A 56,866-nucleotide genomic window follows, 5' to 3' on the forward strand; every position below is an offset into this window, starting at 1 on the left:
ATGGGATTGATAAATGAGGAAATATTGACCATGGATATGAAGGAAAGAATGAACAGCGGCGAGCTTTATCTTGATTCAGGATATGGCTTACCGCAGCAGCGGCTGATGGGCAAGGCGCGAGCTTACGAATACAACCACTCGCACCCCTTTAATCAGGAATTAAGAAACGACATTATTCAGCGGATGTTCGCCGCCGTGGGCGAGCAGTGCTGGATAGAGCCTCCGATTCATGTGGCCTACGGCACCCACACCACCATTGGCGATAATTTTTACGCGAACTTCAACCTGACGCTGGTCGATGATGCCGACATTATCATCGGCAATAACGTGATGTTTGCGCCCAACGTGACCATTTCCACCGCCGGCCATCCGATTCATCCGGATCTGCGGCACACCCAGCAGCAGTTCTCTCAGCCGGTGGTGATTGAAGACGGCGTCTGGCTGGGCACCGGGGTGATTATCAACCCAGGCGTCACCATCGGAAAAAACTCGGTCATTGGCGCCGGCAGCGTGGTGAACCGTTCCATACCGGCGAACGTGGTCGCCGCTGGGGTCCCCTGCCGGGTATTAAGAGCGATCGCCGATAGCGATAAAGAGAAATTTCAGCTGTTTACAGCGTAAATTATCGCGGCGCCGGGCGGGCGCTTCATGCCCCCTCCCGGGTAGACGTCGCGCAATCTGCCTGCGGGGACGCATTTCCGCCGGGACATCATGATGCTTTTGCCTGACTATTCATTGCCCGGGTACTGCGCGCGTTACGCAGAATGCTTATTTCCCGTGAAAGTTAGCCCCTTCCACTATAATCAGACAAACGTTTGCCATCGTTATTTTTCGATTTTTTATTCATTTTCTGCGTCTTTTTTGGCGGAGGAGAGCACGCGTTAATATGGTTATTTACTGGCTTATTAATTATCATTTTAGTCATTATTTTTTATGATAATGTGATTTTTTATAGCATTTTTATGTGTTTTTTATGTGAATGAATTTATAGCTTATGGATGGCGAAAGTAATGGATTTCTCCCCGGTGAGCGTATTTTTTTCATGCAAAAAAAAGAGAAATGCTTTTGTCGATATATCACCAGGGGGAGCGGCAACTTAAAAATAGAAAGATGAGTTTAACCTATTGAACTTAAAGGGTGTTTTAATTTTTTTTATTTCCTTTAAATTTGGTGCTAGTATTTTAATTGAGTAATGTCGCAGGCCAAAAATGAGATAAAAATGTTTATTATTGATGAAGATTTTGACCGTGGTGCCTTACGCTCCTTTGCGTTTGGCCGTAATACCCGGCCTTTGTTGGCGATCCAGCGTATTATGCAGGCGCTGCTGCCGGTTAGCACGCCGTTTGAGCTGCAGCCTGACGAGCGATTTGAATTTTGCGATACTGAAAATAACGCGAATATATTACTCCTGCTTGAGGGGACCGGCGTGGTTTGCCATAGTGAAAATAATATGGCGATAACCACGCTATTTTCCCCCTCGGTACTGGGGCTGATTGATGGATATAGTACCTTTTACGACGTAGAGGCCAGGCCGAAGCACTTTTTCTCTGCGGAAACATCTTGCTCTGGTCAATTGGTTCCGCTTGCTAAGTTTGTGGAGATTATGGACGAGCAAAATCTCTGGCATGATATCGCCCGGATTCTGGCCCATCGGTTATTGGTAATGGCCATCCGCGAGAAGGAGTTTATTGGCGTGGAATCATTCATCATGATCCGGACGTTGATCCTGGAACTCGGCTCCTATCCTGAGGAATATCGCGAGCAGATTAACGTGCTCAATTTTATCCAGCGGCGCACCAATCTTTCCCGCAGCGGAATACTGTACGTCCTGTCTGAACTGCGCAAGGGGGAGTACATCAGCGTCCATCGAGGCGTGCTGAAGGGAATTAATAAACGAATTCCTATCGATTTTTAAATAACTTCATAACAGTATACTAACAACAACGCCTGTTTTTTAGACGCGCCAGCTCTTTGCATTATTAACATCATGATTTTTATACGTAATTATCATTATTGACTTGCATCATTTTCGAATGTCCAGTTTTGGACGAAAAAATTGATTTAGATTAATAAAATTCTCTGTAAGAATTATTCCCAGGACAACACGGAGTGTCTTCTTATATTTAAACCGTCTTTTTTATCGCCGCGGGGAACGTTCCCTGGTAATTGCTTCGGCCATAAAAAAGTAAACGGTAATTAATGAGGGAATACAAAATCAATTTAATGTGTATGGATTAAAAATGAAAAAAGCATTTATGGTAAAAAGCGTCGTTCTGGCAATGGTTATGGCTGGCGGTATTTCTTCTGCGATGGCTGCTTTACCGACCAGCGGGTCTTCTTCCACCGTTCAGGGCGGCACCGTTGAGTTTAAAGGCTCTGTTGTCGATGCAGCCTGTGCGGTAACCGCAGACACCAGCAACCAGATTGTGAACATGGGTCAGGTTCGTCTGGCTGCCCTCACCGGTAAAGACTCCGTTGCTAACCAGAAAACCCCGTTCAGCATCAAGCTGGCTGACTGCGATACCACCGTCGCTTCTCAGGCATCTGTGACCTTCGACGGCAACGCGGCGGCGGGCGAAGCTGGCGTGCTGGACAACACCTCTGGCGCGGGTAGCGCGGCAGGCGTCGGCATCCAGATTTATGACAAAGACGGCTCTGCGCTGGATCTGGGTACCGCGTCTCAGGCAGTTACGCTGATCGACGGCGACAACACCCTGAACTTCTCCGCTGACTACTACCAGACTGCGGATACCGCGACTGCCGGTAGCGTGGACACCACCGCTACGTTCAACGTGACTTACCAGTAAGGTTACGCCAGTCATTTTCATTTAGGGATCCTGTGCCAGGGACGGCGGCTGTGTCATTGAAAGGAGTAGATATGAATTTCACTACACAACGGCTGAAGGCGTTTTCCCTCGCGGGGGCGTTTTTGTTTCCCGCTCTGGCACAGGCGGGCAACCACCACGTGGTAACGGTAAAGGGCGGCGACGTTGAGTTTCAGGGCGCCGTGGTCAATGCCGCCTGCGCGGTGGATGCCGGTAGCGAGGATTTAACCGTTGAGATGGGGCAGGTGCGCTCCAATGAATTTCATGGGCTGGGAAGCTGGACAGATCCGCAGGCGTTTACCATTACGCTGAAGGATTGCGATACCACGGTGAGCCAGCAAGTTAGCGTGGCCTTTCGCGGCCTGACGGATGGCAAAGATCCGGGGGTACTGGCGGTGACCGACGGTGCGCAGAGCGCGCAGGGCGTCGGGTTAGGCATTTTTGATAATCAGGGAAATCAAATTATCCCGAACACGCAGCCGATGAATTTTACCGCTATTCAGGACAATACGACCGTACTCAATTTTGTCGCCAAATATCGCGCGACCTCGAGAACCGTCGTGGCAGGGGATGCAAACGCACAAACCTGGTTCACGTTAACCTATTTGTAATTTCCTGATGCCGTCCGCGGCAAATCTTTATTGTGAAAGGCACTTTATGTCCGTTATTTCTTTTTCCCGCCTGTCTCTGGTTGCGCTGGCGTTAGCCGGTGCCGGTCTGGCCGCGCCCGCGGCGCAGGCGCAAACCGAAACCCAGGCGCACGCAGCGGCGAACGGCGGGGTATCATTAGGTTCCACCCGCGTCATCTATCCGCAGGGCAATAATCAGGTCTCACTGGCGGTGAATAATACCGACCCGAAGGCCACCTTTTTAATTCAGTCATGGGTGGAAAACGCCAGCGAAAGTAAAAGCAGCGATTTTGTCATCACCCCGCCGCTGTTTGTGATGAAGCCGCAGAAAGAAAATACGCTGCGCATTATGTACGTCGGGCCGAATAATCTGCCGGCGGATCGCGAAAGCCTCTATTGGGTGAACGTTAAAGCGATTCCCTCGGCGGCAAAAGACACTAAAGGGAAAAATACCCTGCAGATCGCGGTGCTGAGCCGGATTAAACTTTTTGTCCGCCCGAAAAATCTGCCGATGGCCTCGATCGATGCGCCGGCGAAGCTGCGCTTCCACGAAAGCGGTAATACCCTGACGGTGAAAAATCCCACGCCCTATTATATGACGCTGGTACAGATTCACGCCGGTACCGCAACGTTACCGACGACAATGGTGGCGCCGATGTCGCAGGCGGATTTAAAACTGCCGGCGAACGCGCAGGGAAATATCACCTTCCAGACCATTAACGATTACGGGGCAAACTCGCCCGAACAGAAAGCCATAATAGAATAATAAACAGGTCGGCAAAATAATGACGTTAAAAATAAAATATATCACCCTCGCGGTGATGCAGGTTCTATTTGCCCGCCGTCGGGTATACCGTATTATTTTGCCGGCAACCTTATCGGCATTACCGTTATCCGCGCTGGCGGATAACTATTTTAACCCCGCATTCTTATCGGACGACCCTAACGCGGTGGCCGATCTTTCGCATTTTGAAAAGGGCGATAGCCAGGCTCCGGGTAAATATCACGTTGATATTTATCTGAATAAGCAGCTGGTCTCCACCGAAGACGTGAACTTTAAAGCGGCAAAAGGCGGCCAGGATGATACCGGGCTGGCGCCGTGCTTTACCACCGCGCGCCTGGAACAGATGGGGGTCAATACCAAAGCCTTCCCGGACCTGGCAAAGCTGGCGCCGGAGCAGTGCGTGCCCTTTGCCGCCATACCGGAATCCTCCACCGAGTTCGACTTTGAGCATCAGCAGCTGAACATCAGCGTGCCGCAGGCGGCGCTAAAGCAGAGCGCGCGCGGGTATATCCCCCCGGAAGAGTGGGACCAGGGGATCAACGCGCTGCTGCTGAACTATGACTTTACCGGCGGCAACAGCGGCGGTGATAGCAAAGAGGACAGCTACTATCTCAACCTGCAAAGCGGCCTGAACCTCGGCGCCTGGCGCCTGCGCGACTACTCCACCTGGAACTACACCAGCGGCGAGGGTGAAACGGAGAACAAGTGGGAGCATATCAGCACCTACGTCGAGCGTACGATTGCGCCGCTGAAGGCGGAGCTTACGCTCGGGGAAAGCTACACCCCGTCGGACGTTTTCGACAGCCTCGGCTTTCGCGGCGTCCAGATTGCCTCCGATGACAACATGCTGCCGGACAGCCTGAAGGGCTTTGCGCCGACGGTCCGCGGTATCGCGAAGAGCAACGCCAGGGTCACCATTAAGCAGAACGGCTACGTTATCTACCAGACCTACGTCTCGCCGGGCGCCTTCGCCATCAACGATCTCTACCCGACCTCGTCGAGCGGCGACCTGCAGGTGACGGTAAAAGAGAGCGACGGCAGCGAAAATACCTTTACCGTGCCGTACTCCGCGGTGCCGCTGCTGCAGCGCGAAGGACGACTGAAATACGCCCTGACCGCCGGTAAATACCGCAGCACCAACGATGATCAGGATGAGGTCAATTTTGCCCAGGGAACGGCAATCTACGGCTTGCCGCATGGCTTCACGCTGTACGGCGGTTCGCAGGTCAGCAACGACTACCACGCCTTCGCGCTGGGCGCCGGGCTGAATATGGGGGATTTCGGCGCGGTCTCCGCCGATATCACCCAGGCAAACAGCACCCTCGCCGACGGTAGCCAGCACGACGGCCAGTCGGTGCGCTTCCTGTACGCCAAGGCGCTGAACGATCTCGGCACCAACTTCCAGCTGCTGGGCTACCGCTACTCGACGGAGGGGTTCTACACCCTCGACGAGACGACATATAAAAGCATGAGCGGCTATACCGGCGACAATGAGTGGAAAGATGAGGATCACGACGGTAAGCAGGATAAGCCGGTGTGGACCGATTACTACGATCTCTACTACACCAAAAAAGGCAAAGCGCAGCTTAATATTTCGCAGCAGGTCGGCAAAATCGGCTCGATTTTTGTCACCGGCTCCGAACAGACCTACTGGCACACCGATGAGAAAGATCGCATGTTGCAGGTGGGCTATAACGGCAGCTGGAACGGCATCTCCTATAGCCTGACGTGGAACTACGACAAGTCGCCGGGGGAAGAGGAGGCGGATCAGATCTACGCCTTTAATATTTCGCTGCCGATTGGCCAGTGGCTCTCCAGCAACCATAGCGCGGATATCTACCGTTCGGCCAACACCACCAATATGAGCTTTGGCACCACCACCGATCAGCACGGTAAGACCACGGGTACTACCGGCATCAACGGGACGCTGCTGGCGGATAACAACCTGAGCTATAACGTGCAGGAGAGTGACGGCAACCACGGCACCAGCAACAGCGGCAACGCCAACATGAGCTATCAGGGCACCTACGGTAACCTGCAGGCGGGCTACAACTACAGCGACGGCTACCACCAGGTGAACTACGGGGTCAGCGGCGGCGTGGTGGTTCACCGCAACGGCGTTACCCTTAGCCAGCCGCTCGGCGACACCAACATTCTGGTGAAAGCGCCGGGGGCGGCCGGCGTCGAGCTGGAAAACGCCACCGGGGTGAAAATCGACTGGCGCGGCTACGCGGTGATCCCGTACGCCACCACCTATCGCCAGAACCGCGTAGCGCTGAATACCAACTCCATGGGACAAAACGTCGATATTGACGACGCGGTCACCAACGTGGTGCCGACCCAGGGGGCGCTGGTGCGCGCCGAATTTAACGCCCACGTCGGGGTGCGCGCGCTGATGACCCTGATGCATAACGGCAAGCCGGTGCCGTTCGGCGCCACGGTCAGCCAGAAGGCGGGCAACAGCACCATCGTCGGCGACGACGGCCAGGCGTACCTCGCCGGGCTGCCGCTGAACGGCATGCTGGAAGTGCAGTGGGGCGAGAGCGCCGGACAGCACTGCGTGGTGAAATATCAACTTCCGGAGAGCGCGAAGCAGCAGCCGGTGAATAAAGTCAGTGAACGGTGCCAGTGATGAAACGTATTATCACACTCTCAATCGCGCTAATGGCCTTGATAAAAATAATTAGCCTTCCAGCATATGCTACAACTTATCCTTCGGGCTCATGCTACGTTCCTGATGGACATGCAGCAGAAAACTATGATTTTAATATCAGTGAGGTCGTACCCGATCCTACGCAAAATACAGCTGGAGAAGTTTTACCCGCTATAGTTTCTACCAGTAGTGGAACATTCTCGCTTGAGTGTTCTTGCCAGGAAGGTTCAACCTTTTATACACATCAGTGGACAACAACGGATCTTGTTTCAACAGGAAACTCCGGGAGTTTAACCTTTTATAAGGTTAATGACTATATTTCTGTTGCGTCTGAAATAAAAGACATGTCTGATGGAAAATATTATCCTTTACCGTGGACTAACCATTATAAACCTGCAGGTGCAGCAATGCCGTGTAACGAGGTTAGATCAGATTTCAACACCGGTGATAATATTAGAGTTACGTTCAGAATAGATCGGAAATTTGTTGGGGTGATGAATTTCCCCCATGTAAAAATATTTGATTTATGGTACACCGTCGGCAGTGATTTTATAAAAGGTGCACCCGTAGCTTCAGCCTATATTGATGGTCAAATATCGGTGCCCCAAACCTGCTCCGTTAACGCCGGGCAAATCGTGACCGTCGATTTTGGCTCCTTTATGTCGGGCGAATTTAAAAATAAGGGCCAGATGCCCGCCGGCTACACGCCAAAAACGATTTCGGTACCGATTAAATGTAACGGCATAGAGGCTAATGCTAATTTGACGGTCCGTTTCCAGGCGGACGCTTCAGCGGATGAACCGGCGGCGATTAAGACCAGCAACAACGATGTCGGGGTGCAGATCACCGATAGCAGCGGCAAGGTGATTGAGCCGAACAGCGGTCTGATCCCGTTCCAGCTGGATGATAACCTGCAGGCGACGGTGACCTTCCACGCCGCGCCGATTAGCACCACCGGAAACGCCCCGGCAGAGGGGACCTTTTCGGCGACGGCCTATATTCGCGTTGACTTTGCCTGAAGCGTAAAAAACGCTAAACGGCATATTGGTGGTATGGCAAATCGCGAGCAGGCAATAACGTCAGATGCAATATTAACGATCTGAAAGACAGAAGCAGTAGCCGAACATTATATTTAGTAAAAGGTCTAGTAATGAAAAAATGTGTCACTCTAGCAATAGTACTTATGGCCTTGATAAAATTAAGCAGCGTTCCTGTGTATGCTACCGATTATCCTTCAGGCTCATGCTATATTCCTGATGGTTCTACAAAAGGAACGTATGATTTTAATATCAATACGGTTGTATCCGATCCTACGCAAAACGTCCCCGGAGAGATTTTACCCGCCGTGAACTCGAGTAGTAGCGGTTCATTCTCTGTTGAGTGTTCTTGCCAGAGTGATTCGGTTTTTTATACGCATCAATGGACAACAACGGATCTGGTTTCGTCGGGAGCCTCCGGTGGTTTAAATTTTTATAAAGCCAACGACTATCTTTCAGTGGCAGGAGAAATTAAAAACCCCGGTGACGGCACATATTATCCTTTGCCTTTGGTTGACTTATATAAGCCCGTTGGGAATGGCATGTTATGTAATAGTGTGACTTCAGGCTTTCATTTTGGCAATGATGTTAGAGTTACGTTCAGAGTAGATCGCAAATTTGTTGGAGTGGTAAGTTTCCCACATATAAAATTATTTGATTTATGGTACACCGTCGGCAGTGATTTTGTGGAAGGCTCGCCAGTGGCTACCGCTTATATTGATGGTCAACTATCGGTCCCCCAAACCTGCTCCGTTAACGCCGGGCAAATCGTGACCGTTGATTTTGGCTCATTTATGTCGGGCGAGTTTAAAAACAAGGGCCAGATGCCCGTCGGCTACACGCCAAAAACGATTTCGGTACCCATTAAATGTAATGGCATAGAGGCCAATGCTAATTTGACGGTTCGCTTCCTGGCGGAAGCCTCGGCGGATGAACCGGCGGCGGTTAAAACCAGCAACGATGATGTCGGGGTGCAGATCACCGATAGCAGCGGCAAGGTGATTGAGCCGAACAGCGGTCTGATCCCGTTCCAGCTGGACGACAACCTGCAGGCGACGGTGACTTTCCACGCCGCGCCGATTAGCACCACCGGAAATGCCCCGGCAGAGGGGACCTTTTCGGCGACGGCCTATATTCGCGTTGACTTCGCCTGAGGAAAAAAGATGAAAGCGGCAAAAACACTCTTTCCCCTGTTGCTGGCGTTTGCGGGCGTTCATAGCGCTATCGCCGATGATATTAATACTGGCCAGGTTGAGCTGGATATGACCGGTACAATCGTCGCGGAAAGCTGCGATATCGATACCGCCAGCCAGAACCAGACTATCCATATCGGCGATTTCAGCGCTGGGATATTTAAAAACGTCGGCGATACCTCGGAGTGGAAGCAGTTTGATATCAAATTAAATAACTGCACCTCGGCGATCAGCCAGTCGACGGTGGCCTTTAGCGGCACGTCGGACGGCTCCGACCCATCGCTGTTAGCCCTCTCCGATACCTCCGGCGGCGGCGGAATGGCCAGCGGCGTGGCGATTGAGCTGCTGGACAGCAGTATGAACGCGATTGCGATTAACAGTACCGATAACGGGTACCCGATTACCCAGGGCAATAACGATCTGACGTTTCGCCTGCGCTATAAAGCTACCGCGGTGCCGGTTACGCCCGGCAACGCCTCTTCGGTACTCTATTTTGATGTGAGCTATCAATAATGAAAAAGACGATCCTGCTGTTATCGCTATCCGGCTTGTCCTGCTCAGCGCTGGCCCACGACGGCACCGTAAACATTACCGGCACGATCCAGGGAAACACCTGCACCGTGACCACCGATACCGCGAACCAGCAGGTGACCCTGGGCGACATTGCGGCGAAACAGTTTACCGCGGCCGGCAGCGCCTCCCAGCCGATAGCGTTCACCATCGGGCTGGAAAACTGCGGCAGCGCGGCGTCGGCGGTCTCATTAACCTTTACCGGCGAGGCGGATACGACCAACAGCGCCCTGCTGGCGTTAACCAGCCAGGCGGGCAGCGCCGCGGGCGTCGGGGTGGCGATCTTAGACAGCCAGCGTACGCTGGTGCCGCTGAACAGCGCCAGCAGGCAGTATACGCTCGACCCGCAGCAAACCAGCCAGAACCTCACCTTTTATGGTGAGATGGTGGCGACGAGCAGCCCGGTTACCGCCGGCAGCGTTGACGCCACGACCACCTTTAGCCTGACCTATCAGTAGCCTGTCCATGTTGAGAAAAATCGCTGTACTGCTGGCGCTCAGCGCCTTATCCCTTCAGGCGCAGGCGGGCGTGGTCATCGGGGGAACCCGCTTTATTTATAATGAGGGTAAGCCATCGATATCGTTCCGGGTGATCAATCAATCGCCCTCGCGCTACTTGATTCTGAGCAAAATCGTCGCCGATGGCGACCCGCACGCGGCGGTGCCTTTTGTGGCGACGCCCCCGGTCTTTGCGCTAAACGGCCACAAAGAAAATGAAATTCGCGTGATGTACACCAGCGGCCAGCTGCCGGCGGACCGCGAAAGTCTGTTTTGGGTCACGGTGGCCAATATCCCTCAGGCCGACAGTCAGCAGCAGAATACCCTGCAGATTGCGGTGCGCAGCCGCATGAAGCTGTTTTATCGCCCGAAAGGCATCCAGGGGGATTCACAGCAGGCTTATCGCCAGCTGCGCTGGCAGCGCCAGGGGAAAACGGTAACGGTGCAGAACCCGACGCCGTTTTACGTCACGCTGCTGAATATGCAGGCCAACGGCCAGAGTATCGCCGGGGCCGGGATGGTCGCGCCGCTTTCCAGCCGCTCGGTGGCGTGGTGTCCGGCGCAGGGCGGCTGCGCGCTGCAGTGGCAGACCCTTAACGACTATGGTCGGGCCATGCCGGCCATGCGTATTTCGCCCGATGCGCAGGCCAGGAAGGGGCAATAAGATGCACGCAGAACTCAGGGGAGAGCCGGAAACGGCGGCCTCCCGCTGGCTCCTTATGATGCTGGCGCTGATCCTGCTTGGCGTCATGCATATTGTCCTGCCCAGCACCGGCGGCAGCGGCGCCGATTTACCGGAACCGCTGCTGGTCTGGGGCGTGCTGCTGGTCACGATGGTCGGCTGCGCCTGGTTTTTGCGGCATCAGAGACTGCGCAGCAGCCCGTTCCTGCGCGGCATGGCGCTGGCGGCGTTACTGCTGACGCTGCCCCTGCTCTGGAGCCCCTCCGCCGACTGGCGGCTGGATGCCTTCCCGCGCCTGGCGGGCCTGTGGGCGGGCGTGGCGTTTTATTATCTGCTGCTGAACTGTCGGCTCACGCCGCGTCAGCAGCAGACCGTACTGTGGCTGATCGTCACCGCCACTCTGATTCAGGCGGTTTATGCGCTGGTGGGGATCGGCCATCCGGCTTGGCTGCCGCTGCCGGCGCAGGCGGCGCAGCGCCAGGCCGGACAGTTCGCGATCGGCGTTTTTCTGCAACGCAACGTCACCGGTTCCTTTATTGCCACCGGCGCCGCGGTGCTGCTGTGGCTGACGGTCGACGTCCGCTTTGTCTGCCGCAGCGTCGCGAGGGAGAGATATCGTCAGTGGGGAAGCGCGCTCGGGCTCGGGCTGCTCTACGCCACGCTGACCCTGCTGAAATCCCGCACCGGATGGCTGGGCGGCGTGGTCTGCTGGCTGATGATGGTGACCATTTTTTGCTTCTCGCCGTTACGCCGCTCCGCCGCGCGCGGGGCCCGCTGGCGTGTCGTACTGGCGCCGGTGGCCGGCGTGCTGCTGGGGCTTGCCCTGCTATCGGTCTCGTTACTCAACGCCCTGCATGAACATGACGGCTCGAATCTTGAGCGGGTTTTTATTCTGCAGCAGACCTGGAACATGATACTGCAGCATCCGATCGTCGGCTGGGGCTACGGGGGATACGCCTGGTCCTTTGCCCATTTCGTGGCCGATAGCGTCCCGCCGTTGTCCCGTCGGGTCCCGGGGTTAACCTATCCGCATAATGACCTGCTGTTCTGGTGGGTCGAGGGCGGAGCGGTCGCCCTGCTCGGGCTGCTGGTGCTGGGCGTTAGCGGATTCTGGCTACTGCTGCGCCGCCCCGGCGTACGGCAGCTGGCGCTGCTGGCTTGCCTGATGCCCATTTTGCTGCACACGCAGCTGGAGTATCCGCTGTATCAATCGCCGGTACACTGGTTGTTCGTTCTTATCCTGGTTAACCTGGCCGATCGCTGTCCGTCCGGCGAACAGGCGCCACTGCCCGCATTCACCGCGCCCTCCACGCGGCCGGTACCCTGCGCGCTGATGATCCTGGCCTGCTACGGCGCGCTGCTCACCGGCTGCGCCTTCTGGCAGGGGCACTACCTGACCGCTTTTCAGCAGTCGCCGCAGCGTTTTGCCAGCCGCGTACTGCGGCTGCATGACATCGGCATCGGCAGCGAAAGGCTGCGTAAAGATCGGGCGCTCAGCTATATCATCCGCTATCAGTCGAGCGCTAACGTCGAGGACCTGGAGGCTTTCAACCAGATCGGCAGGCGCTGGATTGCGGTGTGGAACGACGCCGATATGTACAACAATCTTATTAACGTCGAGCGGTATCTTGGGCAACAGAAAAACGCCCGGGCTTTGCGCGAGGAGGCCCGGCGGCTCTATCCTGAGGACCGGCGTTTTTCATCGTAGTGCCGATGCCGGTTATGACCGCGGGCTCAGCGTCGCAGAGGCAGCTGAGCCTTTTTACGTATATTGCGGGTCGGGGCTAAAAAAGCATTGATCGAATATAATTAGCAGTGTAATTATCTCCTGTGGTTTGAAATTGATTTCAAAAATGCCCAACACAGGAGTGTTACCCCATGGACGCACGTAAATGCACTGCCGCAGCGGCTTTACTTCTCGCCTGCACTTCTTCTTTCTGCTACGCCGGCCATACCGGAAAAGTCCGCTTCATTGGCACCGTTGTGGAGTCGGGATGCTGGAACAAGCCCGGTCAAAATGAATTATTCTGTTATCGCGATAAGACCGTTTCTCATTATTCCGCGGCACACGTCAGCAGCGTTTCGCTGGATGTCAGTAATGCCGTGGTGCAAAAAACATTTCTTGATAAACAAAAGCAGCTGGAACAGTTAACGATTAATTACTATTAAGTTTAATGACATTTAAATATCTTCAGCTCATCGGGTTGAAGATATTTATCTCATCTCAAAATTAAGATGTTAGCAAGAAATTACATAATTTTATTATTCTTACAATCTACGATCGTTTTATTACCGCGAGTTGATTGAATCCCCACATATTCCTCTATACTATTCCTCATATATTTTACGCAGAAAAGATATAATATATATGGCTAAGGTGGTTTTGTTTCCGGAGATCTCTTCTTCACTGGAATGGTTAAAAGGGCATGGCGATACAATTCTCCAGTATGGCTGGAACGTGATTGCCGCTTGTATTCTCTTTTTTATCGGCCGGGTTGTCTCAACCTTATTATCTAAAGGTATCGAGAAAATACTTCTGCGGCGCAGGGTAGATATTACGGTTGTCCATTTCTTTGCCGCCCTGGTGCGCTATATCACGCTGGCGTTTGCGGCTATCGCCGCGCTTGGCCGTTTAGGTATAGAAACATCCTCAATTATTGCGGTCATCGGCGCGGCGGGGCTGGCGGTGGGGCTTGCGCTGCAGGGATCGCTATCAAACTTTGCCGCTGGCGTACTGTTAGTCACGCTACGTCCTTTCCGGGCCGGAAACCTGGTGCAGATCGGCGCCATTACCGGAGTGGTGGAAACCGTACATATATTTTCCACCACCTTACTCACCGCGGATAATAAAGACGTGGTGATCCCGAACGGCAAAATTATCGCCGACAGCATCGTTAACTATTCGCGCCATCCCTTCCGGCGTATCGATTTGATGATTAGCGTCGGCTACGATAGCCGAATTGCGGAAGTGAAGCGCGTTATTCTGGCGGTCATCGATGCTGACAAACGCATCGATCGGCAGCGTGATACCACCGTTCGTCTGGCCGAACTTGGCGCCTCGTCACTTAATTTTACCGTGCGCGTGTGGGTGAAAAACACCCACTACTGGGATACCTATTACGATCTGCTGGAGAATATTAAAGAGGCGCTGGACGAACATCATATTGCGATTCCTTATCCGCAGATGGATATTCGCGTCGCCGGCACGGTACCGACGTTATCCTGATGGCTGAGATGATATGAATGCGAAAGGGATGGGTTGTATGGCTGTCTGTTTCCTGCTGACGGGCTGCGGCAGCGTCATGGGAAGAACCTCTTTGGCGGAGGGCGAAACGTGGTATCCAGGGGTTAAAACGGATATCGCGGTGATCCGCGGTGACAGCGAGTATGATTATAATTATCTTCAGGGGACATTATGGACTCTGGATACGCCGCTGTCGTTTATTGGTGATACGCTGATGCTGCCGATTGATTATTTTCACGGCCCGTGGTCAATTCACTCCGGAAAATAAAAAATATATTATAAAATGGTGTTAATTCATTATGAGTTCTATTTTAGATGTGGCCGTAATGTCCCCGAATCGCTATTTCTGTCTGGGGCTAAGTAGCCTGCAAGAACAAAAGTCACTGACCGCCATTCGGCTGCACTTTTGTCATGATCTGAAAAGCTTAAAAACGCTAATGGAGAGCATTGCGCTCTCCGGCGTGCTAATGGAAACGTTTGGTGAAGGAGAAAACATCTACGATGCGTTTGTTTTTGGCGATTATCTAAAAAGGCAGGCCAGAGACATCGCCGTGTTTGTTTTCCGCTCATTCTGGAGCAGCCTTTCCGATTTGCCGCACTATGCGCGCTATCATGTTTCCTCAACTGAAGATGAAATATGGCAATATTTTACACTGATACTGAAGGGCTACCATTGTAATAATTATATCTCCCGCTGGGAGGCCCTGCTGACCCATAAAGAGTATCAAGTTATCAGGATGCTGTGCTGCGGAAAGCAGTATCATCACATAGGGAAATCACTGGGTATTACGATTAAAACCGTGAGCACGCATAAAATCAAAGCGCTGAAAAAACTCGGCGCGCCCAGCATGTCATCTTTAATTCTACAATTTAAACGCTAATGGTCGCGCGCCGTAGGCTGCCGTGGCCAGGCGTTCATAGGCCATCCCCGGATCCCCGCATGCTGCGTATTTATCGCGCCAGCCAACGCCATCCCGCAGCAATAGCATAATCTCTTATTCTCCCTTCCTGTATTCTGCTTTCCTGTTGATGGTGTCCGTAATATATTCTCGCCAGGTTTTAATAAAAACCCCTAATAGGGTGATGAATTTGCGAAGGCTAAACGTGATTCCATGTAACAAAGCAACATGTGAACTGGCTTACATTTTCAACCGCGCTCGCCATTTATAGTGAGCGCCAGTGTTAGGGGGCGTATTCAATCATCATGGCATCCATTAAAGACGTAGCGAAAAGAGCTGGGGTCTCGACGGCGACCGTGTCGCGAGTGCTCAACAATCATCCCAGCGTCGTGCCGGAAACGCGGCAGGCGGTGCGTGATGCGATGGATTATCTCTGCTATGTCCCCAGCAAGAGTTCGTTTCAGCTTAGCGGGAAATGTTCAGGGCTGATTGGTGTGGTTTTGCCTAATCTGGTGAATCCTCACTTCTGTGAACTGTTGGCGACGGTGGAAGAAGAGGCCCGGTATATCGGCAAATCGGTGATCGTTAAAACGCATCAGAACCAGCCGCAGCAGGATAAACATATTATTCAGACCTTAGTGGGGATGGGCATTGACAGCTTGCTATGGGTGCCGACAGAGGCTGAAGCCGAACTTTCAGAATGGTTAAGCATTACCCGGATCCCGGTCGCCGTTGTCACCCAGGTGTCCCGGTTCTTCAATTCCGTATCGATTAACCAGGATCGGGGGGCGGAAAGTATTGCGGAACATTTTATTCATACGGGCCATCTTTCATTTGGCTTTGTTGCCCAGGAAGGGGTGGATAGCCGCAAGGTCTCGTCGTACAGCAAAAAAATAGCGAGTCACGGTTTAAAGCTTGCTAGAGATAATTCGTTCTGGATAGCCAAAGGCGAGGGTGAAAAGATATCAGGCCATATTAGTATTCTTGATGACATTATCGAGAAACTCAGCGAGCCGACGCGAACCTGTACATGTCTGTTAGTGTATAACGATATTGCGGCAAACTATATTATCGATGGGCTAAAAGAAAAGGGCATCTCCGTTCCTGAAGATATTGCAATTGCCAGCTTTGATAATACCCTGCTGGCGCAAACTAAAAAAATCACCAGCGTTGCACAGCCGGTAAATGAAATTGCTCACCTCGCGTTTCAGATGGTGAAACATCAACAGCAGCCGGACAGTATTGAAATGCACGAAATTGTCTCGCGGTTAATTATTCGTGAGAGCAGCGTAAAAATTAATATTACTTCCCTGTAAGGGATTTATGTTTAGAAATGGCGCGACATTTGGCGCCATGGGCTCCTTTTAACAAAAAATAGGTATATTTATGTCTGCTACCGCAATGGAAAAGCCAAGCGCTTATGAAAAGCTGGGGCTGAGGGAGAAGATCGGCTACGGCATGGGTGACGCTGGTTCAGGAATGATATGGAGCGTACTGGCCCTCTATCTTACGTGGTTTTATACCGATGTATATGGCCTGAACGCCGGGGTGGTGGGCACATTATTCCTGGTTATCCGCATCTTTGACGCTTTTAGCGATCCGCTGATGGGGGCCATCTGCGACCGCACCGTGACGCGCTGGGGAAAATTCCGTCCATGGATATTATGGATGGCGTTTCCGTTTGGTCTGGGCGCGGTACTGATGTTCACGACCCCAGAACTGAGCATGAACGGCAAGATTGTCTATGCCTGGGTTACCTATCTGGTCATGTCGCTGATTTATACCGCGATTAATATTCCCTATTGCTCGGTCGGCGGCGTCATTACGCTCAATCAGAAAGAGCGCATGGGCTGCCTGTCGTGGCGCTTTTTCCTTAATGGCCTGGCAACATTAATTATCTCCTCCTCTATTCTGCCGTTAACGGACTGGCTGGGTAACGGCGACCGCGCCTCAGGTTTCCAGCTAACCATGATCATTATGGGCGGTGCGGCAACGCTGATGTTCCTGTTCTGCTTTTCCAGCATTAAAGAGCGGGTGGTGTCGGTTAAGCAAAACGAGTCGTTGAAGAAAGACCTGCGGGATATTATCAAAAACGATCAGTGGCTCTTGATGATCACTATTACCTTCCTGAACGTTTTCCCGGCATTTATCCGCGGCGGCGTCACTATCTATTATGCTACTTACGTCATGAAAGAGTCGGTCGGGTTTATTACCTTCTTTATGGCGCTGGGCGTGGCCTGTAATATGCTGGGCAGCGTGCTTGCCAAACCGCTGACCGATCGTTTTGATAAGCTGGCGCTGTTCCGCATTATTAATATTATTCTCGGCATTCTCTCATTTGCGCTGTGGTTTGTTGATCCGCAATCCCTGACCCCGCTGATGACGCTATTCATCATTATTAACGTTCTGCATTTAATTCAGTCTGGCCCCATTCTGTGGGCAATGATGTCCGATGTCGATGACTACGGCGACTGGAAATTTGGTAAACGCCTGACCGGCATCTCCTTCGCGGGAAACCTGTTTATGCTCAAAATGGGGCTGGCGGTCGCCGGCGCTATCGTCGCCTGGATTCTGGCGTTTACCGGCTATGTCGCGAATGAGCCGCAGCAAAATTCGCAGACCATTCAAGGCATTATCATGATGTTCTCACTGCTGCCGATGGTGAGTTATTTCATCAGCGCGTATCTGGTGCGCTACTTCAAGCTGAATAACGCGTTCCTTGAGAAAATCAAAACGGATCTTGCAAAACGTGAGCTGGAAAAAGGTCGCGGTCAACCACAGGAGGTTCAGGATGTCCCTGTCATTTAATATTAAACAAGGTCAGCGCATTGATTTGTGGCTGAAAGCGTCCGAACCGGCGGCGCAACCCCTGTTTTCTATTCGCGTGAACGGTCAGGTTGTATTTAAGATTCAGGAGGCGCCGCGCTACTTCCAGTATTTTACCTGGACCTCGTTTCAGGACGGCGTTGCCACCCTGGAGTGGCTGCCGGAATATAGCGAGATATCGCTTTGTTACACCTGGCATCCGGATTCACTGCGCGCGCGCGGCGTTACCTTTATCGCGACAGCCGGGCAGGATTTGCGCCTGATGAGTGGTCAGGATATTGCTGACGAGTATCTGCGGGAGCCGCTGCGTCCGGCATTGCATTTCTCGCCCCGTACCGGCTGGATGAACGACCCTAACGGGCTGCACTACAAGAACGGCGAGTGGCATCTGTTTTACCAGTATCATCCGCACTCCAGCCAATGGGGCCCCATGCACTGGAATCATGCGGTGAGCCGCGATCTGTATCACTGGCGGCATTATCCGGTTTTCCTCCAGCCAGAGCAGAATCTTTCGGCGCTGGGCGCGACGGGCGGCGCGTTTTCCGGCAGCGCGTATATTGATAAACAAGGAAAAACCCGCTTCTGGTATACCGAACGGCTCCCGGCTTACGATCTGTATCGCGGCTACCGGGAAGTGCAGAAAATGGCCGTTGCGCACGACGACTACGATAAGCCGGAATGGGTGAAAACCGTCTTAACCGACCTGCCTGCGGGCGTGGACTGCGATTTCCGCGATCCAAAAGTGTGGTACGAAGAGGCCGATGCCACTTTTTATATGATCCTCGGCGCGTCGGTAAACGGCGATCCGGCGATGCTGCTCTTTCACTCTGCGGATAGTGAACGCTGGACGTTCCATCATGTGCTGTATGTCGCTCCCGGCTATTTTCGCGAAAACGGCGGTCGCTGCGTCGAATGCCCGGATTTCTTCTGCCTGGATGGCGTATGGGTATTAATTATCGGCGTCGTTGGCTATACGGAGCCGACAACCGGGCGGCATAATTTGCTTTTTGCCCAGACCGGTACTTTCCGGAACGGCTATTTCACGCCGTCCGAGCAGCCGCTACAGACTTTAGATTTCGGTACGGATTTCTACGCCCTGCAAACCTGGGGCGAGGACGACCGAAGAATCGGCTTTGCCTGGTTATATAACTGGGCGACGCAGAAACCGGTGGATTCCGCTTACTCGGGGGAAATGTCGCTCCCGCGTCGCTTTCATCTCAATGCGCAGCAGCGGCTATGCATGATGCCGGAGCTGCCGCCGGAATCATTGGTCGTCAGCCGCCATGCGCTGGATGACGGTGATATCTGGGTTAATGAGAAAGGCTGTAAAGCCGGCATTGTAACCTTTATGCCTGCCGGTGGTTTCCGTTTGACGTTAACGGGCGATAGCGGCCAGCAAATCATCCTCGAACAGGAGGGTAAAAATCTGACGCTATATGAAAAAGGCCGGGACGATGGGCGTTACCGCGCGCCGGTGGCCGGCGTCAGCGACGTCACCCTGTGTTTTGATGCCGGGATTGTTGAGGTCTTCGCAAATCAGGGCAGCGTATGCGGTACGCGACGCTATTACTCATGCAGTCAGCTCACCCGGATCCAGCTCTCCGGCGCGCCGGCACAGCTTACGCAATATCGCTCGACGTATTCGCAGGAATAAGCAAAGTCAAATTTAAGCGTTGATGTTCGATTTCTTATTATCATTAGAGGCGGTTTTTCATGGTACGTAAAAATTATTATGATGTTACGCAGTGGCACGTCGGCAACCCGTATGAGGATATTGGCGAAGTCATTAACAGTATTCTCGCCGATATTAAATCGCGACAAACTGAAACCGATATTAACGACGGGGGTAAACCGGGCGCCGCGATTTATATTCCGCCCGGCGATTATCATCTGAAGACGCAGGTCTTAATTGATATCAGTTATTTAAAAATTATGGGTTCCGGGCATGGTTTTGTCTCCTCGAGCATTCGCTTTAATACGCCGGCGGACGAGTGGGCGAATTTGCACGATATATGGCCGGGCGGGAGCCGTATCCTGGTCGATCTCTGCCCGCAGCCCGGCGATGAAGAACACGCTGGCGCTGCATTTTACGTGAAACGCAGCGGGGCGCCGCGTATCAGTTCGGTGGCGTTCGAAAACTTCTGTATCGATGGTCTGCACTTTGTTGATGATGGGCTGGGAAACAACGACCCGGAAAATAGCTATACGAACGGCAAAACCGGGATTTATATAGCCAGCGCGCAGGACGCTTTCCGCATTACCGGGATGGGATTTATCTATCTGGAGCATGGCCTCACCACGTACAATAGCGATGCAATGGCGATCCATAATAACTTTATCGCCGAATGCGGTAACTGTATCGAGCTGCGTGGCGCCGGGCAGGCTTCAAAAATAACCGATAACCTGATTGGCGCGGGCTATAAAGGCTATTCTATTTACGCGCAAAACTTCGGAGGGTTATTGATTTCTACCAACAATATTTTCCCCCGTGGCGCAAGCAGCGTGCACTTATCGGGCGTGGTCCGCTCTAGCATCACCAGCAATCGATTCCATTCATTTTATCCGGGAATGCTCGTTCTCGAGAACAACTGTGCGGAGAATCTGATCTCGGCAAACCATTTCTTGCGCGATCGTGAACCCTGGCCGCCGATGCAGGCCTATGACAACGGCCTGGATGATGCCTATGGCTTGCTGCATATAAACGGCAGTAATAATTCGGTTATTGCTAATCATATTTCCGAAACGATTGATGTCCAGTATCTCAAGCCGCAGGGAATAAAACCGGTCATCATCCGCCTTGTTTCCGGCAAAGGGAATTATATTGCGAATAACCATATCGTGGCGACCACGGAGACGTCAGCGGCGCAGGCGCAGCCCTCCGAAGAGGATGCCTGCTTTGCGGCGCAGGTCAGCGCTTTGCTGACGACGGCCAGGTTAAAAGAACTCGATGCGGTCGCCGTGCAGGTAGAAAAAGAATCCGCGCAAAACACGATACTTGATAGCGGCAGTGACGCACAGGTGGTCATAGACCGAGCGCGTAATGCCTTCAGGGCGACACCGGTTGCTGGAAATTAATATTCACTCTGTTTGTTAATCCGTATAGCGAATGACGTTATTTAAGGAGGCAGATTACACGTTATTTCATTCATTCTTCTGCTAAATAAAAATCAAAATATAAAAGGTGAATATTTTTATTCACCTTATCCCACCTTTTACCTCTGGGAAAATAAAAATGAATAAAACAACATTATCAATAGCGCTAGGCTTGTGTTTAATAACGGGATCGGCGGTCGCGAAAAATAATCAACTGACGCTGGAACAACGAATGGAACAGCTTGAAGCGCGGCTTGCCGCCGCGGAAAGCCGGGCGACGGTAGCGGAAGGCCAGGTGCGGGATTTACAGGCGAAGCAGAATGCCGCTATTCAGGCGGCGCAAACCCGTGTGCCGGTAAACAGCGCGGCGGCAACCGCGGAGAGTAAAAAGAATCTTAGCGTCCCGGAGCTGAAATTATCCGGCTATGGCGATCTGAAAATCTACGGCGACGTGGAGTTCAACATGGACGCGGAAAGCAAACACGGCCTGCTGGCGATGACCAACGCCGATGTCGGCAGCGATCCCACCTACGATAAGTGGGATTTAAACGGCCGTATCCTGCTCGGCTTCGACGGTATCCGCAAAACGGATAACGGCTATTTTGCCGGTTTCTCTGTCCAGCCGCTGGCGGATATGACCGGCTCGATGAACCTCGACGACGCGGTATTCTTCTTTGGTCAGGAGAACGACTGGAAGGTGAAAGTGGGGCGCTTTGAAGCGTACGATATGTTCCCGCTGAATCAGGACACCTTCGTCGAGCACTCCGGTAATACCGCCAACGACCTCTACAGCGACGGCCATGGCTATATCTATATGATGAAAGAGGGTCGCGGCCGCTCTGACGCAGGCGGCAACTTCCTGCTGAGCAAGCAGCTTGATAACTGGTATTTTGAGCTCAACACCCTGCTGGAAGACGGTACGTCGCTGTACGACAACGGTGGCTACCATGGTCGTGATATGGAGCAGAAAAAGAACGTCGCCTATTTGCGCCCGGTGGTGTCATGGGCGAAAGACGAATTTTCCGTTGCCGCGGCCATGGAAGCGAACGTGGTGCAGAACGCCTACGGCTATAAAGATGCCCAGGGCAACTTTATCGATCAGTCGGGGCGCACCGGCTATGGCCTGACTATGACCTGGAACGGCCTGAAGCGCGACCCGGAGGACGGGGTGGTGGTTAATCTGAACACCGCTTATATGGACGCCAGCAACGAACAGGATTTGACCGCCGGGGTGAACGCGCTGTGGCGGCGCTTCGAGCTGGGATATATCTACGCGCATAACAAAATCAGCGATTATGCCGGGGTGATTTGCGATAACGACTGCTGGATTAAGGATGAAGGCACCTACAATATTCATACCTTCCACGCGTCGTATCAAATTCCGAACGTGATGAATATGCAGAACTTTAATATCTATCTCGGCGCCTATTACTCCATTCTCGACAGCGACGAGAAGCTGAGCCAGGGGGATGACGACGATCGCTACGGCGCGCGGGTGCGCTTTAAGTACTTCTTCTAAGCGCTTGAAACGGCTGCCCCGCTCAGCACAACGGGGCAGCCATAGTTTTACTCCAGATAAAACACCTCTTTAAGCTCCGCGCTTACCGGACTGTTGTCCGGATTGGCAGGCATCACATCGCGCATATGCTGCCACCAGCGCTGGCACACATCGGTGCCGGCGACGGCGTCCCAGCGCGCTTCGGATTCAATCTCCACCGTGGCGAACAGCAGATGGCGCTCTTTATCGAGATAAATCGCGTAGTGGTGCGCGCCGTGGGCTTTCAGCACCGCTTCCAGCTCCGGCCAGATGGGGTTATGACGGCGCTGATACTCTTCATGCGCGTCCGGGTTTACCTGCATCACGAAAGCTTTACGGATCATAATGCCTCCAGATAGAGTTCGCGGACTTCATCGCGGCTGGCGGTGCGCGGATTGCACGGCGCGCACGGGTCGGCCAGCGCTTTATCCAGCCAGCCTTCAATATCGGCTTTGCTGACGCCAAGCTGGCTGAAGCCTTGCGGAATGCCGACGCGTTTGCTCAGCGCGCGGATGGCGTTGATGGCCTCCATGCTGGCCGCTTCATCGCTCATACCGCGAGTATCGACGCCCATCGCCTGCGCCACGCGCGCGAAGCGGGCAACCGCGTTCGGCCGGTTAAAGTTTTCGATGATCGGCAGCAGGATGGCGTTGCACACGCCGTGCGGCAGGTTGTGGGTAGCGCCCGGCTGATGGGCCAGCGCGTGCACCAGGCCGAGACCGGCGCTGTTAAACGCCATGCCCGCCAGATACTGGCCAAACGCCATCTGCTCGCGGGCTTCAAGGTGGTGTCCATCGTCGACGGCTTGCGGCAGCCACAGGTTGATCAGGCGAATCGCTTCCAGGGCGTTGGCATCGGTCAGCGGATGCGCGCCCACGGAAACAAAGGCTTCAATGGCGTGGGTCAGCGCGTCCATGCCGGTGGCGGCGGTAATGGATGGCGGGATATCCAGCATCACGCTGGCGTCATCGACGGCGATATCGGGAATGATATTGGGGTCGATAATCACCTCTTTTACCTGGCGCTCGGCGTCGATAATAACCGCGTTGCTGGTCATCTCCGCCGCGGTACCGGCGGTCGTGTTGATGGCCACCAGCGGCACACCGGCGTTTTTCACTTTGCCGACGCCGGAGTAGGCGGTCGATGGCCCCGGGTTGGCGGTGAGGATTTTTATCGCTTTGGCGGTATCAATCGGGCTGCCGCCGCCGAAGGCGATAAGGTAATCACACCCGGCCTCGCGATACTCCGCGTAGCCTTTTTGCACCAGCGCTTCCGTTGGGTTAGGGAACACCTCGTCAAACAGATGGTAAGACATCTGCTGTTCATCCAGGGCGGTAAACAGGCTGTCGAGCAGCCCCAGCTTCACCAGCTGACCGTCGGTGACGATCAGCGCTTTGCCCCAGCGTTTACCCGCCACCAGCTTGACCATATCGCCGATTGCGCCCGCGCCGTGGAGGCTGATTTTGGGCAGTGCCAACATAAAACTCATGATAATTCTCCTTAATGTTGATTTTGGGTAATCCGTTTCCCTTCACCCGCCCCCGGGTCGCGGCTGGCGCCTTACCCGGGCTACACGTACCGGTCAGATTAGGGTGAAGGGGAAATTAAATTCGTCTTCGCTGCATCATCCGCCGGGTAATAATCGGCAGCGAGATCACCACGATCAGCATCGCGCCGATAATGATCGACATCACGATCCCCGGCACGTTGAGTAGGCTCAGGCCAAACGTCACCAGCCCCATCAGGAAGGCGGCGATAATCACCCCCACCATGCTGCCGGAGCCGCCGAGAATATTGACGCCGCCGAGCACCGCCATCGTGACGACCGCCAGCTCCCAGCCCATCGCCAGCGTCGGGCGGGTGCTGCCGAGCCTCGAGGTCAGCAGGACCGCCGCCAGCCCGGCCATCAGCCCGACCAGCGCGAACAGCACCAGATTGTGGCGCTTGACGTTGATTCCGGAGAACCAGGCTCCGGTCGGGTTATTGCCGATGGCGTAGGTCCGGCGACCAAAGTTGGTTTTATGCAGCAGGAAGGTAAAGGCGGCGGCGAGGAGGATAAACAGCGCGAACTCAAAAGAGAGCGCCCCCCACACGTAGCCCTGGCCGAACCAGGCGAAGCTGTCCGGGTAGTGATTGAGCGCCTTGTCGCCCAGCAGAATGTAGGTTATTCCGCGATACAGGCTCATGGTGCCGATGGTGATCACAATCGACGACAGGTTAAAGCGCGTCACCAGGATACCGTTGAACAGGCCGCACAGCAGCCCAACGCCCAGCCCGACGGCCACCAGCAGCGGCGTATCCATACCCGCCGCCGCGCAGAAGCCCATCGCCGTTGAGCTCAGCGCCATCGTCGAGGCTACCGAAAGGTCGATCTCTCTGGCGATAATCAGCATCGCCATCGGCAGCACGATGATCGCTTTTTCGGTAAAGTTAAACGTGGCGTCCGACAGGTTCCAGATATTAAGGAAGTAGGGTGACGCCAGGGCGTTAACCACGAATACCGCCAGGGTTACCGCCAGCAGAAACCCTTCCCAGCACAGCAAGCGGCGCAGCGGCGACGGCGCGGCCGGGGCGCTTTTCATCTCTTCAGACATCATTATTTTGCTCATGATTTCACCGCCTGTTTCTGCCGCGCCAGCGCCGCGTTGCGCAGGATTAATCGTCCGCTACCTTTATTACCGCGTTCGTTAAGCAGCACCGCAATGACGATCACCGCGCCGGAAATGGCCATTTGCCAGAACGGCGAAATGCCAATCACCGGCAGCGCGTTATTGATAACGCCGAGGAACAGCGCGCCGCACAGGCAGCCGAGCACGCGACCGGTTCCGCCCATGGTGCTGATGCCGCCGATGACGCAGGCGGCGACCACCTGCAGTTCAAAACCGTTGGCGACATCGACATAGGCGACGGCGAAGCGCGAGATCCACAGATAGCCGCAGAACCCGGCCAGCGCGCCGGAGAGGCAGAAGCTGACAAACTGCATTTTCCCGGCGTTAATCCCGGTGTAGTACGCCGCCGTCGCGTTGCCGCCCGCGGTGTACAAGGCCCGGCCGGTGCGGCTGTAGCGGAGGAAATAGCCCACCAGCAGCAGCGCGGCGATGGCGCACCAGCTCAGCAGCGGCAGCCCCAGCAGCGAGGCGCGCGGCAGGCCGAGAAAATCGGCGCTCATCTGGTGCGAGTTAACCCAGCCGCCGTCGGAAAGCAGGAAGATAATCCCGCGATAAATACTCATGGTGCCCAGCGTGACCACGATGGCCGGAATGCCGAGCCGCCAGACCAGCAGGCCGTTAATCATCCCCATCAGCAGGCCAAGCAGGGTCGCCAGCGCCAGCAGCGCCGCCACCGGGATACCCGGATAGTGGGCGTTGAGCAGCGCGACGATCATCCCGGTCAGCGCCAGATTGGCGGCCATCGACAGATCGATGCCTTTGGTGAGCAGTACCATCATCTGGCCGAGGGCGAGGACGATCAGAATGGCGGTGTCGTTAAACATCTCCACCAGATTGACCGGCGAGACGAACGACGGCGCCCGGCTGCCGATAGCGCCGATCAGCAAAACGATCACCGCCGCCAGCAACGCTTCGCGGTGTTTAAGCAACTGTTTACCCATTACGCTGCCTCCCGACCGGCGCCGCTGGCGGCGCTGACGATGGTTTCCGCCGTCGCTTCACCGGCGCGATACTCGGCCACCATCAGCCCTTCGTGCATCACGATAATCCGGTCGGCCATGCCCATCACTTCCGGCAGCTCCGAAGAGACCATAATGACCGCCAGCCCCTGGCTGACCAGCTCGGACATAAACTGGTGCACCGCCGCTTTGGAGCCGATATCGATGCCTTTGGTCGGTTCGTCGAGGATAATCACCTCGGGATGGGTCGCCAGCCATTTGCCGATCACCACTTTTTGCTGATTGCCGCCGGAAAGGGTCTCCACCGGCTGCCGCCAGCTAAAGGCCTTAACCTGCAGGCGCGAGGCGTACTCGTCCGCCAGCCGCCATTCGCGGGCGTCGTTAAGCACGCCGCCGGGGTTCAGTTTGCTGAGCTGCGGCAGGCTGATGTTCTGGGCGATCGGCAGGGCGATAATTGCTCCCTGCTTCTGCCGCTCTTCCGGCACGCAGACGATACCGGCGCCGATCGCGTCGGCCGGCTGGCGAAAGCGCATCGGTTTTCCCTTCAGCACGATATCGCCGGAAGAGGGATGCGAGACTCCGGAGAGCGCCTGCATCAGCTCGGTGCGCCCGGCGCCCACCAGCCCGTAAAAGCCAAGGATCTCCCCTTTGCGCAGGCTGAAGCTGATATGGGCGAACTCGGTGGGGTGGCAGAGGTCTTTCACCTCCAGCACCGTTTCCCCTGGGATACAATCGACTTTCGGGTAGGTTTGGGTAATCGCGCGGCCCACCATCATCGCCACCATCCGCTCTTCGGTGATGTCGTTAATCGCACCGGAGCTGACGTACACGCCGTCGCGCAGAATGGTGTAGTAGTCCGCCAGCTCGAAAATCTCATCGAACTTATGCGAAATAAACAGGATCGCTTTGCCGTCCTGCTTCAGGCGCTCAACGATCTGATAGAACTCCAGAATTTCATGCTGCGAGAGCGCGGCGGTCGGCTCATCGAGGATCACCACCTGAGCTTCAAAGGAGAGCGCCCGGGCGATGGCGACCATATGGCGTTGGGCGATACTGAGGGTTTTCAGCGTCGCGCGCGGGTCAATCTGTACCTCGAGGCGGGTGAGAATTTCGCTGGCTTTGCGGTGCATGGCGGGCCAGTCGAGCTTCTTCAGCAGGCCGCGATGCAGATACTGGCCGACGAAGATATTTTCGGTGACCGAGAGTTCGTCGAACAGCACGGTTTCCTGATGAATCGCGGTGATCCCGACCTTATGCGCCGACTCCGGGTTCGGCAGTTGGATAGGGATCGCTTTATAGAGAATCTCGCCCTCTTCGGGCTGATAAATGCCGGTCATCACTTTGACCAGCGTCGATTTCCCCGCGCCGTTTTCGCCGATTAAAGCGGTCACTTTGCCGGGCCAGAGATCGAGCTGTACGTTTTCAAGGGCGCGCACACCGGGAAAAACCTTGGTGATGCCCTTCAGCGACAGCAGTGGGGTGGATGCTGACATGATAGTTCTCCGTAAAATCACCCCTCACCCTAACCCTCTCCCCAAAGGGGCGAGGGAACCGTTCAGTGCTCGCTGGCAGCAGTGCGCAGAGGGCCTGACTTTCTCCCTCTCTTTTGGAAGAGGGCCGGAGTGAGGAAACAGGGTTAGAAAATTTTCGAGAACTTATCGATGTTGCTCGCATCGTAGACGAACGGTTCGGCCATCGCGCCGCTACCGTCGGCGTCCAGCTTCACTTTGCCCAGCTTGCCCATATTGGCTTCGGTTTTGGTCGCCGTGCCTTTGACTAAATCGTCGGCCAGATACGTGGCGGCGTAGCCGAGGTCAATCGGGTTCCAGATGGCGAAGCTTTTGCTGGCACCGGACTTAATCGCCCCGGCCATTTCCGACGGCAGCCCCAGCCCGGTGACGTAGACCTTGCCGATTTTGCCCTGATCTTTCACCGCCTGCGCGGCGGCCACGATCCCCACCGACGAAGGCGAAACGATCACTTTCAGGTCAGGATATGACTTCAGCAGGCCCACCGCTTCGCGGTAGCTTTTATCCGACAGATCGTCCCCGTAGGCGACGGTCACCAGATTGACGGACGGGTACTGCGGCAGCACCTTTTTCATCTCCTCAATCCAGATGTTCTGGTTGGTGGAGGTTGGGGTGGCGCTTAAAATCGCCACATCGCCTTTTTCCACGTTCAGCGCCTTCAGCGCATCGGCGGCGAGCTTAACGTTGGTTTCGCCAATCAGCGCGTTATTGGACGGATTAAGATGGATCTGGCGGCCCGCCGGCGCGACGCCGGAGTCCCAGGAGACCACCTTAATACCGCGCTGCATCGCTTTTTTCAGTACCGGCACCACGGCGTCGGGATCGTTAGCGGAAATGGCGATCGCATCCACCCCCTGGGCGATCAAACCATTCAGCACTTCGATCTGCGCTTCGGCGGTGGTGGTGGTCGGGCCGGTATAGATCACTTTGACATCGCCTAACTCTTTGGCCGCTTCCTGCGCGCCGACGTTCGCTGCTTCGAAGAATCCATTTCCCAATGATTTCGCCACGAGGGCGATTTTGACTTCGGCTAAAGCGGAACCGGACAACGCCAGGATGGCAACGGTGAGGATCAAGCTTGTGTTTGTTTTCATTGCTTTTACTCCACATGAGTTAGTTTGTAGGGTTTGCAGGTGATTTTTTCGCCCCGTCTCGGTGAGCGGGGCGCGATGTTGTTATGGATAAAGGTCTAACGCGGACTGCAGGGGTTGAACGTTGAAGCGTTTGCCAAGGGCGACCAGCTCTTCGCGGGTGATGGTTTGTTTCATCCCGCCCATTGAGTAAACTTTCACCAGCACCTCGGCGGATTTCTCAGCGGTATCGATCAGGCCGAAGGTTTCGTCCAGATTGGGGCCGCTGCCGAAAACGCCGTGGAACGGCCACAGCACCAGCGAATGTTTCTGCATCGCCTCGGCGGTGGCCTGGCCGATTTCGTCGGTGCCCGGCACCATCCACGGCAGGATGCCGACGCCGTCCGGGAAGACCACCAGGCATTCGGTACTCCCTTCCCACAGCTTGCGGGTAAACAGATCGCTGTTGTTCTCCAGCACGTAGGTCAGGGCGATCAGATTGGTGGCGTGGCAGTGCATGATCACCCGGTCTTTACCGTTGGTCAGCCGGATGCGCTCGCTGTGCGACAGGAAGTGCGCCGGCAGCTCGGATGTTGGCACCGCATCGTTGGTCAGGCCCCAAAGAATATGGTATCCCGCGCCGTCGCTGTCGACTTTCACCACCCCGAGGTTCGCCGCCGGGTCGAGCTGGACGTTACGGAAGAATTTACCGGAACCGGTGACGATAAACGGCTGGTTAGCCAGCGTCGGCATCGGCTGGCTCAGGGCGATATAGCGCGGTTTAGCGTGGAAATCCGCCGCGTAGGGTTCGATATCCGCTTCGTCGAGGCGCAGCGTCAGGTTGCCGCCGTTGCGCTCGTCCCAGCCTTTCAGCCAGGCGTCGGAAGTGGCTTTAATCATGCCCTGGACGAACCAGGCGTCGATAATGGTCTGCATAGTCTTGTCTTTCCTGTTGATTCGGCGCGGGGTTGGCCCCTCGCCCTGAATATGTGCGAGCCCCGGATTGCGCCGTAAACGGCTTATCCGGGCTACCAGTTCGTAGCCCGGCCGCGACCCGGGGAACGTCCGGGCATTACCCGCGCTGGCTCAGAACCGCATTTTCATAAGCGCGTACGTTATCCAGCCACTGGCTGCCTGCCGGCGTATCGTGACGCTGACAGTACATCTCCCAGATGGCCTGCCACGGCAGGCACTTCTGCTCTTCCAGCAGCGCCAGACGGGCGGTGTAGTCGCCGTCGACTTCCAGCTGACGCAGCTGGGCGGTCGGTTCCAGCAGGGCGCGCAGCAGCGCTTTCTTCATATTGCGCGTGCCAATCACCCACGCCGCGATGCGGTTAATCGAAGCGTCGAAGAAATCGAGGCCGATATGCACGCGGTCGAACAGATCGTGACGGATGATTTCGCTGGCGATGGCCTGGGTTTCGTCATCCAGCAGCACCACGTGGTCGCTGTCCCAGCGTACCGGACGGCTGACGTGCAGCAGCAGGCGCGGGATATAGAGCATGGCGGCGGAGATTTTGTCGGAGATGACCTCCGTCGGGTGGAAGTGGCCGGCATCCAGGCACAGGGCGGTCTGGCGGCTGGTGGCGTAGCCCATATAGAACTCATTGGAGCCGACGGTGTAGCTTTCCGCGCCGATACCGAACAGTTTGCTCTCGACGGCATCAATGTGGTGCGCCGGGTCGAGTTTCTCGCTGATCACTTCATCGAGCGCGTTCAGCAGGCGCTGGCGCGGCGCGAAGCGGTCAACGGTAATATCCTTCATGCCGTCCGGGATCCAGATATTCATTACCGACGGCGTGCCCAGCTGCTCGCCGAAGTAAGCGGAAATACGGCGGCTGGCCTTGCAGTGATCGATCCAGAACTGGCGGATTTCATCGTTGGCGTGCGACAGCGTAAAGCCGTCAGCGCTTAGCGGATGCGAGAAGCAGGAGGGGTTAAAATCGAGCCCCAGCTTGTTGGCTTTCGCCCACTCAACCCAGTTTTTAAAGTGCTCCGGCTTAATTTCATTACGCGGCACCGGCGCGTCGGATTCGAGATAGAGCGCGTGCAGGTTCAGGCGTTTTGGCCCGGGGATCAGGCTCAGCGCCTGCTCAAGGTCGGCGCGCAGCTCGCTGGCGTTACGCGCTTTACCCGGGTAGTTGCCGGTAGCCTGAATACCGCCGGTCAGGCTTCCTTCCGGGTTTTCGAAACCGACGACGTCATCGCCCTGCCAGCAGTGCATGGAAACGGGCAGGCGATCCAGCTGGCGCAAGGCCTCCTCGACGTCCACGCCGACGCTGGCGTAGCGCTGTTTGGCAATTTCCCAGGCTTGTTCAAGTTGAGTGGTCATGCGCAAAGCTCCTTGGTCTGTTGTGGCTGAAACTGCGCGACGAAGCGGGCAATTTCACTTTCAGGATTGGGGGTAAAGGTGGTGAGGGCGTAGTTTTGCCGCACCACCTGACGGAATTCATCGACGTTGTGCAGCTCGTCCAGGGTCATCAGCTGAATGCCGATATTGCCCAGGGTGGAGGCCTCAACCGGGCCGGCGGTCACGGTGATGCCGCAGGCGTCGGCGCACAGCTGGTTGAGCAGTTCGTTCTGGCAGCCGCCGCCGACAATATGCAGCTGGCTGAACGGCTGACCGCGCAGCGCCGCCAGCTCGTTGAGCACCCGGGCGTAGAGCAGCGCCAGGCTGTCAAAAATACAGCGCGCCAGCTCGGCGTCGGTATCGGGAACCGGCTGCCCGGCTTCGCGGCAGGCGGCCTGGATTTCCGCGCTCATGTTGTCCGGGTTGATAAAGCGGTCATCGTTGCAGTCAATGACGAAGCGGCAGGCCGGAAGCGCAGCGGTACGCGCGATCAGCGCCGGCAGGTCGCCGACGTTTTGCTCCTTGAGCACCCGCTGCAGCAGCCACAGGCCCATAATATTTTTCAGCACCCGATAGCGGCCTTCGGCACCGCCTTCGTTGGTGATATTGGCCCTTAGCGCCGCATCGCTGGTGCAGGGGGTTTTGCTTTCAAAGCCCATCAGCGACCAGGTGCCGGAAGAGAGATACGCGGCGTTTTTGCTGGCCAGCGGCGAGGCGATAACCGCGCTGGCGGTATCGTGGCTGGCGACGGCGACCACCGGGATGTTATTGCCCTGCGGGCAAATCCAGTGGCCAATAACGTTGCCGGGATGGGTCGGCGTTCCGAACCAGTCGCGCGGCGCGCCGCTCCAGTTCAGCAGATCTTCATCCCAGCTATCGCTGTTGATGTTGACCAGCTGCGTGGTAGTGGCGTTGGTGTATTCCCAGTTCATGTTGCCGGTCAGGCGGAAGCTAAAGTAGTCCGGGATCAGCAGCGCGTGCGCGGCCTGGCTGACCAGCTCCGGCTGCTGTTCAACCAGCGCGCGCAGCTGATAAAGGGTATTAAACGGCAGAAACTGAATACCGCTGCGGCGGTAGATCTCCGCCCGGCCCAGTTGCTCTTCGGCATGGCGCATCAGGCCCTGGGTGCGGGAGTCGCGATAGGAAACCGGCAGGCCGACGCGCTGACCCGCTTTATCCAGCAGGACATAATCCACGCCCCAGGTATCGATGCCGATGCTGTCGATCAGGATGCCCTGTTCGCAGACCTTCTCCAGACCGCGGCGAATTTCCCCTTCCAGGCTATCGAGATCCCAGCAGTCGAAGCCATCCACCTTTTGCAGGCTATTGGTAAAACGGTGAATTTCACGCAGTGCCAGCGTTTGCTGACCGGGCTGATAACCGGCGAGCATCACCCGCCCGCTGGAGGCGCCTAAATCGACGGCGACACAATGACGATAACTCATGGGAAGATCCTTGTGAAAATCATTGCATACAGTCTAAAAAAGTCGCGTCGGGCTCACCTTCTTGTTACTGACAGGGAAAATTGGCCGCTGGCAAGAAAGCAAAGGTGACCGTGAGGGAGGTCACAGTTTCGTTTTCTCCGCGCTGGGGTGAGGGATGTGATGTTGTCCGCAGTTCCCGATCTTTCCCGTCATTTCTTGAAAAAGCGGCAGGCTTTACGAATTTTGCGGTCAAAAATTGAAGGCCGGATCGCCGACCCTTAATTACTATTTGCTCCACTGATTGATAACTTTTCTCATCTCGAGGAGCGGCTATGACTATGTTGCACAGTGTGGATTTCTTTAAGTCCGGCGTTTCAGCTGTCGCCATTGAGCCGCGGCTCCCGCAATCCGCTTTTCCTGAGCATCACCATGATTTTCATGAGATTGTTATTGTGGAGCACGGCACCGGGATTCACGTTTTCAACGGCCAGCCCTACACCATCAGCGGCGGCTCGGTCTGCTTTATCCGCGATCACGATCGCCATCTCTACGAGCACACGGATAATTTATGCCTGACTAACGTGCTCTATCGCGCGCCGGACGCGTTTCGCTTTTTGTCCGGCCTGAACGCGCTGTTGCCGCAGGAGCAGGAAGGGAACTACCTCTCGCACTGGCGGGTGAATCAGAATGCGTTGCAGCAGGTGCGCCAGATTGTGGAGCAGATGGAGAACGTTGGCGCGGATGCGGATATGCACGCCATCGCCAGCCGCGAGATTTTATTTATGCAGCTGCTGGTGCACCTGCGTAAAAGCAGCCTCGCCGAAGGGGCCGCCAACAACGACGCGCGGCTCAACCATTTGATGGCCTGGCTGGAAGACCATTTTGCCGAGGATATCTGCTGGGAAGAGGTGGCGGCGCGCTTTTCGCTCTCCTTGCGAACCCTGCACCGTCAGTTAAAACAGCAAACCGGGCTGACGCCGCAGCGCTATCTGAATCGGGTGCGGTTGATGAAAGCGCGCCATCTGCTGCGCCATAGCGATGATAGCGTGACCGATATCGCCTATCGCTGCGGATTCGGCGACAGTAACCACTTTTCGACGCTTTTCCGCCGCGAGTTTGACTGGTCTCCGCGCGATATTCGCCAGGGGCGCGACGCCATTCTTCAGTAACGGGAGAGCAGTCAACGTTTTGACAGACATAAACGCGAATAATGAAACGTTATTCACGTCCGGAGTTGATGTCGTGGCAGGTCAGCTGATTCTTCGCAAAGATGAATTTTTTGCCTCTCCCGCTCAGGCGGTGGCGGTGGCGGATCGCTATCCGCAAAACGTCTTCGCCGAGCACACCCATGAGTTCTGCGAACTGGTGCTGGTGTGGCGGGGTAACGGCCTGCATGTCCTGAACGATCGTCCGTGGCGCATTACCCGCGGCGATCTGTTCTATATCCGCGCGGAAGATAAACACTCCTACGCCTCGGTGAACGATCTCGTCCTGCAAAACGTCATTTATTGCCCGGACCGGCTGCGGCTTAACTTTGACTGGGCGGCGCACATTCCCGGCCTGTTCGGCACCCCGTGGGTTCCGCACTGGCGGATTGGCAGCAGCGGCATGGCCCAGGTCAGGCAGGTGATTACCCAGCTGGAGCATGAAAGTAGCCGCAGCGATGCGCAGGCCAATAATATGGCCGAACTGCTGTTTGCGCAGCTGGCGCTTATTCTTCAGCGCTATCGCTACGCCACCGATAATCTGGCGGCAACCCAAAGCGAAGCGCTGCTCGATAAGCTGCTCACCGAGCTGGCGGGCAGCCTCAATCGTCCTTTCTTTCTTGACCGTTTTTGCGAGCGCGAAGGGTGCAGCGAACGCGCGCTGCGCCAGCAGTTTCGTCAGCAGACGGGGATGACCATCAACCACTACCTGCGCCAGCTGCGCATCTGTCACGCGCAGTATCTGCTGCAGCATACCGAACGGCTGATTGGTGAAGTGGCGATGCAGTGCGGGTTTGAAGATAGCAACTACTTTTCGGTGGTGTTTAACCGCGAGATAGGCATGACGCCGGGGCAGTGGCGGCAGCGCAGTCGCACCGCCGCCTGACGACGCTAGTTCGCCATTCCCAGACCAACGATATTGGCGGCGATAATAATCACCACGCAGCCGAGGCTGAGGACGCCCACCGGACGACGGCCGGCGTTGTTCCACTCTTTCAGTATCAGACCCACCAGGCCGCCGCACAGCACGTAGAAGCTCATATGCAGCATCCAGCTCATGTAGTCGTACTGCGCCGGAATGCTGGCGTGGCCCCAGGCGTAGAAAAAGAACTGCAGATACCACATCAGGCCGCCTAACGCCGAAAGCAGGATATTGCTGATGATGAGCGGTTTTGCCAGCGAGAAGTCGGCTTTTATCGACAGGTTTTTTACTTTTGCCAGACGGATGAAGCAGAAGCCGAGGTTGACCAGCGCGCCGCCGCCCATGATCACCACATAGCTTGGCAGCGCGGTGTAGAGCGGATCAACGCCGAGCGCGGCGGCGGCTTCATGCATCGGCTTGGCGGCGTTCATGGCGAACGACATACCGGCCGAGAAGATGCCGCACATCACCGCCAGCAGCAGCCCCTTTTTCAGGTTGAAGTCTTCGGCTTTGATGCCCATTTTGCGCTCTTTCAGCTGGCCTGCGCGGGTGACGATACCCACGCCAATCACCGCGACCAGCACGCCGAGCAGCGTCATCTGGCCGCCTTTAGTGTTAATAAGAACATCAAACTGACCGTTAAGAATCGGCGTCATTAACGTGCCGACAATCAGCGTGATACCAATGGCGATGCCGATCCCCATCGACATCCCCAGGTAACGCATCGTCAGGCCGTAGTTGATATTACCGATACCCCACATGGCGCCGAACAGGAAAACGGGCAGCAGAGTGGAGGCGTTAAAAGAACCGTAATAGGCCCAGAAATCGGGCAGCAGCATGGCGCTGATGGCCCAGGGGAGGATCAGCCAGGAGACAATACCGCCGATAGACCACATGGTTTCCCAGGACCAATGTTTAACTTTCTTGAACGGGGCATAGAAACAGGCTGCACTGGCCGCACCTATCAAATGCCAAAAAATACCCATCGTAATCGCGTGATTCATTGATTTTATCCTCATCTATTTTTTATCGGATAAATCTTCTTCCGACCCGATGAGTGTAAAAATCGGTCAGTTTTTCCGCCTTTAAGCTGTTGCCACCCGAAGCCTGAACCTGGCAACCAAAAACTTAATTAGTTGTTCTGTATCACAAAACGACATCTATTACCCGTTGTTATAACCTTATTAAAAATACGGCATTGATAAGCGTTTTCAATATCATTTAATTAACTATAATGAACCAACTGCTTACGCGGCATTAACACTTTCCGCCGCTCGACAATAATGGAGATGATTATGAGTTATACACTGCCTGCCCTGCCGTACGCTTATGACGCCCTGGAACCGCATTTTGACAAGCAGACGATGGAAATCCATCACACTAAACACCACCAGACCTACGTAAATAACGCTAACGCAGCGCTGGAAAGCCTGCCTGAATTCGCGAGCCTGTCCGCAGAAGAGCTGATTACCAAACTGGATCAGCTGCCGGCAGACAAAAAAACCGTGCTGCGTAACAACGCAGGCGGCCACGCTAACCACAGCCTGTTCTGGAAAGGCCTGAAAACCGGTACCACCCTGCAGGGCGACCTGAAAGCGGCTATCGAGCGTGATTTCGGTTCCGTTGACAACTTCAAAGCGGAATTTGAAAAAGCGGCGGCGACCCGTTTCGGCTCCGGCTGGGCGTGGCTGGTGCTGAAAGGCGACAAGCTGGCGGTGGTTTCTACCGCTAACCAGGACTCCCCGCTGATGGGCGAAGCGATCTCCGGCGCTTCCGGCTTCCCGATTATTGGCCTGGACGTGTGGGAACACGCTTACTACCTGAAATTCCAGAACCGCCGCCCGGACTACATCAAAGCGTTCTGGGACGTGGTGAACTGGGACGAAGCCGCAGCGCGTTTTGCCGCCAAAAAATAAGGTTGCATTGTGCTGAGCGAGAAGCGAGTCTGATGACTCGCTTTTTTTATATCCGCAGCAAAGGAGCAGCGATGCACTATCCGGTGAATGTCTTTGTGGGCAAGGTAAGGGATTATGACGGCAGCCGTCCAAGCGCCATCGGTAAAATTCAGGTCGATGGTGAACTGACCCTCGGCGATTTGGGGCTGGAGGGCGATGAGCAGGCGGAGAAGAAAATTCACGGCGGGCCGGACCGCGCGCTGTGCCACTATCCCCGTGAGCACTACGCCCACTGGGCCCGTGAGCTTCCGCAGCAGGCGGATCTTTTCTGCGCCCCGGCGTTTGGCGAAAATCTCTCGACCGAAGGGCTGACCGAAAAAAACGTCTACATTGGCGATATCTTCCGCTGGGGAGAAGCGCTGATTCAGGTCACGCAGCCGCGATCGCCGTGCTTCAAGCTCAACTATCACTTTGCCGTCAGCGATATGGCGCAGCTTATGCAAAACAGCGGCAAAACCGGCTGGCTGTATCGGGTGGTGGCGGGCGGGCAGGTGTCCAGCGATGCGCCGCTGGCGCTGGTTTCCCGGCTCAGCGACGTGAGCGTTCACGAAGCGGGCGCCATCGCCTGGCAGATGCCGTTTGATGATGAGCAGTACCACCGTCTGCTCTCCGCGGCGGGGCTGTCGGTGAGCTGGGGCCGTACCATGCAGAAACGGCGCCTGAGCGGGAAGATCGAAAATAATTCGCGGAGATTGTGGGGAAAATAGCGCTTCCGTGCGCGTTCCCGGATGGCGGCGCGTTGCGCCTTATCCGGGCTACCCGTTTCGAACCCGGCCCGGCGAAGCCAGGCCGGGGGGATTAGGTGCGCTTGTACAGCGGCAGCCAGAGGGTTAAGCGCAGGCCGCCCAGCGGGCTGTCGTCGGCCTTCACCCAACCGCGATGCTGTTGAATCGCCGCCTCGACAATCGCCAGCCCCAGGCCGGTACCGCCAGACTCGCGGTCGCGCGCCTCATCGGTACGGTAGAACGGACGGAAAATCTGCTCGCGATCCTCCGGACTCACGCCCGGGCCGTCATCATCGACGTTCACCGTGATGCCGTCTTTATCCACTGAGAAGCTTACCGAAATTTTAGTATGCGAGTAGCGCAGCGCGTTACGCACGATATTCTCCAGCGCGCTTTCCAGGGCATTGGGGTTACCGTACAGCGGCCACGGCCCCGGCGGATACTCGACGGTGAACGATTTCCCCATCTGTTCGGCTTCAAAGGCGGCGTTATCCAGCACCTCGCCCCACAGCTGGTTGGCTTTCACCGTTTCGCTGACCAGCGCGGTTTTCGCCTGATTGCGCGACATCACCAGCAGGTCGTTGATCATGCTATCCAGCCGGTGCGCTTCCATCTCAATACGCTCCAGCTCTTTGCTTTCCCCGCTGCGGCGGCGCAGCAATGCGGTGCCTAACTGCAGGCGGGTCAGCGGCGTGCGCAGTTCGTGCGAGATATCGGACAGCAGACGATGCTGGCTGGACATCATGCGCTCCAGCGCGGTCACCATCTGGTTAAAACTGGTCCCGGCGGCTAAAAACTCCTGCGGACCGGCTTCCAGCTCCGGATGCTGACGCAGGTTGCCCTGGGCGACTTCATCGGCGGCATTTTTGAGCTTACGCGCGGGTTTCGCCAGGCTCCACGCCAGCCATAGCAGCAGCGGGGCGCTGACTAACATCGTGACGATCAGCAGCAGTAGCGGCCGGTCGAACAGCAGATTGATGAAGTCTGATTGTGACGTATTGGCAGGACGAATCAGATAGAGCTGGTAGTTATCTTCTCCATCCCTGACGGAAAAAGGCCCGACCATTTCCAGACGACCATAGCGCTTTTTCTGCGGATGGTCGGCGTTATCCGCCTGGCCGATAAAGTTGCGGATAATCTGCATTTCGTTGCGTTCGGCACCGATAACGCGACCTTCGCTGGTGACCAGCAGCAAACGCTGGCCCGGCGGAGCCCACTTATCGATGGCGCGAAACAGACGACGCCACCACATCAGGTCGTTTGGCGGATCGTTCGCCAGTTCGGCCTCGACGTGCTGTTCAATCATGATGCCCTGACGTTGCTCGCTCTCCAGCAGCTCGGTCATCTGGCGCGAGTCCAGCTTAGGCAGCATCAGAACCAGCATCAACACCAGCGCCAGCGTGAGCCAGAAAATAGCGAAGATGCGTGCGGTTAAACTTCCAATCATGAAGCCGATACCATCAGATAGCCGCGTCCGCGCAGGGTTTTAAACCACGGATGGCCGTCTTTGCGCTCCGGCAGCTTGCGCCGCAGGTTGGAGATGTGCATATCGATTGCGCGATCGAATGGCGTCAGGCGTTTACCCAGCACTTCCTGGCTAAGATGCTCACGCGATACCACCTGGCCAAGATGCTGCGCCAGAAGATAGAGCAGGGTGAACTCGGTGCCGGTCAGCTCGAGGGTCAGACCATCGAAGCTGGCTTCCTGGCGACCAGGGTTAAGGCTTAGCGCATCCACTTCCAGCGTCGGTGAACCGGCTTCGGTTGTCTGCTGCTGCTCGCTCCAGTGCGACCGGCGCAGAATCGCGCGTATACGCGCCACCAGCTCACGATCGTTGAACGGCTTAGGCAAATAATCGTCCGCGCCCAGCTCGAGGCCGAGAACGCGATCCAGCTCGCTCCCGCGGGCCGTTAGCATGATAACCGGGGTCTGGTGTGTCTGACGCAACTCTTTGAGCGTGTCGATACCGTTTTTCTTCGGCATCATCACATCAAGCAAAAGTAAATCGATGCTGTCGTCCAGAAGGGCCAGCGCCTGTTCCCCATCATGGGCGACAAGCACATTAAAACCTTCCATATCGAGCAGCTCTTTTAACAGGGAGGTGAGCTCCCGGTCATCATCTACTAACAGGATTTTATTCATTGTTTAAATACCTCCGAGGCAGAAATTACGTCATCAAGGCTCGCTAATCCATGACTTTACGTTGTTTTACACCCCCTGACGCATGTTTGCAGCCTGCATCGTAAACTCTCTCTCGTTGAATCGCGACACAAACGTTTTGGGAGTATGTGATGCGCAATGTTATCGCTGCCGTCATGGCCTCAACGCTGGCGCTAAGTGCATATAGCCAAGCCGCTGAAGTCGTCACCAGCGTTAACTGGCTTCCCGGAGACGAAGGGGTCCAGCGCAGCAGCCAGAGCCATATGTTTGACGGCATAAGTTTAACTGAACAGCAACGGCAACAGTTACGAGATCTTATGCAGCGGGCACGCCACGACAGGCCACCCGTTAATGTTAGCGAAATGGAGACAATGCATCGCCTTGTCACCGCAGAAAATTTTGATGAAAACGCTGTACGCGCTCAGGCAGATAAGATGGCGCAGGAACAGGTTGCCCGCCAGGTTGAAATGGCAAAAGTTCGCAACCAGATGTATCACCTGCTAACGCCAGAGCAGCAAGCGGTTTTAAACGCTAAGCACCAGCAACGAATGGATCAGTTGCGTGAGGTTGCACGGATGCAAAAAGGCTCAGCGATGATGCTTTCGAGTAGTAGCAATACCCTGCAACCCCAGTAACAACCCTGTTTTCCTTGCCATAGACACCATCCCTGTCTTCCCCCACATGATGTGGGGGTTTTTTTTGCCCGTTATTCAGCGCCCTCCTGCCTCCCCGTCCCGGTAAAAGATCGGGTTATACTAAGCGCATCGCGAAGTAAGGAGCGTTTATGAATCAATCTTATGGGCAGCTGGTGAGCCGCGCGGCGATTGCGGCGACGGTGATGGCCTCTGCGTTACTTTTGATCAAGATTTTTGCATGGTGGTATACCGGGTCTGTGAGTATTCTGGCGGCGCTGGTTGATTCACTGGTGGATATCGCCGCCTCGTTGACCAACCTGCTGGTGGTGCGTTATTCGCTGCAGCCTGCCGATGAAGAACATACCTTTGGCCATGGTAAAGCGGAATCGCTGGCCGCGCTGGCGCAAAGTATGTTTGTCTCCGGCTCGGCGCTGTTTCTGTTCTTGACCGGTATTGATCATCTCGTTCGTCCTGAGCCGATGAATGCGGCGGGCGTAGGGATGGTGGTGACGCTGATTGCGCTAGTCAGCACGCTGCTGCTGGTCACGTTCCAGCGCTGGGTAGTAAGAAAAACACAAAGTCAGGCGGTACGGGCGGATATGCTTCATTATCAGTCTGATGTTATGATGAACGGCGCAATTCTGGTGGCGCTGGCCCTCTCCTGGTACGGCTGGCACCGTGCTGATGCGCTGTTTGCATTAGGTATAGGCGTCTATATTTTATATAGCGCGCTGCGCATGGCTTATGACGCCGTTCAGTCGTTGTTAGACCGCGCGCTTCCTGATGAGGAACGCCAGGAAATTATCAATATCGTGACCGCGTGGCCAGGCGTCAGCGGGGCGCACGATCTACGAACGCGGCAGTCAGGGCCGACTCGCTTTATTCAGATTCATTTGGAAATGGAAGATAACCTCCCGCTGGTTCAGGCACACGTGATTGCCGACCAGGTGGAGCAGGCGCTGTTGCTCCGTTTTCCCGGGTCCGATGTCATTATCCACCAGGACCCCTGCTCTGTGGTGCCGTTAGGGCGGCAGGGTGTTTTATGATCTTTAGGTTATAGTCTGTAAACTCGATGTAAAAGTGTGGGGCGGATCGGCATTTTTTGTATAAATTACCGCCATTTGGTCTGACCTGAATCAATTCAGCCAGAAGCGTTTGATATACTATTGCAATTATCGTTGTGCACTCCTCGTGAGGGGCGCTTCAGGCAACAGGATTATTTTTTGCTTCCTAAGTTCAGAGGTAGTCATGATTAAGAAAATCGGTGTGTTGACAAGTGGCGGTGATGCCCCGGGCATGAACGCAGCAATTCGTGGCGTTGTGCGTGCGGCATTAACGGAAGGTCTGGAAGTTTTTGGAATCTATGACGGTTACCTCGGCCTGTATGAAGATCGTATGGTTCAGCTCGACCGCTACAGCGTTTCCGACATGATCAACCGCGGCGGCACCTTCCTGGGGTCGGCGCGTTTTCCAGAATTCCGCGAAGAACATATTCGCGCCGTCGCGATTGAAAATATGAGAAAGCGCGGCCTGGATGCGCTGGTGGTTATCGGTGGTGACGGTTCCTACATGGGTGCCGTGCGTCTGACTGAGATGGGCTTCCCCTGCATCGGTCTGCCGGGCACCATCGACAACGATATTAAAGGCACCGACTATACCATCGGCTTCTTTACCGCATTGAGCACCGTGGTAGAGGCCATTGACCGCCTGCGTGACACCTCTTCCTCCCACCAGCGTATTTCCGTTGTTGAAGTGATGGGCCGCTACTGCGGCGATCTGACCCTGGCGGCAGCTATCTCCGGCGGCTGTGAGTTCATCATGGTGCCTGAGGTTGAATACACGCGCGACGACCTGGTTTCAGAAATTAAGGCGGGTATCGCGAAAGGCAAAAAACACGCGATTGTGGCGATCACCGAGCATATGTGCGACGTCGACGAGCTGGCTCACTACATCGAGAAAGAGACCGGCCGTGAAACTCGTGCCACCGTACTGGGCCACATTCAGCGCGGCGGCTCTCCGGTTCCTTATGACCGTATTCTGGCATCCCGCATGGGCGCGTACGCGATTGACCTGCTGCTGCAGGGCTTCGGCGGCCGCTGCGTTGGTATTCAGAACGAGAAGCTGGTTCACCACGACATTATCGACGCTATCGAAAACATGAAGCGTCCGTTCAAAAGCGACTGGCTGGATTGCGCTAAGAAGCTGTACTAAGCCTCCGGCGGAAATAAAAAGGCCTTCTCAGAGAGAAGGCCTTTTTTATGGGCGGGACGCTACTCGATATCCAGGGCATCCTCGGAGAGGATAATCCCGGTATTATCGGCGTAGAGATGGTCGCCGGAAAAGAAGGTGACGCCGCCGAAGTTGACGCGCACGTCGCTTTCGCCGATACCTTCACCTGCGGCCCCGACGGGGATAGCCGCCAGCGCCTGGATGCCGATATCCAGCTCTTCCAGATCGTCAACCTGACGCACCGCGCCATAGACGACCAGCCCTTCCCACTCGTTTTGTACGGCCAGGCGCGCCAGGTCAGCGTCAATCAATGCGCGTCGAACGGAACCACCGCCGTCAACCAACAGGACATGACCACGGCCGTTCTGTTCGAGCATATCGTAGAGCAACCCGTTATCCTCGAAACATTTTACCGTGATGATTTGTCCACCAAACGACGAGCGCCCCCCAAAGTTGGAGAACAGAGGTTCCACGACGTTGACATCCTCCTGGTAGATGTCACAAAGCTCGGAAGTATCGTATTTCATAGGCTTAACGTTCAGTTGCTGCGAGAATTTTCAGTATATCGCGTGAATCGTACTGTTGGCAAAATCATCAATTGTTAATTGATATTTGTCAGTTAACCCACAAGCCGGCTGCAAATAATTCCGATAACAAACAGCAGGTTGGTCAGCAGCGCCCCTTTAACCGTTCTTTCGAGCATTGGACGCATGGCGACAGGGTCGCGTTCGCGCATCACATAACGCGCCTGTTTGACCAGCAGCGGCGTTGCCAGCAGGAACAGCCAACCCCACGGATTATGCAGCGAGAGAAGGTTAAACAGCGCCAGGCACAGCGGAGCGCCAAACAGCAGGCAGGCGTGGTAGCGGCGAGCGTTAACCGGCCCCAGGCGCACGGCGAGGGTGTTTTTACCGTTTTCACGATCGCTGTCGATATCACGCAGGTTGTTAATATTCAGCACCGCCGTTGCCAGCAGGCCGCAGGCGGTGGCGGGTAAGAAAATAACCGCTTCAACGCTGTGCGCCTGGAGGTACCAGCTCCCGACCACGCTAAGCCAGCCGAAGAACACCAGCACGGAGATATCGCCAAGGCCGATGTAGCCGTAAGGACGAGTGCCGACGGTGTAGGTAATGGCGGCCACGATCGATAGCCCGCCAAGCACCATAAAACCGATAAAATCGGCCATGGTCTGCCAGGCCAGGAACAGCAGCGCCAGGCCAGAGAGACAAATCAGCACCACGGTGAGAATCAACGCGCGTTTCATCTGCGCCTGGGTGATTGCCCCTTTCTGCATCCCGCGCAGGGGGCCGATACGGTCGGGCTTATCGCTGCCTTTTACCGCGTCGCCATAATCATTGGCCAGATTGGAGAGGATTTGTAATAAACCGGCGGTGATGATGGCCAGCAGGGCAACCCAGGGATCGAAGCTGCCCTGATGCCAGGCAAGCGCGGAGCCGACAATAATGGCGGCAAAGGCCAGAGGTAACGTTTTGGGGCGCAGGCTTTCCAGCCAGGCCTGGGTGCGAGTGATAGCGTGTTCGGTCATAAGTCCCGGCCAATAAAAAATGGGGCTCTACCCTTCATACTTCAAGCTGCAGATGCGTTGGCGACGCGCATTCACCCCAGGCACTGCCGGGATAAATGAGGGCCCTCAGCCAACGGCTGCCTTCCCACAACTCGAATTATTTAGGGTATCTATAGCCCCATCTATAGTGATGAAAATATATTGAACCGGATTATAAGATAAAACGGCTCAGATCTTCATCTGCCACCAGAACATCCAGATGCTTACCGACATATTCCGCATCGATGGTGACGGTTTGGCCATTCATTTCGCTGGCATCGTAGGAGATGTCTTCGATCAGACGCTCCAGTACGGTATGCAGACGACGCGCCCCGATGTTCTCGGTGGTTTCGTTGACCTGCCACGCGGCCTGAGCGATACGCTTGATGCCATCTTCCGTGAACTCGATATTGACGCCTTCGGTGGCCATCAGCGCTTTATACTGCACGGTGATGGACGCGTTCGGCTCGGTCAGGATGCGCTCGAAGTCGTGGGTGGTCAGCGCTTTCAGCTCAACGCGAATCGGCAGACGACCCTGCAGCTCCGGGATTAAGTCAGACGGGCTGGCCACCTGGAACGCGCCGGAAGCGATAAACAGAATATGATCGGTTTTCACCATGCCGTGCTTGGTGGAGACGGTGCAGCCTTCAACCAGCGGCAGCAGATCGCGCTGTACGCCTTCGCGGGATACGTCCGGGCCGGAGGAGTTGCCGCCGCGCTTACAGATTTTATCGATTTCGTCGATAAACACGATACCGTGCTGCTCAACGGCGTCGATGGCATCCTGCTTCAGCTCTTCCGGGTTGACCAGCTTCGCCGCTTCTTCTTCAATCAGCAGCTTCATCGCGTCTTTAATTTTCAGCTTACGCGGTTTTTGCTTCTGGCCGCCCAGGTTCTGGAACATGGACTGCAGCTGGCTGGTCATCTCTTCCATGCCCGGAGGGGACATGATTTCAACGCCCATCGGCGCAGCAGCGAGATCGATCTCAATCTCTTTATCATCGAGCTGCCCTTCGCGCAGTTTTTTACGGAAAGACTGACGCGCGGCGGACGGTTCCTGAGGCTGTTCAGCCTGGCCCCAGTTGTTTTTCGCCGGCGGGATCAGCACGTCAAGGATGCGCTCTTCCGCCAGTTCTTCCGCACGATAGCGGTTTTTGTCGATGGACTGCATGCGCACCATTTTGATCGCCGCATCGGTCAGATCGCGGATGATGGAGTCCACTTCTTTACCAACATAGCCCACTTCGGTGAATTTCGTCGCTTCAACTTTGATGAACGGCGCGTTGGCAAGCTTTGCCAGACGACGGGCGATTTCCGTTTTACCGACGCCGGTCGGGCCGATCATCAGAATGTTTTTGGGCGTGACTTCGTGACGCAGCTCTTCGTTGAGCTGCATACGACGCCAGCGGTTACGCAGAGCGATGGCGACGGAGCGCTTGGCTGCGTCCTGGCCGATAATGTGTTTGTCCAGTTCGCTGACAATTTCGCGTGGGGTCATTTCAGACATGGGAGATCCTTACGCTTTAGACGGTAATTCTTCGATGGTATGGAAGTGGTTGGTATAAATGCAGATATCACCTGCAATATTCAACGCTTTCTCTGCGATATCGCGTGCGCCCATATCGGTATTTTCCAGCAGGGCGCGAGCCGCGGCCTGGGCGTAAGGACCGCCGGAGCCGATAGCAATCAAATCGTTTTCTGGCTGCACCACGTCACCGTTACCGGTGATGATAAGCGATGCGTTTTCGTCAGCCACGGCCAGCAGCGCTTCCAGCTTGCGCAGCATGCGGTCGGTACGCCAGTCTTTCGCCAGCTCAACGGCGGCCTTCACCAGGTGGCCCTGATGCATTTCCAGCTTACGTTCAAACAGTTCGAACAGCGTGAAGGCGTCAGCGGTGCCGCCCGCAAAGCCGGCGATCACTTTGTCGTTGTACAGGCGGCGCACTTTTTTGACGTTGCCTTTCATTACGGTGTTGCCCAGCGTGGCCTGGCCATCACCGGCAATAACGACATGGCCGTTACGGCGAACACTTACAATTGTAGTCACGAGCAGACCCCTTGGTTGCAAAAGCGGAATAGGGGCCCCGCGGTTACGCGGGGCAGAATGCAATTATAGATGGGGGGGATTTTGAGGGTTTCAACCCCTGGCGGCGAGACGAATGCAGTTTGCGTGTCCGGCCATTTTCAGCCGTTCAATCATATTGCTGGCGTTTTCTTTGCCTTTCAGCGGCCCAATTACCACGCGGTTCCAGCCGTTATTGGTGGTGATGTGCGAGGCGAAGCCTTCAAACGCCAGCTGCGCGCGCACGGTTTCCGCCTGCTCAGCGCCTTTGAAGGAGCCGCACTGGATCATCCAGCTGCGATCGTCTTTTTTCTCCGCGGCGGCGGTTTTTGGCGCCTCTTCAACGCGGGTTACCGGCGCGGCGGCCTGGGTTTTAGGCTGCGCGGTACTGGTATGCGCCGGCGTTTGCAGCAGATCCTGATACGGCTGCTGGTTCGACGCCGTTTGCTTCGGCGGCTGCTGCACCGGTTTCGGCTGCTCGACGGCCCGCGGCTGGGTTCGCGGTTGCTGTACCTGCGTCTGTGTCTGCTGCTGCACCTGAGCGAGCTGCTGCTGCTGAACTAAACGCTGACGCTGCAGGGTCTGCTGGCGCTGCGCCGGGGTTTGTTCATTCCACGGCACTTCGGTCAGCTGCGTAGGCTGCTGACGCATATCGGCCTGCATTTGCGCCAACAGCTGGCGCTGCTCGTCCGTCAGCTGCTCCGGCTTCATAACTTCGCCGCCTGCCGTGGGTTCCGTAGGCGCACGAACGCCGGGCTGACGGCTCTCCAGCTCTTTAATATAGCGCCAGCGCTCTTCCGGCTTCGGCGGGAGGCCGTTGCCAGCGGCCTGGCGGTTTTGCAGCGCTTCAGCCTCTTCTTTCTTGTGGTGCGTGATGAAGTACAGTCCACCGATAAAGGCCACCAGCACTGCCGCAGCGATCGCCACCATAGTCGGTGAAACCGCCGAAAGGCCGCCTTGCTTGTTCCTTGAGCTTCGGGTATTGCTCTTTTTGCGCCGCGAAGAAGCCGGTTGGCTGCGGCGTACATAATCTCGTTGTGCCACTATCGTTTCGCTGTCTTATTCGTTTTTCAGCCCGCCATGTTACTTAAGCGGCGGGCCTTTGACCAGAAGGGCAGGCCCGAAAGCCTGAAGGTTATGTTCGGATTTTTCGCGTACTACCGCGAACGATAAGCTCGCAGTCGAGTAATCGTGAACCGCTGCTGACGCTGTGACCGTGCAGTTGATCCAATAAAAGCAGCATCGCTTCGCGGCCAATATCAAAACGTGGTTGCGCGACGGTCGTCAATGGCGGATCGCAAAATTCAGACAAAGAGATGTTATCGAAACCAATAATAGACAGATCTTCAGGAACTTTCAGGCCGCGACGTTTCGCCAGCGATAATGCCCCCAGCGCCATAATATCGCTATGGCAGAAAACAGCCGTCGGCGGTACCGGCAGCGCCAGCAGCTGTTCGAGGGCGTTGGCGCCGGCTTCATAGGTAAAATTGCCGCGGGCGATATAGTGCGGATCGACGGTTATCCCGCTACGACGCAGCGCCTGGACATAGCCCTGCAGGCGATAATGGCACAGCGGCATCTCTTCCGGGCCGGCGATACAGCCGATGCGGCGATGCCCCAGCTCGTGCAGATAGTTAACGGCGTTAAAGGCGGCGGTGAGGTTATCGATATGCACCGTCGGCAGCTCAAGCTCGGGAGCGAATTCATTGGCCATGACCATCGGCGGCAGATTGCGCTGCTCCTCTACGCCCGCATCGAAGGGCAAACGGGAGCCAAGCAGCAGCATACCGTCGATCTGCTTGGTAATGATCAGGTCGATAAAGGTCTTTTCCTGACGGTTCTGGTGGGCGCAATCGCCAATCAGCACCAGGTACTCCTGTTCCGCCGCGGTGACTTCAATACCGCGAATGATCTCGCTGAAAAAGGGGTCGCAGATATCCGGCACAATCACCAGAATGGTGCGTGACTCGTTGCGCTTCATATTGCGCCCGAGCGATTGCGGTAAATAGCCGACTTCCAGCGCGGCCTGCTCGACCCGGTTACGGGTGCTCTGCGAAACCTTATCGGGATTCATTAACGCTCGGGATACGGTTGCCGTGGAAACGTTTGCCTTTTGGGCAACGTCTTTCATAGTGGCGGCAACGACCTGTTTTTTGGGCTTCACCTGATTTCTCCTCGCTGACTGGCGCAGACACATCCCTGGCGTTCTGACATCAGCAACATTTTTAACAGATAGTACATCCAGAGAGTTACAGAATTTTCATGAAAAACGTGACGATGGTTGAATTTTTCGATCCGCCTCGCAAGAGAAGCCTTAACCTTCAATAGGATCGACGTCCAGAACCCATTTCACTTTTCGCGCTTCCGGCAGCGTGTTAATCAACGCCAGCGTTCCGCTGACGATATGCTGTAGCTGAACGCGCGACGGATGCTGGAGGAGAATTTGCCAGCGCCAGCGGCCGCCACGCTTTGGCGCCAGCGCCGGAACCGGCCCGAGCACCCACAGTTTCTTATCGGCCAGCGGGCTGGCCTGCAGCAGGTTGCGCAGCTGTTGTAAAAAAAGCGGCGCCTGCTGGTTGTTATGATCCTCGGCGCGAATCAGCACGTGGCTGGTCCACGGCGGCAGCTGCATGCTTTGCCGTTCCGCCAGCGCCTGCTCGGCAAACGCGTCGTATCCTTTATAAAGCAGCGTTTGCAGCAGCGGGTGTTCCGGGTGGTGGGTTTGCAGGATCACCTCGCCCTGTTTGCCCGCCCGGCCTGCGCGGCCTGAAACCTGCGTGTAGAGCTGAGCGAAGCGCTCCGCCGAGCGGAAATCGGCGGAAAACAGCGCGCCGTCAACGTCCAGCAGGGAAACCAGGGTGACATCCGGGAAGTGGTGCCCCTTCGCCAGCATTTGGGTGCCGATAAGAATGCGTGCGCCGCCGCGATTGACGTCGGCAAGATATTGCTCAAGCGCGCCTTTGCGGCTGGTGGTATCCCGGTCGATACGGGAAATCGGGATATCGGGAAACAGCGGTCCCAGCGCCTGCTCAAGCTGTTCGGTCCCCAAACCTACCGGTACCAGATGCGTTGAGCCGCAGGAGGGGCACTGGCGCGGAATCGGGCGCTGGCTGTCGCAGTGGTGGCAGCGCAGATGATGCTGAGCCTGGTGCAGCGTGTAGTAGCTGTCGCAGCGCGGACACTCCGCTATCCAGCCGCAGTCGTGGCACAGCAGCGCCGGCGCGAAGCCGCGGCGGTTCAAAAACAGAATCACCTGGTTATCGGCCTGCAGATGCTGGCGCATGCGGCCAATGAGCGCCGGAGACAGTCCGGCCTGCAGCTGCTGGCCCTTTAAATCCAGAACGTGCTGCTGAGCCGGGCGCGCATTGCCCGCTCGTTTGGTGAGCTTCAGCTGGCGATACTTGCCCTGGCGGACGTTATGAAGCGTCTCCAGCGCCGGGGTCGCCGAGCCGAGGATAATCGGAATCTGTTCGCTGTGGGCGCGCCAGACCGCCAGATCGCGGGCGTGATAGCGCCAGCCTTCCTGCTGTTTGTAAGAGCTGTCGTGCTCTTCATCGATGACGATGACCCCGAGGTCTTTAAAAGGGGTAAATAGCGACGAGCGGGTACCGATCACAATCGCCGCTTCGCCGTTTTTGGCTTTTAGCCACGCGGAGAGGCGTTCGCTGTCGTTCAGTCCGGAGTGCAGCACTTCCACCGGAGCGCTAAAGCGGTGGCGGAAACGGGCGATAGTCTGCGGCGTCAGGCCGATCTCCGGTACCATCACCAGCGCCTGGCGCCCCTGCGCCAGTACGTTTTCAAGGACGCTCAGATACACTTCCGTTTTGCCCGAACCGGTGATCCCGGCCAGCAGCCAGGCGGAAAAGCTGTCCGAGGCGCTGTGAATCGCGCCCACGGCGGTGGCCTGTTCGGTGTTAAGACGCAGGCGCTCGCCGGGTACCGAGAAGCTCGTGCGCCAGTCGGCGATCGCGGGCGCTTCGCTGGCCAGTTCCGCCAGGCCTTTACCCCTCAGCGCCTGCAGGGCGGCGTCGTTAAATTCCAGTTCGGCGACCTGATGGCGCCAGATCTTCCCCTGACGCAGCGCCGCCAGCGCCTGCTGCTGTTTCGGTGAGCGCTTAAGGCTGTTGATATCAACCGCTTGCCCCTGTTCGGTGGCAAACCAGTACCACATTGGCGCCGCGCTGGCGGGTTTCCCCTGGCGCAGCACGATCGGTAGCGCGTGAAACAGCACATCGCCGATGGGATGATGGTAGTAGTCCGCCGCCCACAGCAGCAGCCGCCAGACCGAAGCGGAGAAGACCGGCTCGGCATCAAGAACTTCGGCCACCGGCTTAAGTTCGTCGAGCGGCAGTTCGCTGCGCTCACTGACCGCCGTTACGATACCTATCCGCTCCTGTTTGCCGAACGGGACGCGCACGCGACAGCCCGCTTTGACCGGCATACCTTCAGGCAGCAAATAGTCAAAAGTGCGGGGCAGCGGAACGGGCAGGGCAACGTGAGCGACGGGCATTTAATCTTCCTGACTTGAAATCTGGCGGGTTAGTATACACATTGTGATAAGGGCTCGCGGATCAGTTTGCATATGCTGGTCAAATTCTGTATGATTCGCCGCCTTTGATGCGCTTTGTGCGACATCAAAATCTATTACCCGGGAATTTCGCTTCGCGCAATCGCACCGGGAAATTATTAACATCGCGTGGTGTCTGGCGTTAGGGCTGGAAGAGCGACGCGGCCTTAACTGAGGTTCTCCCATGAAAAAAGATATTCATCCGAAATACGAAGAAGTTACTGCTTCCTGCTCTTGCGGTAACGTCATGAAAATCCGTTCTACCGTAGGTCACGACCTGAACCTCGACGTGTGCGGTAAATGCCACCCGTTCTACACTGGCAAACAGCGTGATGTTGCTACCGGTGGCCGTGTTGACCGCTTCAACAAGCGCTTCAGCGTACCGGGTACCAGCAAGTAATTTGCTGAAGAAGCCGCCTCAGGGCGGCTTTTTTGTTTCTCTTGCGCTAAACGCGAGAAAAAAGGGCAGAAGATTTCTTCTGCCCTTTTTTATGGTTTTAGTATTCCCACGTATCCGGGTCGATGCCCAGTTCGCGCATAATCTCTTTCGCCGCTTCCGGGATTTCATCGCTGCGCTCTTTACGCAGGTCTTCATCGTTAGGCAACGGTTGACCGGTAAAGGCATGCAGGAACGCTTCGCACAGCAGTTCGCTGTTAGTCGCGTGCCGCAGGTTATTCACCTGACGACGCGTGCGTTCATCGGTGAGGATTTTTAACACCTTCAGAGGAATGGAAACCGTAATTTTTTTTACTTGCTCACTCTTCTTACCGTGCTCAGCGTATGGGCTGATATATTCGCCGCTCCATTCAGCCATGAGTTACCTTTAATCCTCTATTCATTAGTTAAGGGCCTGAACGCGAGTCCTGGCCATAATTGCGCGTAGTTTACCGTAGAGGGGCGCGTCTGGCACCAAACAAGCCGCTACGGATGTGCGCTAATGCATATAATTTTAACGGCTATTTCCAGTTTGCTCAATCTATACGCAAAGAAGTTTAGATGTCCAGATGTATTGACGTCTATTATAACAATGATTACTCTGGAGCCTGACTTTTCACCGACTCAGCCCAGGAACTCCCCAACATGACGCGTAAACAGGCCACCATCGCAGTGCGTAGCGGTTTAAATGACGACGAGCAGTACGGTTGCGTTGTCCCGCCCATTCATCTCTCCAGCACCTATAATTTCACCGGATTTAACGAACCTCGCGCCCACGACTACTCTCGTCGCGGTAACCCGACCCGTGATGTGGTGCAGCGTGCGCTGGCGGAGCTGGAGGGCGGCGCGGGGGCGGTCCTGACCAATACCGGCATGTCGGCCATTTTGCTGGTCACCACCGTATTTCTGAAACCGGGCGATCTGCTGGTGGCGCCGCACGACTGCTACGGCGGCAGCTACCGCCTGTTTGACAGCCTGGCGAAGCGCGGCTGCTATCGCGTGCTGTTTGTCGATCAAAACGACGAGCAGGCGCTGAGCGCCGCGCTGGCGGAAAAACCGAAGCTGGTTCTGGTCGAAAGCCCAAGTAATCCATTGCTGAGAGTTGTGGATATTGCGAAAATCTGCGGTCTGGCGCGTGAGGCCGGAGCGGTCAGCGTGGTTGATAACACCTTCCTGAGCCCGGCTTTGCAGAATCCGCTGGCGCTGGGCGCCGATCTGGTGTTGCATTCGTGCACTAAATATTTGAACGGCCACTCTGACGTCGTGGCCGGGGTGGTGATCGCTAAAGATCCGGCGACCGTCACCGAACTGGCATGGTGGGCGAATAATATCGGCGTCACCGGCGGAGCGTTTGATAGCTATCTGCTGCTGCGCGGCTTACGTACGCTCTCTCCGCGTATGGAAGTGGCGCAGCGTAACGCGCTGGCGATTGTCGACTATCTGAAATCCCAGCCGCTGGTGAAAAAACTGTACCATCCGTCCCTGCCGGAAAACCAGGGGCATGAGATTGCGGCGCGTCAGCAAAAAGGTTTTGGGGCGATGTTAAGCTTCGAACTGGATGGCGATGAGCAGACGCTGCGTCGTTTCCTGAGCGGGTTATCGCTGTTTACGCTGGCGGAATCGCTGGGCGGCGTGGAAAGTCTGATTTCCCACGCAGCGACGATGACCCATGCGGGCATGGCGCCTGAAGCGCGTGCGGCCGCCGGGATCTCAGAAACGCTTCTGCGTATTTCGACCGGTATTGAAGATGGTGAAGATTTAATTGCCGACCTGGAAAATGGCTTCCGGGCAGCAAACGAGGAATAAACATGAGTGTGATTGCGCAGGCAGGGGCGAAGGGTCGTCAGCTGCACAAATTTGGTGGGAGTAGTTTAGCGGATGCGAAATGTTACCTGCGCGTCGCGGGTATTATGACGGAGTATTCGCAGGCGGGCGACATGATGGTCGTCTCTGCCGCCGGCAGTACCACCAACCAGTTGATCAGCTGGCTGAAGCTCAGCCAGACCGATCGCCTTTCTGCGCATCAGGTGCAACAATCGCTCCGTCGTTATCAGATGGAGCTCATCTCCGGACTGCTGTCACCAGACGCTGCCGACACGCTGATTGCCATCTTTATTCAGGATCTTGAGCGCCTTGCCGGGCTGCTTGACGGCGGCGTCACCGACGCGGTATACGCCGAAGTCGTCGGTCACGGCGAAGTCTGGTCGGCCCGCCTGATGGCGGCGGTGCTGAACCATCTTGGCGTAGAAGCCGCCTGGCTGGATGCGCGTAGCTTCCTGCGCGCCGAGCGCTCCGCGCAGCCGCAGGTGGATGAAGGCTTATCCTATCCGCTTTTGCAGCAGCTGATAGCGCAGCACCCGAACAAGCGGCTGGTGGTGACCGGCTTTATTTCGCGTAACAACGCCGGGGAAACCGTCCTGCTGGGACGTAACGGTTCCGACTATTCCGCCACCCAAATCGGCGCCCTGGCCGGGGCGTCTCGCGTCACTATCTGGAGCGACGTGGCCGGGGTCTACAGCGCGGATCCGCGTAAAGTGAAAGACGCCTGCCTGCTGCCGCTGCTGCGCCTGGATGAGGCCAGCGAACTGGCCCGCCTGGCGGCGCCGGTGCTGCATGCCCGTACGCTGCAGCCGGTCTCCGGCAGCGATATCGATTTACAATTACGCTGTAGCTACACCCCGGATCAGGGCTCAACGCGCATCGAACGCGTGCTGGCTTCCGGTACCGGGGCGCGTATCGTGACCAGCCATGATGATGTCTGCCTGATTGAGTTCCAGGTACCCGGCGGCCAGGATTTCAAACTGGCGCATAAGGAGCTGGACGCTATTTTAAAACGCGCCCAGCTGCGTCCGCTGGCGGTTGGCGTACACGCCGACCGTAAGCTGCTGCAGTTCTGCTATACCTCTGAAGTGGCCGACAGCGCGCTGAAGCTGCTGGACGAAGCGGGGCTGCCGGGCGAGCTGCGCCTGCGTCAGAAACTGGCGCTGGTGGCGATGGTTGGCGCTGGCGTGACCCGCAATCCGCTGCACTGCCACCGTTTCTGGCAGCAGCTGAAGGGCCAGCCGGTAGAGTTTACCTGGCAATCAGAAGAGGGCATCAGCCTGGTCGCGGTGCTGCGCGCCGGGCCGACGGAAAGCCTTATTCAGGGGCTGCATCAGTCGTTGTTCCGCGCGGAAAAACGCATTGGCCTGGTGCTGTTTGGCAAAGGTAATATCGGGTCCCGCTGGCTGGAGCTGTTCGCTCGTGAGCAGACCACGCTTTCCGCCCGCACCGGGTTTGAATTCATCCTTGCCGGGGTCGTGGATAGTCGCCGTAGCCTGCTTAATTACGAAGGCCTTGATGCCAGTCGCGCGCTGGCTTTCTTTAATGATGAGGCGGTTGAGCAGGATGAAGAGTCGCTGTTCCTGTGGATGCGCGCGCATCCGTACGATGATTTAGTGGTGCTGGACGTAACCGCCAGCGCGCAGCTGGCCGACCAGTACCTCGATTTCGCCAGCCATGGTTTCCACGTTATCAGCGCGAATAAGCTGGCTGGCGCCAGCAGCAGCAGTAAGTATCGCCAGATCCACGACGCGTTCGAGAAGACCGGGCGCCACTGGCTGTACAACGCCACCGTCGGCGCCGGTTTACCGGTCAACCATACGGTGCGCGATTTAATTGATAGCGGCGATACCATTCTGGCGCTGAGCGGTATTTTCTCCGGCACCCTCTCATGGCTGTTCCTGCAGTTTGACGGCACCGTGCCGTTTACAGACCTCGTCGATCAGGCCTGGCAGCAGGGGCTGACGGAACCGGACCCGCGCGTCGATCTCTCCGGGAAAGACGTCATGCGCAAGCTGGTGATCCTGGCTCGTGAGGCGGGTTACAACATCGAGCCGGATCAGGTGCGCGTTGAGTCGCTGGTGCCCGCCCACTGCGAAGAGGGGTCGGTCGATCACTTCTTCGAGAACGGCGAAGCGCTGAACGAGCAGATGCTGCAGCGTCTGGAAGCGGCGCGCGAAATGGGTCTGGTGCTGCGCTACGTCGCGCGCTTTGACGCTAACGGTAAAGCCCGCGTCGGCGTTGAAGCGGTGCGCGAAGAGCATCCGCTGGCGGCGCTGCTGCCGTGTGATAACGTCTTTGCTATCGAGAGCCGCTGGTATCGCGATAACCCGCTGGTGATCCGCGGTCCGGGCGCTGGTCGTGATGTGACCGCCGGGGCGATTCAGTCGGATATCAACCGTCTGGCGCAGCTGCTGTAGCCATAAATTAAAGACCAGGCAACGCCTGGTCTTTTCACCTTAGTGCGCCGCGAAGACTTCTTTGGCGGCAAACAGGCCATTCAGGGCCGCCGGGAATCCGGCATAGACCGCCATCTGCATGATCACTTCCGTAATCTCTTCCTGCGTCAGCCCGACATTTAACCCGGCGGCAATATGCACTTTTAGCTGCGGCGCGGCGTTACCGAGCGCCGTGAGCGCGGCGATAGTGGCAATTTCACGGCTGCGTAAATCGAGTCCTGGCCTGGCGTAAATATCGCCGAAGGGGAACTCAATCAGATAGCGGGCAAAATCGGGGGCGATATCCTTCAGGCTGTTGACGACGGCGTCGCCGCCTTTGCCGTCCACGCGCTGTAGCATTTCTCGTCCGATGGTATAACGTTCGCTGGTCATGGCTTTTCCTCAGTGTGATGATGCGTAATGAGGAAGGTTAGGGAAGTTTTCCTGACTTGAGTAATACCCTTTTCGTGATACCTTTTCAGTATGACAAATTCACGTTTACACACTCTGGATATTCGCCTGCTGCGCTACTTTGCGGTGGTGGCGGAGGAAAATAACATCAGCCGGGCCGCGCAGCGGCTATTTATTTCGCAGCCGCCGCTGAGCCGTCATATTCGCCATCTGGAAACGCAGCTGGGGGTAACGCTATTCTTGCGGCATACCAAAGGTCTGATCCTTACCGACGAGGGAAGACGGGTGCTGGATATCATTCGGCCTCTGCTGGCGCTTCAGGATCGCACCCTGGCGGCGTTGAGCCAGCTCTCTGCGCCCGCGCAGCAGCCTCTGCGTCTGGGGTTGACCACCGCCTTTGAGCAAGGCGTTTTCGCCGCCGCGGAATCCGCTCTGGGTGAGTACACCGGCGCGTTGCACATCACTCGTCAGTCATCACCGGCATTGGCCCAACTGGTGCGAAAGGGCAAGCTGGATGCGGCGCTGGTGGCGCTGCCGCTGAATACCGAGGGGCTTCACCTGCATCCGTTGCCGTATGGCGAGCCGCTTATCGCGGCGCTACCCGCATCCTGGCCGGAGGCCGCCAGGGCGGAGCTGACGTTAAGCGCACTCAATCATCGGCCGCTGTTCTGGTTTAAACGCGAGCGTAATCCCGATTTTTTTGACTATACGCGACGTATTTTTGACCGGGCAGGCTATGTGCCCACCTACGTGGAGGAGCCTGCCGAGCATGATGTTCTGCTGGCGCGGATTGCGCGCGGAGAAGGTCTGATCCTCCTGCCGGCCTCTTTTTCCGCGATTCAGCGGCAGGGGGTCGTCTTTTGTCCTTTGCAGGATGCCAGCCAGCAGCTTCCGCTTAGGCTGGGAATGGTGACGCTGCCCGCAAATGAGAGGGTCCGGGAAAGGGTAACAGCAGTCGTTGAAAAATCATTGCCTTAGCGAAAAAGAGATGAATTAATTTCATCCTGGCTGAATATTCCTCACTGTTTACGCTGATTTTTCTATTGACGCGGATGCCCTTTTCCGTCATTTTTACATCTGGACGTCTAAACGTATAGAAGTTCGCGACACAACAAACAATAAAATGCGATTGATGAGGTAAGGTATGAGCTTTTTTCACGCCAATCAGCGGGAAGCCCTGAATCAGAGCCTGGCGGAAGTGCAGGGCCAGATTAACGTCTCCTTTGAATTCTTTCCGCCGCGCACCAGTGAAATGGAGCAAACCCT

General features: G+C 56.0%; 54 protein-coding genes (1 of these 54 only partly in view). 33 read left to right on the forward strand and 21 right to left on the reverse strand.

Annotated elements, in window-relative coordinates:
- Positions 1 to 30: 30 nt before the first annotated feature.
- From ABLU96_RS13195 to ABLU96_RS13295, 21 genes are all read left to right on the forward strand, one after another.
- Positions 31 to 621 carry a maltose acetyltransferase domain-containing protein gene (locus ABLU96_RS13195; protein ID WP_032751746.1) on the forward strand — a complete coding sequence of 197 codons (591 nt, stop codon included), beginning with the start codon at positions 31 to 33 and terminating at the stop codon, positions 619 to 621.
- 598 nt (positions 622 to 1,219) lie between these two features.
- Positions 1,220 to 1,915: a winged helix-turn-helix transcriptional regulator gene (locus tag ABLU96_RS13200; protein WP_029946898.1), complete on the forward strand. Its 696-nt coding sequence runs from the start codon at positions 1,220 to 1,222 to the stop codon at positions 1,913 to 1,915.
- Between the two features lie 325 nt (positions 1,916 to 2,240).
- Positions 2,241 to 2,807: a fimbrial protein gene (locus tag ABLU96_RS13205; RefSeq protein WP_025106540.1), complete on the forward strand. Its 567-nt coding sequence runs from the start codon at positions 2,241 to 2,243 to the stop codon at positions 2,805 to 2,807.
- Positions 2,808 to 2,878: 71 nt separating this feature from the next.
- Entirely contained in the window at positions 2,879 to 3,436 is a 558-nt protein-coding gene (locus tag ABLU96_RS13210; RefSeq protein WP_014227395.1) for a fimbrial protein, read from the forward strand.
- A gap of 46 nt (positions 3,437 to 3,482) precedes the next feature.
- Positions 3,483 to 4,220 (forward strand): fimbria/pilus periplasmic chaperone, encoded by a 738-nt coding sequence (locus tag ABLU96_RS13215; RefSeq protein ID WP_025106542.1) that lies wholly within the window; start codon positions 3,483 to 3,485, stop codon positions 4,218 to 4,220.
- A gap of 19 nt (positions 4,221 to 4,239) precedes the next feature.
- Positions 4,240 to 6,870: a fimbrial biogenesis usher protein gene (locus ABLU96_RS13220; protein WP_233933161.1), complete on the forward strand. Its 2,631-nt coding sequence runs from the start codon at positions 4,240 to 4,242 to the stop codon at positions 6,868 to 6,870.
- Complete coding sequence (locus ABLU96_RS13225; RefSeq protein WP_170873313.1) at positions 6,870 to 7,910, forward strand: fimbrial protein; 1,041 nt, start codon at positions 6,870 to 6,872, stop codon at positions 7,908 to 7,910. Before ABLU96_RS13220 ends, ABLU96_RS13225 begins: the two co-directional genes overlap by 1 nt.
- 131 nt (positions 7,911 to 8,041) lie before the next feature.
- Positions 8,042 to 9,082, forward strand: coding sequence for a fimbrial protein (locus ABLU96_RS13230; RefSeq protein WP_170873314.1), 1,041 nt, complete (start codon positions 8,042 to 8,044; stop codon positions 9,080 to 9,082).
- Between the two features lie 9 nt (positions 9,083 to 9,091).
- On the forward strand, positions 9,092 to 9,634 hold the full coding sequence (locus ABLU96_RS13235; RefSeq protein WP_032751744.1) for a fimbrial protein: 543 nt from the start codon (positions 9,092 to 9,094) through the stop codon (positions 9,632 to 9,634).
- Positions 9,634 to 10,149 (forward strand): fimbrial protein, encoded by a 516-nt coding sequence (locus ABLU96_RS13240; RefSeq protein ID WP_048263232.1) that lies wholly within the window; start codon positions 9,634 to 9,636, stop codon positions 10,147 to 10,149. Before ABLU96_RS13235 ends, ABLU96_RS13240 begins: the two co-directional genes overlap by 1 nt.
- A gap of 7 nt (positions 10,150 to 10,156) precedes the next feature.
- Positions 10,157 to 10,852, forward strand: a complete 696-nt coding sequence (locus tag ABLU96_RS13245; RefSeq protein ID WP_025106547.1) for a molecular chaperone — start codon at positions 10,157 to 10,159, stop codon at positions 10,850 to 10,852.
- Position 10,853: 1 nt separating this feature from the next.
- Positions 10,854 to 12,578: an O-antigen ligase family protein gene (locus ABLU96_RS13250; RefSeq protein ID WP_025106548.1), complete on the forward strand. Its 1,725-nt coding sequence runs from the start codon at positions 10,854 to 10,856 to the stop codon at positions 12,576 to 12,578.
- A 170-nt stretch (positions 12,579 to 12,748) separates the two neighbouring features.
- Positions 12,749 to 13,039, forward strand: a complete 291-nt coding sequence (locus ABLU96_RS13255) for a hypothetical protein (RefSeq protein ID WP_025106549.1) — start codon at positions 12,749 to 12,751, stop codon at positions 13,037 to 13,039.
- A gap of 199 nt (positions 13,040 to 13,238) precedes the next feature.
- Positions 13,239 to 14,096 (forward strand): small-conductance mechanosensitive channel MscS, encoded by an 858-nt coding sequence (gene mscS / locus ABLU96_RS13260; RefSeq protein ID WP_032751741.1) that lies wholly within the window; start codon positions 13,239 to 13,241, stop codon positions 14,094 to 14,096.
- A 13-nt stretch (positions 14,097 to 14,109) separates the two neighbouring features.
- Positions 14,110 to 14,382 (forward strand): YceK/YidQ family lipoprotein, encoded by a 273-nt coding sequence (locus ABLU96_RS13265; RefSeq protein WP_064406194.1) that lies wholly within the window; start codon positions 14,110 to 14,112, stop codon positions 14,380 to 14,382.
- Positions 14,383 to 14,413: 31 nt separating this feature from the next.
- Positions 14,414 to 14,995 (forward strand): helix-turn-helix transcriptional regulator, encoded by a 582-nt coding sequence (locus tag ABLU96_RS13270; RefSeq protein WP_032751739.1) that lies wholly within the window; start codon positions 14,414 to 14,416, stop codon positions 14,993 to 14,995.
- Positions 14,996 to 15,318: 323 nt separating this feature from the next.
- The gene (locus ABLU96_RS13275; RefSeq protein ID WP_025106553.1) at positions 15,319 to 16,329 is read left to right on the forward strand and encodes a LacI family DNA-binding transcriptional regulator; all 1,011 of its coding nucleotides are present in this window, start codon (positions 15,319 to 15,321) and stop codon (positions 16,327 to 16,329) included.
- A 70-nt stretch (positions 16,330 to 16,399) separates the two neighbouring features.
- Positions 16,400 to 17,821 (forward strand): MFS transporter, encoded by a 1,422-nt coding sequence (locus ABLU96_RS13280; RefSeq protein ID WP_025106554.1) that lies wholly within the window; start codon positions 16,400 to 16,402, stop codon positions 17,819 to 17,821.
- Positions 17,805 to 19,493, forward strand: coding sequence for a glycoside hydrolase family 32 protein (locus tag ABLU96_RS13285; RefSeq protein WP_049079701.1), 1,689 nt, complete (start codon positions 17,805 to 17,807; stop codon positions 19,491 to 19,493). Before ABLU96_RS13280 ends, ABLU96_RS13285 begins: the two co-directional genes overlap by 17 nt.
- 59 nt (positions 19,494 to 19,552) lie before the next feature.
- Positions 19,553 to 20,914: a NosD domain-containing protein gene (locus tag ABLU96_RS13290; protein WP_032751737.1), complete on the forward strand. Its 1,362-nt coding sequence runs from the start codon at positions 19,553 to 19,555 to the stop codon at positions 20,912 to 20,914.
- Between the two features lie 157 nt (positions 20,915 to 21,071).
- A complete protein-coding gene (locus ABLU96_RS13295; RefSeq protein ID WP_064358709.1) occupies positions 21,072 to 22,451 on the forward strand; it encodes a carbohydrate porin in 1,380 nt (459 codons plus the stop codon).
- 47 nt (positions 22,452 to 22,498) lie between these two features.
- Here ABLU96_RS13295 and rhaM read toward each other — a convergent pair whose 3' ends face one another.
- The 9 genes from rhaM to rhaB all read right to left on the reverse strand — a co-directional run bounded on the left by rhaM (position 22,499) and on the right by rhaB (position 32,491).
- Positions 22,499 to 22,813 (reverse strand): L-rhamnose mutarotase, encoded by a 315-nt coding sequence (gene rhaM / locus ABLU96_RS13300; RefSeq protein ID WP_064406198.1) that lies wholly within the window; start codon positions 22,811 to 22,813, stop codon positions 22,499 to 22,501.
- A complete protein-coding gene (gene fucO / locus ABLU96_RS13305; protein ID WP_064406200.1) occupies positions 22,810 to 23,958 on the reverse strand; it encodes a lactaldehyde reductase in 1,149 nt (382 codons plus the stop codon). The genes rhaM and fucO overlap by 4 nt, the downstream gene beginning before the upstream one ends.
- Before the next feature lie 115 nt (positions 23,959 to 24,073).
- A complete protein-coding gene (locus ABLU96_RS13310; RefSeq protein ID WP_004855968.1) occupies positions 24,074 to 25,078 on the reverse strand; it encodes an ABC transporter permease in 1,005 nt (334 codons plus the stop codon).
- Positions 25,075 to 26,079: an ABC transporter permease gene (locus tag ABLU96_RS13315; protein WP_064406204.1), complete on the reverse strand. Its 1,005-nt coding sequence runs from the start codon at positions 26,077 to 26,079 to the stop codon at positions 25,075 to 25,077. The genes ABLU96_RS13310 and ABLU96_RS13315 overlap by 4 nt, the downstream gene beginning before the upstream one ends.
- Positions 26,079 to 27,590, reverse strand: coding sequence for a sugar ABC transporter ATP-binding protein (locus ABLU96_RS13320; protein ID WP_064406205.1), 1,512 nt, complete (start codon positions 27,588 to 27,590; stop codon positions 26,079 to 26,081). The genes ABLU96_RS13315 and ABLU96_RS13320 overlap by 1 nt, the downstream gene beginning before the upstream one ends.
- 143 nt (positions 27,591 to 27,733) lie before the next feature.
- Positions 27,734 to 28,720: a rhamnose ABC transporter substrate-binding protein gene (rhaS, locus tag ABLU96_RS13325; protein WP_004127197.1), complete on the reverse strand. Its 987-nt coding sequence runs from the start codon at positions 28,718 to 28,720 to the stop codon at positions 27,734 to 27,736.
- 81 nt (positions 28,721 to 28,801) lie between these two features.
- Positions 28,802 to 29,632 carry a rhamnulose-1-phosphate aldolase gene (gene rhaD / locus ABLU96_RS13330; protein WP_032719438.1) on the reverse strand — a complete coding sequence of 277 codons (831 nt, stop codon included), beginning with the start codon at positions 29,630 to 29,632 and terminating at the stop codon, positions 28,802 to 28,804.
- Positions 29,633 to 29,768: 136 nt separating this feature from the next.
- Positions 29,769 to 31,028 (reverse strand): L-rhamnose isomerase, encoded by a 1,260-nt coding sequence (rhaA, locus tag ABLU96_RS13335; protein ID WP_025106561.1) that lies wholly within the window; start codon positions 31,026 to 31,028, stop codon positions 29,769 to 29,771.
- A complete protein-coding gene (rhaB, locus tag ABLU96_RS13340; RefSeq protein ID WP_025106562.1) occupies positions 31,025 to 32,491 on the reverse strand; it encodes a rhamnulokinase in 1,467 nt (488 codons plus the stop codon). Before rhaB ends, rhaA begins: the two co-directional genes overlap by 4 nt.
- Positions 32,492 to 32,802: 311 nt before the next feature.
- Here rhaB and rhaS (ABLU96_RS13345) point away from each other — a divergent pair, with 311 nt between their 5' ends.
- Positions 32,803 to 33,639: an HTH-type transcriptional activator RhaS gene (rhaS, locus tag ABLU96_RS13345; protein ID WP_014227422.1), complete on the forward strand. Its 837-nt coding sequence runs from the start codon at positions 32,803 to 32,805 to the stop codon at positions 33,637 to 33,639.
- A gap of 73 nt (positions 33,640 to 33,712) precedes the next feature.
- Entirely contained in the window at positions 33,713 to 34,561 is an 849-nt protein-coding gene (rhaR, locus tag ABLU96_RS13350; protein ID WP_004127212.1) for an HTH-type transcriptional activator RhaR, read from the forward strand.
- 5 nt (positions 34,562 to 34,566) lie between these two features.
- Here rhaR and rhaT read toward each other — a convergent pair whose 3' ends face one another.
- On the reverse strand, positions 34,567 to 35,601 hold the full coding sequence (gene rhaT, locus ABLU96_RS13355; protein ID WP_004107493.1) for an L-rhamnose/proton symporter RhaT: 1,035 nt from the start codon (positions 35,599 to 35,601) through the stop codon (positions 34,567 to 34,569).
- Between the two features lie 291 nt (positions 35,602 to 35,892).
- Between rhaT and sodA the strand changes: the two genes are divergently transcribed.
- Complete coding sequence (gene sodA, locus ABLU96_RS13360; RefSeq protein WP_004127220.1) at positions 35,893 to 36,513, forward strand: superoxide dismutase [Mn]; 621 nt, start codon at positions 35,893 to 35,895, stop codon at positions 36,511 to 36,513.
- Between the two features lie 71 nt (positions 36,514 to 36,584).
- Positions 36,585 to 37,259, forward strand: a complete 675-nt coding sequence (yiiM, locus tag ABLU96_RS13365; protein ID WP_348862559.1) for a 6-hydroxyaminopurine reductase — start codon at positions 36,585 to 36,587, stop codon at positions 37,257 to 37,259.
- A gap of 91 nt (positions 37,260 to 37,350) precedes the next feature.
- Here the strand turns inward: yiiM and cpxA are convergent, their stop codons facing one another.
- Positions 37,351 to 38,724: an envelope stress sensor histidine kinase CpxA gene (cpxA, locus tag ABLU96_RS13370; RefSeq protein ID WP_004107505.1), complete on the reverse strand. Its 1,374-nt coding sequence runs from the start codon at positions 38,722 to 38,724 to the stop codon at positions 37,351 to 37,353.
- Entirely contained in the window at positions 38,721 to 39,419 is a 699-nt protein-coding gene (gene cpxR / locus ABLU96_RS13375; RefSeq protein WP_004127228.1) for an envelope stress response regulator transcription factor CpxR, read from the reverse strand. Before cpxR ends, cpxA begins: the two co-directional genes overlap by 4 nt.
- Positions 39,420 to 39,568: 149 nt before the next feature.
- On the opposite strand from cpxR, the gene cpxP reads away from it, so the two are divergent.
- From cpxP to pfkA, 3 genes are all read left to right on the forward strand, one after another.
- Entirely contained in the window at positions 39,569 to 40,072 is a 504-nt protein-coding gene (gene cpxP / locus ABLU96_RS13380; RefSeq protein WP_049082048.1) for a cell-envelope stress modulator CpxP, read from the forward strand.
- 149 nt (positions 40,073 to 40,221) lie between these two features.
- Positions 40,222 to 41,118, forward strand: coding sequence for a CDF family cation-efflux transporter FieF (gene fieF / locus ABLU96_RS13385; protein WP_014227425.1), 897 nt, complete (start codon positions 40,222 to 40,224; stop codon positions 41,116 to 41,118).
- Between the two features lie 202 nt (positions 41,119 to 41,320).
- A complete protein-coding gene (gene pfkA, locus ABLU96_RS13390) occupies positions 41,321 to 42,283 on the forward strand; it encodes a 6-phosphofructokinase (protein ID WP_004127238.1) in 963 nt (320 codons plus the stop codon).
- A 59-nt stretch (positions 42,284 to 42,342) separates the two neighbouring features.
- On the opposite strand, the gene rraA is transcribed toward pfkA, so the two are convergent.
- The 7 genes from rraA to priA all read right to left on the reverse strand — a co-directional run bounded on the left by rraA (position 42,343) and on the right by priA (position 50,437).
- Positions 42,343 to 42,828 carry a ribonuclease E activity regulator RraA gene (rraA, locus tag ABLU96_RS13395; RefSeq protein WP_004127241.1) on the reverse strand — a complete coding sequence of 162 codons (486 nt, stop codon included), beginning with the start codon at positions 42,826 to 42,828 and terminating at the stop codon, positions 42,343 to 42,345.
- 92 nt (positions 42,829 to 42,920) lie between these two features.
- Positions 42,921 to 43,847: a 1,4-dihydroxy-2-naphthoate polyprenyltransferase gene (gene menA, locus ABLU96_RS13400; RefSeq protein ID WP_032747309.1), complete on the reverse strand. Its 927-nt coding sequence runs from the start codon at positions 43,845 to 43,847 to the stop codon at positions 42,921 to 42,923.
- Between the two features lie 190 nt (positions 43,848 to 44,037).
- Positions 44,038 to 45,372 (reverse strand): HslU--HslV peptidase ATPase subunit, encoded by a 1,335-nt coding sequence (gene hslU / locus ABLU96_RS13405; protein ID WP_004127247.1) that lies wholly within the window; start codon positions 45,370 to 45,372, stop codon positions 44,038 to 44,040.
- A 9-nt stretch (positions 45,373 to 45,381) separates the two neighbouring features.
- Complete coding sequence (gene hslV, locus ABLU96_RS13410; protein WP_004107530.1) at positions 45,382 to 45,912, reverse strand: ATP-dependent protease subunit HslV; 531 nt, start codon at positions 45,910 to 45,912, stop codon at positions 45,382 to 45,384.
- Between the two features lie 90 nt (positions 45,913 to 46,002).
- Entirely contained in the window at positions 46,003 to 46,971 is a 969-nt protein-coding gene (gene ftsN / locus ABLU96_RS13415; RefSeq protein WP_071846047.1) for a cell division protein FtsN, read from the reverse strand.
- Between the two features lie 91 nt (positions 46,972 to 47,062).
- On the reverse strand, positions 47,063 to 48,091 hold the full coding sequence (gene cytR / locus ABLU96_RS13420; RefSeq protein WP_004856005.1) for a DNA-binding transcriptional regulator CytR: 1,029 nt from the start codon (positions 48,089 to 48,091) through the stop codon (positions 47,063 to 47,065).
- A gap of 150 nt (positions 48,092 to 48,241) precedes the next feature.
- Positions 48,242 to 50,437: a primosomal protein N' gene (priA, locus tag ABLU96_RS13425; protein ID WP_064407361.1), complete on the reverse strand. Its 2,196-nt coding sequence runs from the start codon at positions 50,435 to 50,437 to the stop codon at positions 48,242 to 48,244.
- Positions 50,438 to 50,678: 241 nt separating this feature from the next.
- On the opposite strand from priA, the gene rpmE reads away from it, so the two are divergent.
- Complete coding sequence (gene rpmE, locus ABLU96_RS13430; protein WP_004107543.1) at positions 50,679 to 50,894, forward strand: 50S ribosomal protein L31; 216 nt, start codon at positions 50,679 to 50,681, stop codon at positions 50,892 to 50,894.
- Between the two features lie 97 nt (positions 50,895 to 50,991).
- On the opposite strand, the gene metJ is transcribed toward rpmE, so the two are convergent.
- A complete protein-coding gene (gene metJ / locus ABLU96_RS13435; RefSeq protein WP_004107547.1) occupies positions 50,992 to 51,309 on the reverse strand; it encodes a met regulon transcriptional regulator MetJ in 318 nt (105 codons plus the stop codon).
- A 266-nt stretch (positions 51,310 to 51,575) separates the two neighbouring features.
- Here metJ and metB point away from each other — a divergent pair, with 266 nt between their 5' ends.
- Together metB and ABLU96_RS13445 are read left to right on the forward strand one after the other, a co-directional pair.
- Positions 51,576 to 52,736 (forward strand): cystathionine gamma-synthase, encoded by a 1,161-nt coding sequence (gene metB, locus ABLU96_RS13440; protein WP_014227429.1) that lies wholly within the window; start codon positions 51,576 to 51,578, stop codon positions 52,734 to 52,736.
- Between the two features lie 2 nt (positions 52,737 to 52,738).
- Positions 52,739 to 55,171 (forward strand): bifunctional aspartate kinase/homoserine dehydrogenase II, encoded by a 2,433-nt coding sequence (locus ABLU96_RS13445; RefSeq protein ID WP_014227430.1) that lies wholly within the window; start codon positions 52,739 to 52,741, stop codon positions 55,169 to 55,171.
- Between the two features lie 39 nt (positions 55,172 to 55,210).
- On the opposite strand, the gene ABLU96_RS13450 is transcribed toward ABLU96_RS13445, so the two are convergent.
- Positions 55,211 to 55,582 carry a carboxymuconolactone decarboxylase family protein gene (locus tag ABLU96_RS13450; protein ID WP_004856015.1) on the reverse strand — a complete coding sequence of 124 codons (372 nt, stop codon included), beginning with the start codon at positions 55,580 to 55,582 and terminating at the stop codon, positions 55,211 to 55,213.
- A 90-nt stretch (positions 55,583 to 55,672) separates the two neighbouring features.
- Between ABLU96_RS13450 and ABLU96_RS13455 the strand changes: the two genes are divergently transcribed.
- Both ABLU96_RS13455 and metF read left to right on the forward strand, forming a co-directional pair.
- Positions 55,673 to 56,578: a LysR family transcriptional regulator gene (locus ABLU96_RS13455; RefSeq protein WP_049079003.1), complete on the forward strand. Its 906-nt coding sequence runs from the start codon at positions 55,673 to 55,675 to the stop codon at positions 56,576 to 56,578.
- Positions 56,579 to 56,744: 166 nt separating this feature from the next.
- A protein-coding gene (gene metF / locus ABLU96_RS13460) for a methylenetetrahydrofolate reductase (RefSeq protein WP_004856019.1) crosses the window boundary here: on the forward strand, positions 56,745 to 56,866 show its beginning. It continues 766 nt past the right edge of the window; 122 of the gene's 888 nt are visible here — the first part of the coding sequence; the start codon lies at positions 56,745 to 56,747; its stop codon lies off the right edge, out of view.

It is taken from the genome of Klebsiella sp. CN_Kp106 (assembly GCF_040064575.1).
Classification (GTDB): domain Bacteria; phylum Pseudomonadota; class Gammaproteobacteria; order Enterobacterales; family Enterobacteriaceae; genus Klebsiella; species Klebsiella michiganensis.

What these genes read in the sequence shown, in the direction of transcription:
- ABLU96_RS13195 (WP_032751746.1), top strand. Translation starts at nt 31, where the DNA reads ATGGATATGAAGGAAAGAATGAACAGCGGCGAGCTTTATCTTGATTCA.
- ABLU96_RS13200 (WP_029946898.1), top strand. Translation starts at nt 1,220, where the DNA reads ATGTTTATTATTGATGAAGATTTTGACCGTGGTGCCTTACGCTCCTTT.
- ABLU96_RS13205 (WP_025106540.1), top strand. Translation starts at nt 2,241, where the DNA reads ATGAAAAAAGCATTTATGGTAAAAAGCGTCGTTCTGGCAATGGTTATG.
- ABLU96_RS13210 (WP_014227395.1), top strand. Translation starts at nt 2,879, where the DNA reads ATGAATTTCACTACACAACGGCTGAAGGCGTTTTCCCTCGCGGGGGCG.
- ABLU96_RS13215 (WP_025106542.1), top strand. Translation starts at nt 3,483, where the DNA reads ATGTCCGTTATTTCTTTTTCCCGCCTGTCTCTGGTTGCGCTGGCGTTA.
- ABLU96_RS13220 (WP_233933161.1), top strand. Translation starts at nt 4,240, where the DNA reads ATGACGTTAAAAATAAAATATATCACCCTCGCGGTGATGCAGGTTCTA.
- ABLU96_RS13225 (WP_170873313.1), top strand. Translation starts at nt 6,870, where the DNA reads ATGAAACGTATTATCACACTCTCAATCGCGCTAATGGCCTTGATAAAA.
- ABLU96_RS13230 (WP_170873314.1), top strand. Translation starts at nt 8,042, where the DNA reads ATGAAAAAATGTGTCACTCTAGCAATAGTACTTATGGCCTTGATAAAA.
- ABLU96_RS13235 (WP_032751744.1), top strand. Translation starts at nt 9,092, where the DNA reads ATGAAAGCGGCAAAAACACTCTTTCCCCTGTTGCTGGCGTTTGCGGGC.
- ABLU96_RS13240 (WP_048263232.1), top strand. Translation starts at nt 9,634, where the DNA reads ATGAAAAAGACGATCCTGCTGTTATCGCTATCCGGCTTGTCCTGCTCA.
- ABLU96_RS13245 (WP_025106547.1), top strand. Translation starts at nt 10,157, where the DNA reads ATGTTGAGAAAAATCGCTGTACTGCTGGCGCTCAGCGCCTTATCCCTT.
- ABLU96_RS13250 (WP_025106548.1), top strand. Translation starts at nt 10,854, where the DNA reads ATGCACGCAGAACTCAGGGGAGAGCCGGAAACGGCGGCCTCCCGCTGG.
- ABLU96_RS13255 (WP_025106549.1), top strand. Translation starts at nt 12,749, where the DNA reads ATGGACGCACGTAAATGCACTGCCGCAGCGGCTTTACTTCTCGCCTGC.
- mscS (WP_032751741.1), top strand. Translation starts at nt 13,239, where the DNA reads ATGGCTAAGGTGGTTTTGTTTCCGGAGATCTCTTCTTCACTGGAATGG.
- ABLU96_RS13265 (WP_064406194.1), top strand. Translation starts at nt 14,110, where the DNA reads ATGAATGCGAAAGGGATGGGTTGTATGGCTGTCTGTTTCCTGCTGACG.
- ABLU96_RS13270 (WP_032751739.1), top strand. Translation starts at nt 14,414, where the DNA reads ATGAGTTCTATTTTAGATGTGGCCGTAATGTCCCCGAATCGCTATTTC.
- ABLU96_RS13275 (WP_025106553.1), top strand. Translation starts at nt 15,319, where the DNA reads ATGGCATCCATTAAAGACGTAGCGAAAAGAGCTGGGGTCTCGACGGCG.
- ABLU96_RS13280 (WP_025106554.1), top strand. Translation starts at nt 16,400, where the DNA reads ATGTCTGCTACCGCAATGGAAAAGCCAAGCGCTTATGAAAAGCTGGGG.
- ABLU96_RS13285 (WP_049079701.1), top strand. Translation starts at nt 17,805, where the DNA reads ATGTCCCTGTCATTTAATATTAAACAAGGTCAGCGCATTGATTTGTGG.
- ABLU96_RS13290 (WP_032751737.1), top strand. Translation starts at nt 19,553, where the DNA reads ATGGTACGTAAAAATTATTATGATGTTACGCAGTGGCACGTCGGCAAC.
- ABLU96_RS13295 (WP_064358709.1), top strand. Translation starts at nt 21,072, where the DNA reads ATGAATAAAACAACATTATCAATAGCGCTAGGCTTGTGTTTAATAACG.
- rhaM (WP_064406198.1), bottom strand. Translation starts at nt 22,813, where the DNA reads ATGATCCGTAAAGCTTTCGTGATGCAGGTAAACCCGGACGCGCATGAA.
- fucO (WP_064406200.1), bottom strand. Translation starts at nt 23,958, where the DNA reads ATGAGTTTTATGTTGGCACTGCCCAAAATCAGCCTCCACGGCGCGGGC.
- ABLU96_RS13310 (WP_004855968.1), bottom strand. Translation starts at nt 25,078, where the DNA reads ATGAGCAAAATAATGATGTCTGAAGAGATGAAAAGCGCCCCGGCCGCG.
- ABLU96_RS13315 (WP_064406204.1), bottom strand. Translation starts at nt 26,079, where the DNA reads ATGGGTAAACAGTTGCTTAAACACCGCGAAGCGTTGCTGGCGGCGGTG.
- ABLU96_RS13320 (WP_064406205.1), bottom strand. Translation starts at nt 27,590, where the DNA reads ATGTCAGCATCCACCCCACTGCTGTCGCTGAAGGGCATCACCAAGGTT.
- rhaS (WP_004127197.1), bottom strand. Translation starts at nt 28,720, where the DNA reads ATGAAAACAAACACAAGCTTGATCCTCACCGTTGCCATCCTGGCGTTG.
- rhaD (WP_032719438.1), bottom strand. Translation starts at nt 29,632, where the DNA reads ATGCAGACCATTATCGACGCCTGGTTCGTCCAGGGCATGATTAAAGCC.
- rhaA (WP_025106561.1), bottom strand. Translation starts at nt 31,028, where the DNA reads ATGACCACTCAACTTGAACAAGCCTGGGAAATTGCCAAACAGCGCTAC.
- rhaB (WP_025106562.1), bottom strand. Translation starts at nt 32,491, where the DNA reads ATGAGTTATCGTCATTGTGTCGCCGTCGATTTAGGCGCCTCCAGCGGG.
- rhaS (WP_014227422.1), top strand. Translation starts at nt 32,803, where the DNA reads ATGACTATGTTGCACAGTGTGGATTTCTTTAAGTCCGGCGTTTCAGCT.
- rhaT (WP_004107493.1), bottom strand. Translation starts at nt 35,601, where the DNA reads ATGAATCACGCGATTACGATGGGTATTTTTTGGCATTTGATAGGTGCG.
- sodA (WP_004127220.1), top strand. Translation starts at nt 35,893, where the DNA reads ATGAGTTATACACTGCCTGCCCTGCCGTACGCTTATGACGCCCTGGAA.
- yiiM (WP_348862559.1), top strand. Translation starts at nt 36,585, where the DNA reads ATGCACTATCCGGTGAATGTCTTTGTGGGCAAGGTAAGGGATTATGAC.
- cpxA (WP_004107505.1), bottom strand. Translation starts at nt 38,724, where the DNA reads ATGATTGGAAGTTTAACCGCACGCATCTTCGCTATTTTCTGGCTCACG.
- cpxR (WP_004127228.1), bottom strand. Translation starts at nt 39,419, where the DNA reads ATGAATAAAATCCTGTTAGTAGATGATGACCGGGAGCTCACCTCCCTG.
- cpxP (WP_049082048.1), top strand. Translation starts at nt 39,569, where the DNA reads ATGCGCAATGTTATCGCTGCCGTCATGGCCTCAACGCTGGCGCTAAGT.
- fieF (WP_014227425.1), top strand. Translation starts at nt 40,222, where the DNA reads ATGAATCAATCTTATGGGCAGCTGGTGAGCCGCGCGGCGATTGCGGCG.
- pfkA (WP_004127238.1), top strand. Translation starts at nt 41,321, where the DNA reads ATGATTAAGAAAATCGGTGTGTTGACAAGTGGCGGTGATGCCCCGGGC.
- rraA (WP_004127241.1), bottom strand. Translation starts at nt 42,828, where the DNA reads ATGAAATACGATACTTCCGAGCTTTGTGACATCTACCAGGAGGATGTC.
- menA (WP_032747309.1), bottom strand. Translation starts at nt 43,847, where the DNA reads ATGACCGAACACGCTATCACTCGCACCCAGGCCTGGCTGGAAAGCCTG.
- hslU (WP_004127247.1), bottom strand. Translation starts at nt 45,372, where the DNA reads ATGTCTGAAATGACCCCACGCGAAATTGTCAGCGAACTGGACAAACAC.
- priA (WP_064407361.1), bottom strand. Translation starts at nt 50,437, where the DNA reads ATGCCCGTCGCTCACGTTGCCCTGCCCGTTCCGCTGCCCCGCACTTTT.
- rpmE (WP_004107543.1), top strand. Translation starts at nt 50,679, where the DNA reads ATGAAAAAAGATATTCATCCGAAATACGAAGAAGTTACTGCTTCCTGC.
- metJ (WP_004107547.1), bottom strand. Translation starts at nt 51,309, where the DNA reads ATGGCTGAATGGAGCGGCGAATATATCAGCCCATACGCTGAGCACGGT.
- metB (WP_014227429.1), top strand. Translation starts at nt 51,576, where the DNA reads ATGACGCGTAAACAGGCCACCATCGCAGTGCGTAGCGGTTTAAATGAC.
- ABLU96_RS13445 (WP_014227430.1), top strand. Translation starts at nt 52,739, where the DNA reads ATGAGTGTGATTGCGCAGGCAGGGGCGAAGGGTCGTCAGCTGCACAAA.
- ABLU96_RS13450 (WP_004856015.1), bottom strand. Translation starts at nt 55,582, where the DNA reads ATGACCAGCGAACGTTATACCATCGGACGAGAAATGCTACAGCGCGTG.
- ABLU96_RS13455 (WP_049079003.1), top strand. Translation starts at nt 55,673, where the DNA reads ATGACAAATTCACGTTTACACACTCTGGATATTCGCCTGCTGCGCTAC.